This window comes from Methylocystis sp., assembly GCF_046349115.1.
Taxonomy (GTDB): Bacteria; Pseudomonadota; Alphaproteobacteria; order Rhizobiales; family Beijerinckiaceae; genus Methylocystis.
In genome coordinates, this window is the sequence record NZ_JAXMCX010000001.1 from 738491 (window position 1) to 793544 (window position 55054).

54 protein-coding genes and 1 tRNA gene (1 of these 55 only partly in view) are annotated in these 55054 nt (G+C 63.2%); 19 read left to right on the forward strand and 36 right to left on the reverse strand.

Annotation, left to right across the window (positions count from 1 at the left end; genetic code table 11):
• Positions 1-116 precede the first annotated feature (116 nt).
• From tolB to tolQ, 4 genes are all read right to left on the reverse strand, one after another.
• The gene (gene tolB / locus U1E20_RS03445) at positions 117-1436 is read right to left on the reverse strand and encodes a Tol-Pal system beta propeller repeat protein TolB (RefSeq protein ID WP_409979186.1); all 1320 of its coding nucleotides are present in this window, start codon (positions 1434-1436) and stop codon (positions 117-119) included.
• A gap of 79 nt (positions 1437-1515) precedes the next feature.
• A complete protein-coding gene (locus tag U1E20_RS03450) occupies positions 1516-2652 on the reverse strand; it encodes a cell envelope biogenesis protein TolA (protein WP_409979187.1) in 1137 nt (378 codons plus the stop codon).
• A gap of 11 nt (positions 2653-2663) precedes the next feature.
• On the reverse strand, positions 2664-3113 hold the full coding sequence (gene tolR / locus U1E20_RS03455; protein ID WP_409979188.1) for a protein TolR: 450 nt from the start codon (positions 3111-3113) through the stop codon (positions 2664-2666).
• Between the two features lie 9 nt (positions 3114-3122).
• On the reverse strand, positions 3123-3866 hold the full coding sequence (tolQ, locus tag U1E20_RS03460; RefSeq protein ID WP_409979189.1) for a protein TolQ: 744 nt from the start codon (positions 3864-3866) through the stop codon (positions 3123-3125).
• Between the two features lie 252 nt (positions 3867-4118).
• On the opposite strand from tolQ, the gene U1E20_RS03465 reads away from it, so the two are divergent.
• Positions 4119-4988: a fatty acid desaturase family protein gene (locus U1E20_RS03465; RefSeq protein ID WP_409979190.1), complete on the forward strand. Its 870-nt coding sequence runs from the start codon at positions 4119-4121 to the stop codon at positions 4986-4988.
• A gap of 9 nt (positions 4989-4997) precedes the next feature.
• On the opposite strand, the gene haoB is transcribed toward U1E20_RS03465, so the two are convergent.
• Together haoB and U1E20_RS03475 are read right to left on the reverse strand one after the other, a co-directional pair.
• Positions 4998-5966, reverse strand: a complete 969-nt coding sequence (gene haoB, locus U1E20_RS03470; RefSeq protein WP_409979191.1) for a hydroxylamine oxidation protein HaoB — start codon at positions 5964-5966, stop codon at positions 4998-5000.
• A gap of 255 nt (positions 5967-6221) precedes the next feature.
• Positions 6222-7931, reverse strand: a complete 1710-nt coding sequence (locus tag U1E20_RS03475) for a multiheme c-type cytochrome (protein WP_409979192.1) — start codon at positions 7929-7931, stop codon at positions 6222-6224.
• Positions 7932-8076: 145 nt separating this feature from the next.
• Here U1E20_RS03475 and U1E20_RS03480 point away from each other — a divergent pair, with 145 nt between their 5' ends.
• The gene (locus tag U1E20_RS03480) at positions 8077-8823 is read left to right on the forward strand and encodes a metallophosphoesterase (RefSeq protein ID WP_409979193.1); all 747 of its coding nucleotides are present in this window, start codon (positions 8077-8079) and stop codon (positions 8821-8823) included.
• A 14-nt stretch (positions 8824-8837) separates the two neighbouring features.
• On the opposite strand, the gene U1E20_RS03485 is transcribed toward U1E20_RS03480, so the two are convergent.
• Positions 8838-9209 carry a YraN family protein gene (locus tag U1E20_RS03485; protein ID WP_409979194.1) on the reverse strand — a complete coding sequence of 124 codons (372 nt, stop codon included), beginning with the start codon at positions 9207-9209 and terminating at the stop codon, positions 8838-8840.
• A 162-nt stretch (positions 9210-9371) separates the two neighbouring features.
• Positions 9372-10286, reverse strand: a complete 915-nt coding sequence (rsmI, locus tag U1E20_RS03490; protein ID WP_409979195.1) for a 16S rRNA (cytidine(1402)-2'-O)-methyltransferase — start codon at positions 10284-10286, stop codon at positions 9372-9374.
• 255 nt (positions 10287-10541) lie between these two features.
• Between rsmI and U1E20_RS03495 the strand changes: the two genes are divergently transcribed.
• Entirely contained in the window at positions 10542-11714 is a 1173-nt protein-coding gene (locus tag U1E20_RS03495; RefSeq protein WP_409979633.1) for a penicillin-binding protein activator, read from the forward strand.
• Between the two features lie 215 nt (positions 11715-11929).
• Here the strand turns inward: U1E20_RS03495 and glyS are convergent, their stop codons facing one another.
• From glyS to U1E20_RS03515, 4 genes are all read right to left on the reverse strand, one after another.
• Positions 11930-14230, reverse strand: coding sequence for a glycine--tRNA ligase subunit beta (glyS, locus tag U1E20_RS03500; protein WP_409979196.1), 2301 nt, complete (start codon positions 14228-14230; stop codon positions 11930-11932).
• Positions 14231-14239: 9 nt separating this feature from the next.
• Positions 14240-14671, reverse strand: coding sequence for an endonuclease domain-containing protein (locus tag U1E20_RS03505; protein ID WP_409979197.1), 432 nt, complete (start codon positions 14669-14671; stop codon positions 14240-14242).
• A 62-nt stretch (positions 14672-14733) separates the two neighbouring features.
• Positions 14734-15696 carry a thioredoxin-disulfide reductase gene (gene trxB, locus U1E20_RS03510; RefSeq protein WP_409979198.1) on the reverse strand — a complete coding sequence of 321 codons (963 nt, stop codon included), beginning with the start codon at positions 15694-15696 and terminating at the stop codon, positions 14734-14736.
• A gap of 90 nt (positions 15697-15786) precedes the next feature.
• Positions 15787-16161, reverse strand: a complete 375-nt coding sequence (locus U1E20_RS03515) for a hypothetical protein (protein ID WP_409979199.1) — start codon at positions 16159-16161, stop codon at positions 15787-15789.
• Between the two features lie 448 nt (positions 16162-16609).
• Between U1E20_RS03515 and U1E20_RS03520 the strand changes: the two genes are divergently transcribed.
• The gene (locus U1E20_RS03520) at positions 16610-16948 is read left to right on the forward strand and encodes a septal ring lytic transglycosylase RlpA family protein (protein WP_409979200.1); all 339 of its coding nucleotides are present in this window, start codon (positions 16610-16612) and stop codon (positions 16946-16948) included.
• Here the strand turns inward: U1E20_RS03520 and U1E20_RS03525 are convergent.
• Both U1E20_RS03525 and U1E20_RS03530 read right to left on the reverse strand, forming a co-directional pair.
• Complete coding sequence (locus U1E20_RS03525; protein WP_409979201.1) at positions 16945-17715, reverse strand: hypothetical protein; 771 nt, start codon at positions 17713-17715, stop codon at positions 16945-16947. The genes U1E20_RS03520 and U1E20_RS03525 overlap by 4 nt on opposite strands.
• A gap of 272 nt (positions 17716-17987) precedes the next feature.
• Complete coding sequence (locus U1E20_RS03530) at positions 17988-18896, reverse strand: GNAT family N-acetyltransferase (RefSeq protein WP_409979202.1); 909 nt, start codon at positions 18894-18896, stop codon at positions 17988-17990.
• A gap of 241 nt (positions 18897-19137) precedes the next feature.
• On the opposite strand from U1E20_RS03530, the gene U1E20_RS03535 reads away from it, so the two are divergent.
• Positions 19138-19707, forward strand: coding sequence for a hypothetical protein (locus U1E20_RS03535; protein ID WP_409979203.1), 570 nt, complete (start codon positions 19138-19140; stop codon positions 19705-19707).
• Positions 19708-19876: 169 nt separating this feature from the next.
• The gene (locus U1E20_RS03540; protein WP_409979204.1) at positions 19877-20563 is read left to right on the forward strand and encodes a type 1 glutamine amidotransferase domain-containing protein; all 687 of its coding nucleotides are present in this window, start codon (positions 19877-19879) and stop codon (positions 20561-20563) included.
• A 97-nt stretch (positions 20564-20660) separates the two neighbouring features.
• Here the strand turns inward: U1E20_RS03540 and U1E20_RS03545 are convergent, their stop codons facing one another.
• Both U1E20_RS03545 and proB read right to left on the reverse strand, forming a co-directional pair.
• Complete coding sequence (locus U1E20_RS03545) at positions 20661-21098, reverse strand: four-helix bundle copper-binding protein (RefSeq protein ID WP_409979205.1); 438 nt, start codon at positions 21096-21098, stop codon at positions 20661-20663.
• Between the two features lie 233 nt (positions 21099-21331).
• Positions 21332-22462, reverse strand: a complete 1131-nt coding sequence (gene proB, locus U1E20_RS03550) for a glutamate 5-kinase (protein ID WP_409979206.1) — start codon at positions 22460-22462, stop codon at positions 21332-21334.
• Positions 22463-22773: 311 nt separating this feature from the next.
• Here proB and U1E20_RS03555 point away from each other — a divergent pair, with 311 nt between their 5' ends.
• Positions 22774-25044, forward strand: a complete 2271-nt coding sequence (locus U1E20_RS03555) for a TonB-dependent siderophore receptor (protein WP_409979207.1) — start codon at positions 22774-22776, stop codon at positions 25042-25044.
• Positions 25045-25129: 85 nt separating this feature from the next.
• Here the strand turns inward: U1E20_RS03555 and hemP are convergent, their stop codons facing one another.
• Complete coding sequence (gene hemP / locus U1E20_RS03560; protein WP_409979208.1) at positions 25130-25315, reverse strand: hemin uptake protein HemP; 186 nt, start codon at positions 25313-25315, stop codon at positions 25130-25132.
• Between the two features lie 392 nt (positions 25316-25707).
• A complete protein-coding gene (locus U1E20_RS03565) occupies positions 25708-25983 on the reverse strand; it encodes a phasin family protein (protein WP_409979209.1) in 276 nt (91 codons plus the stop codon).
• A gap of 278 nt (positions 25984-26261) precedes the next feature.
• On the opposite strand from U1E20_RS03565, the gene U1E20_RS03570 reads away from it, so the two are divergent.
• Positions 26262-26666 (forward strand): BLUF domain-containing protein, encoded by a 405-nt coding sequence (locus tag U1E20_RS03570; protein ID WP_409979210.1) that lies wholly within the window; start codon positions 26262-26264, stop codon positions 26664-26666.
• A 76-nt stretch (positions 26667-26742) separates the two neighbouring features.
• Complete coding sequence (locus U1E20_RS03575) at positions 26743-26997, forward strand: hypothetical protein (protein ID WP_409979211.1); 255 nt, start codon at positions 26743-26745, stop codon at positions 26995-26997.
• A gap of 43 nt (positions 26998-27040) precedes the next feature.
• Here U1E20_RS03575 and U1E20_RS03580 read toward each other — a convergent pair whose 3' ends face one another.
• The 4 genes from U1E20_RS03580 to U1E20_RS03595 all read right to left on the reverse strand — a co-directional run bounded on the left by U1E20_RS03580 (position 27041) and on the right by U1E20_RS03595 (position 30620).
• Entirely contained in the window at positions 27041-28372 is a 1332-nt protein-coding gene (locus U1E20_RS03580; protein ID WP_409979212.1) for a nicotinate phosphoribosyltransferase, read from the reverse strand.
• Positions 28373-28555: 183 nt separating this feature from the next.
• Complete coding sequence (locus U1E20_RS03585; protein ID WP_409979213.1) at positions 28556-29113, reverse strand: isochorismatase family protein; 558 nt, start codon at positions 29111-29113, stop codon at positions 28556-28558.
• Positions 29114-29141: 28 nt separating this feature from the next.
• The gene (locus U1E20_RS03590; protein WP_409979214.1) at positions 29142-29972 is read right to left on the reverse strand and encodes a DUF2182 domain-containing protein; all 831 of its coding nucleotides are present in this window, start codon (positions 29970-29972) and stop codon (positions 29142-29144) included.
• Between the two features lie 15 nt (positions 29973-29987).
• Positions 29988-30620 carry a DUF1326 domain-containing protein gene (locus U1E20_RS03595; protein ID WP_409979215.1) on the reverse strand — a complete coding sequence of 211 codons (633 nt, stop codon included), beginning with the start codon at positions 30618-30620 and terminating at the stop codon, positions 29988-29990.
• Positions 30621-30714: 94 nt separating this feature from the next.
• Here U1E20_RS03595 and U1E20_RS03600 point away from each other — a divergent pair, with 94 nt between their 5' ends.
• A complete protein-coding gene (locus U1E20_RS03600; protein WP_409979216.1) occupies positions 30715-30942 on the forward strand; it encodes a DNA-binding protein in 228 nt (75 codons plus the stop codon).
• Positions 30943-31256: 314 nt separating this feature from the next.
• Here the strand turns inward: U1E20_RS03600 and U1E20_RS03605 are convergent, their stop codons facing one another.
• From U1E20_RS03605 to pal, 3 genes are all read right to left on the reverse strand, one after another.
• Positions 31257-33074, reverse strand: coding sequence for an alkaline phosphatase family protein (locus U1E20_RS03605; RefSeq protein WP_409979217.1), 1818 nt, complete (start codon positions 33072-33074; stop codon positions 31257-31259).
• A gap of 539 nt (positions 33075-33613) precedes the next feature.
• A tRNA-Trp gene (locus tag U1E20_RS03610) sits at positions 33614-33689 on the reverse strand.
• A 76-nt stretch (positions 33690-33765) separates the two neighbouring features.
• Positions 33766-34284 carry a peptidoglycan-associated lipoprotein Pal gene (gene pal, locus U1E20_RS03615; protein ID WP_409979218.1) on the reverse strand — a complete coding sequence of 173 codons (519 nt, stop codon included), beginning with the start codon at positions 34282-34284 and terminating at the stop codon, positions 33766-33768.
• 296 nt (positions 34285-34580) lie between these two features.
• Here pal and U1E20_RS03620 point away from each other — a divergent pair, with 296 nt between their 5' ends.
• Positions 34581-35030 (forward strand): hypothetical protein, encoded by a 450-nt coding sequence (locus tag U1E20_RS03620; RefSeq protein ID WP_409979219.1) that lies wholly within the window; start codon positions 34581-34583, stop codon positions 35028-35030.
• Between the two features lies 1 nt (position 35031).
• Here the strand turns inward: U1E20_RS03620 and xseA are convergent, their stop codons facing one another.
• Both xseA and U1E20_RS03630 read right to left on the reverse strand, forming a co-directional pair.
• A complete protein-coding gene (xseA, locus tag U1E20_RS03625) occupies positions 35032-36573 on the reverse strand; it encodes an exodeoxyribonuclease VII large subunit (RefSeq protein ID WP_409979220.1) in 1542 nt (513 codons plus the stop codon).
• Between the two features lie 193 nt (positions 36574-36766).
• Positions 36767-37729 carry an AraC family transcriptional regulator gene (locus tag U1E20_RS03630; RefSeq protein ID WP_409979221.1) on the reverse strand — a complete coding sequence of 321 codons (963 nt, stop codon included), beginning with the start codon at positions 37727-37729 and terminating at the stop codon, positions 36767-36769.
• A gap of 152 nt (positions 37730-37881) precedes the next feature.
• Here U1E20_RS03630 and U1E20_RS03635 point away from each other — a divergent pair, with 152 nt between their 5' ends.
• Positions 37882-38283 (forward strand): DUF6632 domain-containing protein, encoded by a 402-nt coding sequence (locus tag U1E20_RS03635; protein ID WP_409979222.1) that lies wholly within the window; start codon positions 37882-37884, stop codon positions 38281-38283.
• A 132-nt stretch (positions 38284-38415) separates the two neighbouring features.
• On the opposite strand, the gene U1E20_RS03640 is transcribed toward U1E20_RS03635, so the two are convergent.
• A complete protein-coding gene (locus tag U1E20_RS03640) occupies positions 38416-38661 on the reverse strand; it encodes a hypothetical protein (RefSeq protein ID WP_409979223.1) in 246 nt (81 codons plus the stop codon).
• Positions 38662-38821: 160 nt separating this feature from the next.
• Entirely contained in the window at positions 38822-40168 is a 1347-nt protein-coding gene (gene glmM, locus U1E20_RS03645; RefSeq protein ID WP_409979224.1) for a phosphoglucosamine mutase, read from the reverse strand.
• A gap of 168 nt (positions 40169-40336) precedes the next feature.
• Between glmM and arsC the strand changes: the two genes are divergently transcribed.
• Entirely contained in the window at positions 40337-40699 is a 363-nt protein-coding gene (gene arsC / locus U1E20_RS03650) for an arsenate reductase (glutaredoxin) (RefSeq protein ID WP_409979225.1), read from the forward strand.
• A gap of 381 nt (positions 40700-41080) precedes the next feature.
• Here arsC and ftsH read toward each other — a convergent pair whose 3' ends face one another.
• The 3 genes from ftsH to ybgF form a co-directional block, all read right to left on the reverse strand.
• On the reverse strand, positions 41081-42994 hold the full coding sequence (gene ftsH / locus U1E20_RS03655; RefSeq protein ID WP_409979226.1) for an ATP-dependent zinc metalloprotease FtsH: 1914 nt from the start codon (positions 42992-42994) through the stop codon (positions 41081-41083).
• A 184-nt stretch (positions 42995-43178) separates the two neighbouring features.
• Positions 43179-44198: a tRNA lysidine(34) synthetase TilS gene (gene tilS, locus U1E20_RS03660; RefSeq protein ID WP_409979227.1), complete on the reverse strand. Its 1020-nt coding sequence runs from the start codon at positions 44196-44198 to the stop codon at positions 43179-43181.
• Between the two features lie 37 nt (positions 44199-44235).
• On the reverse strand, positions 44236-45231 hold the full coding sequence (ybgF, locus tag U1E20_RS03665) for a tol-pal system protein YbgF (protein WP_409979228.1): 996 nt from the start codon (positions 45229-45231) through the stop codon (positions 44236-44238).
• A 97-nt stretch (positions 45232-45328) separates the two neighbouring features.
• On the opposite strand from ybgF, the gene U1E20_RS03670 reads away from it, so the two are divergent.
• The 3 genes from U1E20_RS03670 (at position 45329) to U1E20_RS03680 (ending at position 48634) form a co-directional block, all read left to right on the forward strand.
• Positions 45329-46183, forward strand: a complete 855-nt coding sequence (locus U1E20_RS03670) for a thermonuclease family protein (RefSeq protein WP_409979229.1) — start codon at positions 45329-45331, stop codon at positions 46181-46183.
• A 16-nt stretch (positions 46184-46199) separates the two neighbouring features.
• A complete protein-coding gene (locus tag U1E20_RS03675) occupies positions 46200-47633 on the forward strand; it encodes a M48 family metalloprotease (protein ID WP_409979230.1) in 1434 nt (477 codons plus the stop codon).
• Positions 47634-47755: 122 nt separating this feature from the next.
• Positions 47756-48634 (forward strand): RNA polymerase factor sigma-32, encoded by an 879-nt coding sequence (locus tag U1E20_RS03680; protein ID WP_409979231.1) that lies wholly within the window; start codon positions 47756-47758, stop codon positions 48632-48634.
• A gap of 65 nt (positions 48635-48699) precedes the next feature.
• Here the strand turns inward: U1E20_RS03680 and U1E20_RS03685 are convergent, their stop codons facing one another.
• Positions 48700-49800, reverse strand: a complete 1101-nt coding sequence (locus tag U1E20_RS03685) for a CarD family transcriptional regulator (protein ID WP_409979232.1) — start codon at positions 49798-49800, stop codon at positions 48700-48702.
• Positions 49801-50470: 670 nt separating this feature from the next.
• Entirely contained in the window at positions 50471-50806 is a 336-nt protein-coding gene (gene fdxA, locus U1E20_RS03690; RefSeq protein ID WP_409979233.1) for a ferredoxin FdxA, read from the reverse strand.
• Positions 50807-50927: 121 nt separating this feature from the next.
• Between fdxA and U1E20_RS03695 the strand changes: the two genes are divergently transcribed.
• Positions 50928-51752, forward strand: coding sequence for an RMD1 family protein (locus U1E20_RS03695; protein WP_409979234.1), 825 nt, complete (start codon positions 50928-50930; stop codon positions 51750-51752).
• Here U1E20_RS03695 and miaA read toward each other — a convergent pair.
• Positions 51715-52656, reverse strand: coding sequence for a tRNA (adenosine(37)-N6)-dimethylallyltransferase MiaA (miaA, locus tag U1E20_RS03700; RefSeq protein ID WP_409979235.1), 942 nt, complete (start codon positions 52654-52656; stop codon positions 51715-51717). The two genes, U1E20_RS03695 and miaA, sit on opposite strands and share 38 nt — an antisense overlap.
• Positions 52657-52683: 27 nt before the next feature.
• Between miaA and serB the strand changes: the two genes are divergently transcribed.
• Complete coding sequence (serB, locus tag U1E20_RS03705) at positions 52684-53586, forward strand: phosphoserine phosphatase SerB (RefSeq protein ID WP_409979236.1); 903 nt, start codon at positions 52684-52686, stop codon at positions 53584-53586.
• A 42-nt stretch (positions 53587-53628) separates the two neighbouring features.
• Here the strand turns inward: serB and U1E20_RS03710 are convergent, their stop codons facing one another.
• Positions 53629-53919: a hypothetical protein gene (locus U1E20_RS03710; protein ID WP_409979237.1), complete on the reverse strand. Its 291-nt coding sequence runs from the start codon at positions 53917-53919 to the stop codon at positions 53629-53631.
• A gap of 249 nt (positions 53920-54168) precedes the next feature.
• On the opposite strand from U1E20_RS03710, the gene U1E20_RS03715 reads away from it, so the two are divergent.
• Positions 54169-55054: the 5' portion of an IS5 family transposase gene (locus U1E20_RS03715; protein ID WP_409979238.1), read on the forward strand. Its footprint extends 80 nt past the window's final position; the window shows 886 of its 966 coding nt (coding positions 1-886); its start codon is at positions 54169-54171; the stop codon falls past the right edge of the window.

A 55054-nucleotide genomic window follows, 5' to 3' on the forward strand; every position in this document is an offset into this window, starting at 1 on the left:
TGTCTTTATCTCGTCCGCGTGGAGCGCTTCGCACAAGAAGGGGAGGCGGGCGTCGTCTCAGCGCGCATCCTCATCTTCATGGTTGCGCGCGTTTCGCCTCCGCGAGCCGCAAACTTTTAGTCCTGCAGCGGGCCCCAGGCCGGATCGCTTGCAAAGCTCGGCGTCGGCACTTGCGTCTCTGAGCGGCCGAAGACGTCGACCATGTAGATTTTCGGTCCGCCGCCGCCGCCGGAATCGCGAAAGAACATCAGGAAGAGTCCGTTCGGCGCCCAGGTCGGGCCTTCATTGTGAAAGCCTTCGGTGAGAATCCGCTCGCTGGAGCCGTCGGTCTTCATCACGCCGATCGCGAAATTGCCGCCATTCTGCTTGGTGAAGGCGATGTAGTCGCCCTTTGGCGACCATACCGGCGTCGAATAGCGGCCGCCGCCAAACGAGATGCGCCTCGCGTCGCCGCCCTGCGCGCCCATGATGTAAATCTGCTGCGAGCCGCCGCGATCGCTCTCGAAGACGATGCGCGCGCCGTCTGGAGAATAGCACGGCGCCGTGTCGATGGCGGCGGTGTCGGTCAGACGCATGGTGCTGCGCGAGCGCAGATCCATCGTATAAAGATTGGTCGTCGAGCCCTGCGACAGCGACATGATGATTTTCTGCCCGTCGGGCGAGAATCGCGGCGAGAAGGTCATGCCGGGAAAATTGCCGACGACTTCGCGCTGGCTGTTTTCGATATTCATCAGCAGGACTTTCGGATCGCCGTCGGTGCCGAAGGACATGTAAGTGACGTCGAGCGAATTAGGAGAAAATCGCGGCGTGACGACGAGCTCGTCGCTGCGCGTCAGATAGCGCACATTGGCGCCGTCCTGATCCATCATCGCGAGGCGCTTGCGGCGCCTGTCCTTCGAGCCGGTTTCGTCGACGAAGACGACGCGGGTGTCGAAGAATCCTTTTTCGCCGGTGATGCGGGTAAAGACGGCGTCGGAAAGAAGATGCGCGACGCGCCGCATGTTGGCGGCTTCGGTCACATATTGCTGGCCGGCGACCTGTTCGCCGGTCGTCACGTCGAACAGTCGGAATTCGGTTTTTAGCCTTCCGTCGCCGGCGCGCTGCGAACGCCCGGTCAGCACGAATTGCGCATTGACCGATTTGAAGGCGGCAAGATAGGGCGCTGCGTCAGGCGGCGCGGCGTTCGCCGGCAGATCCGAGGGTTCGATCGGATTGAGAAACACCGAGCGCTTGAAATTATTGAGCGTCACCGACGTCACGGTGCGCGCGGCTTCGTCGCCGACGAAAGGCGCGACGGCGACATTAATCGGCTGAAAGCCGCCGCCCTTGAGATCGATGATGCGTCCGGCGCGCGCCAATGTGGCGGGAAGGAAGGGGGCGAAGGCCGCGCCGGCGATCAGGCCGGCGGCGCCGCGACGGGTGAAGTTGCGTGTCATGGGCGAAATCTTTCCGGCATCGCGATGAAGAAACCGTAACGCCTCGCGGCGATGGACGTTGTCGAACGAGCGCCGGTCACTAATTCGCATCCTGGAAGCGGATCGTGACCTCGCGCAGCGCCTCTTCGTAATAGGGCATGAACTCGGGCGGTATCCGCATCGGGCTGCAGCGGCGCACCGCCTGCATCGCCTGTTCGCCGCGGGCATGTTCGGTCGGACTCGCCGAGGCGTTCAGCAGTTTGGGATGGCCCTCGAGGGCGCCCTCGCGCGACAGATGAAACTCGACGATCGGCGTATAGGTCTGCCCGCCGAGCGTCAGCGCCGACGCCCAGCAGGGGTAATAATGATCATGGATATAGGCGGCGATGCGCGCCTCCATCGAGGCCGACATTTTGGCCGCCGTCCCGGTCGGCGCGCCGAGCGCCGCCGCCTCGGTCGCTCTGCCGGTCGCGGCCTTGCGCTGCGGCGATTCGCGGCTGAGCAGTTTCGAAATGCTGGCGGCGTCGAATTTGGTTTTTGGCGGGGCCTCGTCGCCCGATTTCGGCTTTGTCTCCTTCACCGCCTTTTCCGCCAATTCGCCTAAGGCGTCGGGCTTGGACTTTTCGGGCGGCTTCTTGCTTTCGAGGAGCTTCGCCACTTCGTCGAGTTTGAGCCGCTCCTTCGGTTTCTCCGGACTCGCCGAATCCTTGGCCGAATGTTCCGGCTTGGCCGGCGGCTTCGGCTTCACCACTTCGGCCTCGTCCGGCTCCTTTTCGGCTTCCTTCTTGGTCGGCTCCTGAGCGGCGGCTTTAGGCTTCGCCGGTTTCGGCTCGGGCTGTTTTTCCTCGGGCTTGGGCAGCGGCTCCGGCTTCGGCGGCAAAGCGGCGACGCGTTTTGGCGGGATCGGCTCCGCGTCGTCGGCTGAGGGCTGCGGCAGCGGACGCGCCGGCGGGAGCGGCGTGGCGATGTCCTTCTTGGCTTCCGCGAGCGGCGGCTCCGGCTTCGACTCGGCTTCGGGCGCGAGTTTGTCGACGCGCGGCGTCGACTTGATTTGTCGTGCGGTCTTCTCGCCTTTCATGATCTGGTTGAGTTCGCTGTCGGTGACGAGATCGACAGGAACCATCTCCACTGCATCGTCAAATTTCTTGTCGGAAAACAGGACGAGCGCCGCCAGGAGCAATCCGGCGTGGATTGCCGAGGAGAGCGGAAGACCTGGTTCGGAGCGCGAAATTTTCATTTCCGCTCAGCTCACTTCTTCTCCTGCTCCGTCACCAGCGCGACTTTCTTGTAGCCTGCGCTCGTGACGAGCGACATCACCTCCGCCACGCGGCCATAGTTTACCGCTTTCGAGCCGCGGACATAGATGCGTTCGTCAAATCCCTGCTTGGCGGCTTCCTTCAGCCTGTCGAGCAATTGATTCGTTTCGACCGGCTGATCCATCAAAAAGACCTGTCCCTTTTCGTCGATGGCGATCGAGACCGGCTTCTGATCGATGTTGAGCGCGCCGGCCTTGGTCTGCGGCAGATCGACGGCGACGCCGGTGGCGAGCAGCGGCGCCGCCACCATGAAGATGATGAGCAGCACCAGCATCACGTCGATGAACGGCGTCATGTTGATTTCGGCCATGGCGCCATAGCGCGGCACGCCGCGCCGCCGCCTGCCGCCCTTGCGTCCCGGAGCCGAGAGCGATGCGCCCATGCCTGCTCCTTACGCCGCGCGGTCGCGGTTGGATGAAGCCGCGTGCTGGTCGATCTGGCGCGACAGGATCGCCGAGAACTCGTCGGCGAAGCTTTCCATCCGCGCCTGCGCCTTGGCGACGTCGCCCTGCATCTTGTTGTAGGCGATGAGCGCGGGAATGGCGGCGAAGAGGCCGATGGCGGTGGCGAGCAGCGCCTCGGCGATGCCCGGCGCGACGACGGCGAGCGAGGTGTTCTTCGAGGCGGCGATCGAGCGAAACGACGTCATGATGCCCCAGACCGTGCCGAACAGGCCCACGAAAGGTCCGGCCGACGCCACGGTCGCAAGCACCAGAAGATTGGATTCGAGCTTCTCCACTTCGCGGGCGATCGACACGTCGAGCACTTTCTCGATACGCGCCTGCAGGCCCATGAAGGAGGCGCTGGCGCCCGCTTGGAAGGAGCGTTTCCATTCCCGCATCGCCGCCACGAAAAGCGTCGCCATGCCGGTCTGCGGCCGCTCGGCGAGTTTGCTGTAAAGCTCCTCGAGCGAATTGCCGGACCAAAAGCTTTCCTCGAACCGATCCATCGACCGGCGCATCCGGGAAAAGAGCAGCGTCTTGTCGATGATGATCGCCCAGCACCAGACCGAGGCGGCGAGCAGCCCGAGCATGACCGCCTTGACGACGATATGCGCCCCCCAGAACATGGTCCAGATGGTGATGTCGGCGGCGGGTGCGGCGAGCGGAGCCGCGGCGATCTCGGCTGGATTCATGATTTGTCCTTGAGTCGGCAGGCGCTCTGCGGCGGCTTTGGCTGCGACGCCCGGTCTATCGCCCGCAATTTCGCCATTTGTGGGGCTGCGGTGCGGCGCACAACAAACCATAGCGGAGGGGCGTTAACAAGCGGTAAGGGTTAAGCAAATATTTCGACCCCTTGAAGACAGGCTTTGACCGCGCCATCTGGATCGAGGATTTATTGCGACGCTGCGGCTGGACGCCGCGCAAATTTTTTAAGGATTGCAGCGATGCGCGTTTTTGTTTCTGGCCGCCGGCCATTCTGCCGGCGAGAGGACATTTGCAACATTCTTCAGGCGCTTTTCACGCCTGTCGCATTTTTTCTTCCTTACTTCCTGTCGCTCTCCGTGGCGGAGCTGAGCGCCTATATTCTGGCGCTCATCGCCTTTAACGGCTCGGCGAATTACCTTTTGCATCTTCACGTCCATCATCCGTTCACCACGTCGCGCGCGTGCAATCTTCTGCTGGACCTCGTCCTTGGCGCGACGACCGGCATCACCGCGTCGAACTGGCGCATTCAGCATGTCTACGGCCATCATTGTCGGCGCGATGAAAATTATCGCGCGCCAAATGTTGATGTCGGCGCGGGTTTCTCGGGCGGCCGCGCTTTGGCGTTCTGCTGGCGCTCAATGTGGCCGACGATCGTCGGGCCGTTTCGCGAATCCTATGAAAAGGGCGTTCTCAGCCACGTCAAGGAGCCGATCGACTATCGCTGGTCTTTCGTCGAACACTGCCTCTATCTCGCCTTCATCGCTGCTCTACTCGCGTGGCGGCCGTGGCTTACGCTCGGCTTCGTTCTGCCGTGGCACTTCAGCGTCTTCTTCTTCACCCGCTATGTCGATTTTCTCAATCATTGCGGTTGCCAGGAAATGTCGAACAATCCATTCGCCATCGCCAACAATACGACTCACCCGGTGTTCAACCGCCGAAGCGGAAACCTTGGGTTCCACACCGCTCACCATCTCAATCCGACTGTGCATTGGAGCAAACTGCCCGACATGCATCGCGCGATTGAACAGAAAATTCCGCCACAGCTGATCACCGGTGTCAGCTGGTCGTTCCTGCATTTTCCACTGCATGTGCTGCGCGGCGTGCGATGATTTGACGGTTCAATCATTCACCCGCCAAATCCACCAGCCCTTGTGCTGATAGACGAGGGAAAGCCGCGTCAACGGCGAGGGCAGGGAGGTCGAGAAAGGCAGCAGCCGCGCGATCAGCCGGTCGCCGTCGCTCTTGCGTGCAAAATAATGCAGCCGCGTCGCGCCGCTGATCGGTTCGACGGCGAAGCCGCCTTCGATCTTTTGGTCGCGCAGCCATTGCTGCGCTGATTTGATCAGCCCGTGCGAGACTCCGGTCGCGGCGAAATCCTTACAGGCGATCGAGAGTTTCTGCGGCTTTGCCGCGGCGAGCCTCCAGACCTCGGAGATTCGCAGGGCGACATAGGCGGGCTTGCCGTCGGCGAGTTTCTTCAAAGTTTCGCTCGCGCGCGCTTCGTCAGTGTCGAGCAATGCGTCGATGAAACGAGTGAAACTCTCCGCTGAGCCGACAGGCGCGCCCGCGCCCCAGCGCGCGCGCTCCGGCGCCGCGGCGGTTGACCAGGCGGCCGGCAGGAGAAGCCCGCGCGCTTGAGAATCGTCGAGCGGCGCGGCGCGCCCCGCGATCAGTCGTATCGCGCGCGAAAAATCCCACCAGGCGAGCACGACAGCGTCTTGCGGCACATGTTCGCGGATCGCGGCGAGAACCTTTGAGGCGTTGTCCGCTGAAACGTCGGAGAAAAAGATCGGCTCGGTAACTTCATTGCGCCATGTCAGAGGCGTCAGCCGGCCGGCGTCATCGCGCGCGATGATGCCGTCAGCGAGAGGACGGCGCTCGTCCTTTGGCGATATCTCGATTTGTTGGAGCCGATCGGCCCTAAGCCCGAAGCCGTCGGCTTCCTTCGCCGCTTCCGCCGAGACCGGCGCGAAGCGCGTTTCAAACGGAACGGTTGGATTGAGGCCCGCGTAGATCGCCCAGCCAAGCAGAGCGAAGCCGAAGACGATGAGCGCGACGCCGGCGATCAGCCGTATAAGGGGAGTCATGCGCGCCTAAACATCCGAGTTGGGATTGTCGTTCCGGGATTGTCATTCCCGCGACAGCGGGAATCCAGAGCCGTTGCGACAATCAGTGTTGTTTTCTGGATTCCCGATCGCGCTTCGCGCATCGGGAATGACGTTGCGGGTTCTCCACCATAGCAGCGCCGTCATTGCGAGGAGCGCAGCGACGAAGCAATCCAGAACCGTGGGCGCTACGCTGGATTGCTTCGCTTCGCTCGCAATGACGGTGTCGAGGTTGGATCACCCGCTCTTGCGACCGCGCCGCATCAATAGGCCGGCGCCGGCAATCACGGCGAGCAGCCCGAGACCGCCGGCGAAGGCACGGCGCGTCGGCGAATCGAGCTCGAGATCGCCGCGCTTCTGGCCGGCGATGCGCTTCAACTCGGCGCGAATCTCCGCCGCTTCGCGCAGCTTCGTATCCTCGTCGTTGATTTTCGCCGCCGCGCCGATGAGCTGCGACCAGCCCTCGGTATAGGTGTAGCCGCCGGGGTTCATATGCGCGAGCCCCTTATAGTGTTTGATCTGATGATGCTCCCACATGTCGGCGAAGACATATTCGATCGCGCTCGGATTATTGCCCTTCTGCCAGAAGAGCTGGAAGAAGCCGCCCGCATCGTCCTTCTCTGGCGGCGGCGGCGCCGGGCGGTTCGTCGTCTGACCTGGCAGCAGCTTGTCGTTGTAAAGCTTCACGAGAACGCTGCGCGCCTTTTCGGTAATGTCGAGGCCGGAGACGATCCCCTTATCCATGCCGTCGAGATAGGCGCGCGCGAAACTGTCGGAGTGACAGTTGGAGCAGGTCGACACCCACGACTCCTTACGCTGCGTGAACCAGGGATGATTCAAATTCTCGGCAATCTTCGGCATCGGCACGAAGGCCCAGCGCGCTTTACGCACCATATTGTGCGTGAACTTGCCCTGATACTCCATGTGGCAGAAAGCGCAGGTCGGGGCGTTCATCTTGCCCTTTTCCATCGCGTCGGCGAGACGGACGTTCCAGTCCCATGCATCGCCGCGCGTCTGATAGATCGTGCCGTGCTTCGAGAGCATGTAGCCTTCGAATTCATTGTGATCGACGCCGTTGTGGCAAATCGCGCAGGCCTGCGGCTTGCGCGCTTCGACCGCCGAGAATTCATGGCGCGTATGGCAGGAGTTACATGTCGTCTGCGGCGTGTGGCAGAAGGTGCAGCCTTCCGCGACTTCGCGCTGCTCCATCGCCGCCCACACAGCGTTCTCGACATTGGCCTTGTAGGAGAGCGCATGCGAAGGATGGCCCGGCTGCCATTGATCCTGCGGCCAGGTGAAGGTGTCGCGCTCCGACTCGCGTTCGGCGAATTGCTGCACATGGCACTGGCCGCAGGCGGCGGCGTCGGGCATTTTCAATTCGGTCTGGTGCTGGCCATGATCCTTGCCGACGCCCATGTGGCAGTCGATGCAGCCGACTTCTTTCAAGTTCTCGCCGGGTTTGAGCGTCCCCATCGAGCGGAGGTTGTTCTCGACCTCAGCGATCATCGCCTTTTTGTAGGCGCGCGCATCCGAGTCGGGCAGGTTGCGGATTGAATCGAGATTGCCGTGGACGCTGCCCTTCCAGCTATGAGTCCAGCCGGGCGTGACCTGGCTGTGGCATTCGACGCAGTCGGTGCGCTTGGCGTCGATCTCGATCGACTGCGGCGGCTTATAGAAATCATGCGGATTGAGATATTTCGAGATCGGGATCGGCTCCCAATATTTCGAGAAGGAGCCTTTGCCGGCGCCTTGCGATTCATCGTAGTAGCGCCTGGTCAGCGCCTCATAGAGCTCCTTGGGCGTGGCGGTTTTCGCAAGGCCCAGCGCCTTGAAGGTTTCGTCCGGCGTGTCGGCAAGGGCCGGGGCGCCGGCGGCGAAACTCAGGGCGAATGCGACGACCGGCGCGAGGCGGGCCGCATAATCGAAAATCCTCTTGAAAATCGGCATGCTTCCTCGCCCCTGCTGCTTCTGGCTGTATTCTCGGCTCCGGCGCGACGAGTGGGAAGGACCACAGGCGCCGCCGCCGATGAGGCCACGTCCGCCGCGCCATCCGCTCGTCAAGCCGCGACGTGACGATAAATGAAGGGAAGCCATGACAATCCGCTCCTTCCCCTCCGCCTTGCGAACCGCCGAAGCGCCGCCCGGCATGCGGCTTTACGCGATCGGCGATATTCATGGCCGCGCCGATCTCCTGCATGCGCTCGCCGAGGCGATCGGCGAGGATATCGCCGCGCACCCGTGCCGACAGGCGGTCACGATTTTGGTCGGCGATTATATCGACCGCGGGCTTGGCTCCAACGGCGTTTTGAAGCGGCTATCGTCGGGAGATTTCCCGACGCCCATCGTCGCGCTGCGCGGCAATCATGAAGAAGCGCTGCTGCGTTTTCTCGACGACGCCGCGGCGCTCGACGACTGGGTCGACAATGGCGCGCTGACGACGCTGCATTCCTATGGCGTCGACGCCGGCGAGGAAGTCGCGATTGGCGGCGCCTCGCGGGTCCGGGTGAAATTTCTCGCGCATTTCCCGCAGGAACATCGCCGCTTCATCGAAGAAACCAAGCTTTGGGCGGAATATGGCGGCTATTTCTTCTGCCATGCCGGCGTGCGGCGCAGCCATCCGCTACATCTGCAGGACCCGGATGATCTGATGGGGATTCGCGAGGGGTTTCTCGATTGCGACCAGCCCTTCGGCAAGGTGATCGTGCATGGGCATACGCCGCATCGCGACGTCGAGGATTTGCCCAACCGGATAAATCTCGACACCCAAGCGGTGAGCAGCGGCTTGCTCACGGCGGTCGCGCTGGAAGGCTTCGAGCGGCGTTTTATCCAAACCTGTTGAACGCCGTTTATGCCTCAGCCGACGCGCAATTCGAAGGCGTTTTCGAGATGGCGCGGCAACCGGCCCGGCGCAAGAAAAATCGCGTCGGCGCGCAGCGCATAGCTCATCGCCCAGGGGTTCGCGGCGAGCCAGCGGTTGACGGCCTGCGAGAAGCGCCGCTGCTTTTGCGGCGTGATGGCGATGAATGCGTCCTCAAGAGCGCCGCGCGCCTTCACTTCGACGAAAACGATGGCGCGGCCGCGCCGCGCGATAATGTCGATCTCGCCGCCATGCGCGCGAAAATTGCGCGCGAGGATTTGATAAAGCCGCGCCCGCAGCCACAGCGTCGCCAACGTCTCGGCGCGCAGGCCGTAGACATAGGCGGCGCGTCGGGCGTGCTCGCTCATACCAAAACGCGCGAGATCATTGCGCCCCCTCCCTGTCCCTCCCCCGCTGCGCGGGAGAGGGGACCCTAACGACGCAGATTGCGCAGTTTCATTGCAGGAACTCGAGTCGGACTCCCTCTCCCGCGCAGCGGGGGAGGGTTGGGGAGGGGGCGCAAGCTCATCTTACTTCCCCCGCCCCGCCGCCAACTCCAACGCTCGCGCGTAAACTTGCCGGCGCGGCTGGCCGGTCGCGGCGGAAACCACGCTTGCCGCGTCCTTCACCGAATGCGCTGCGAGCGCCTCTTCGATTCTGGCGTCGAGATCGGCGGCGGAGGCCTGCGCCGCATCCGCGCCGGGCGGCGCGACGAGCAGCACGATTTCGCCCTTTGGCGGTTCCTGCTCGGCAAGCGCGACTGCAAGTTCATCGAGCGTCCCGCGCCGGACCGACTCGAACATCTTGGTCAGTTCGCGGGCGATCGCGGCATTGCGCTTGCCCAGCACAGCCGCGCAATCGGCGAGCGTCTCGACCAATCGGCGCGGGCTTTCGAAAAACACCAGCGTGCCGGGGATGTGCGCCAGTTCGGCGAGCCGCGCCCGGCGCGGGCCGCTCTTGTGCGGCAGAAAGCCCTCGAAGAAGAACCGGTCGGTCGGCAGTCCGGCGACGACCAGCGCCGCCAGCACGGCGGAAGGCCCGGGCACCGAGGTTACATGTATGCCTTTCTCCAGCGCCTCCTGCACCAGCCTGAAGCCCGGATCGGAGACGAGCGGCGTGCCGGCGTCCGAAACCAGCGCGAGCTTCGCGCCGGCTTCGAGCCGCGCCAGAAGATGCGGGCGAATGACCCTGGCGTTATGCTCATGATAGGCGACGAGCGGCGTCGAAATCCCGTAATGGGCGAGCAGATTCTTGGTGACCCTTGTGTCTTCGGCGATCACCGCATCCGCGGCCGCGAGCGTCGACAGCGCCCGAAACGAAATATCCTTCAGATTGCCGATCGGCGTCGCGACAAGGTGAAGACCCGGCGCGATCCGTTCCGCCTCGGCCCGAAGGCCGAAGGCGGCATAGCTTGAGGCGGGCGGGGGAGAGGCCTCGATGGTCATGCGCGTCGCTCTACTTTGTTCTTTATAAGATACGCAGTGTTCGATTAACAGGACAAGCGTAAACTGCGCACAGGATGCGCTTCAAGACGCCCTTGGCCGCAATTCTTCCAAATGGCCCGTCTATTGACTTTCCGCCAGGGACTCGGACCTTAGCGCGGATGAGCCGCGCCATGGCGAGAGCTTTCGGCGCAAGGGGATATGATGCCGACATTGTCTTCTCGCCGGTGCGCCGGCGCGCCCTGGCGCCAGGCCGTGATGAAACATGCCGCGCTTCTCGGCGTTACGGCGCTGCTTGCCGCCTGCAATCCCGTGAGCGGCCCCTGGGGGCCGGGCGCGCGCGACCTTAAGTTGAGCGCCTCGACCCAGACTGGGCCGACGGAAGGCGAAGCGATCGGAACCGGCGCGGTGAAGATCGGGCTGATCGTGCCTTTGACAGGGCCGTCGGGCCCTTCGACGGTGGGCGGGTCGCTGTTGAACGCCGCCAAGCTTGCATATGCCGACAGCGGCGCCAATGACGTGACGATCCTCGTTAAGGATGACCGCTCGACGCCGTCGGGCGCGGCGTCGGCGACACAGGCGGCGATCAATGAGGGCGCGGAAATCATTCTGGGTCCGGTGTTCGGCGCCGGCGTCAAGGAGGCGAGCCGCGTCGCGCGCGCCGCCAACAAGCCGATGATCGCCTTCTCCACCGATTCATCGGCCGCCGGCCGGGGCAGCTATCTTTTGTCCTTCGCGGTCGAGGGCTATGTCGATCGCGGCGTCGCCTATGCCTCGCAGCACGGCAAGAAATCGATCGCCGCGCTCGTTCCCGAGAACGACTATGGCACGCTGGCGATGGCGCAGTTCCAGCAAAGCGCCGCGACCTATGGCGTCCGCGTGCCGGTGATCGAGCGCTACAAGCCCGGCGCGCCGGGCGAGTCGGTGAAGCGTCTCGCCGCCGCGCGCGATCAGTTCGACGCGCTGTTCATTCCCGAACAGGCCGAGGCGATGAGCGCCGTGTCGAAGGAGCTTGTGGCGAACGGCATCGATTCAAAGAAGGTGCAGATTTTCGGCACGGGTCTCTGGAACGACGCGCGCACGCTGAATCTGCCGGCGCTGCAGGGCGCCTGGTTCACCGCGCCGGAGAACGCCGGCTTCAACGCGTTCGCCCAGCGTTACAAGGCGAAATATGGCGCGGACCCGGCGCGCGTGGCGACGCTCGCCTATGACGCGGTGTCGCTCGCCATCGCGCTGTCGCGCTCGCAGGGCTCGCAGCGCTATTCGGAAAGCGTATTGACCAATCCATCCGGCTTCAACGGCGCCGACGGCGTCTTCCGCTTCAAGGCGGACGGCGTCAATGAGCGCGGCCTGTCGGTGCTGGAAATCGGCGGCGGCACCGCGAAAATCATCTCGCCGGCGCCGCGCAATTTCACGGGGAATGGCGCGTAGGGCGAGGGGAATGGGTGCGCTTTATCGCTCCCTTTCGATAAAAAGGCGCGCTCCTTCTCCCATAGGGAGAAGGTGGCCCGGCCACAGGGCGTCCGCTAGGATGCCCGTCGCAAGCGACGGGCTTTGGCCGGGTCGGAAGAGGGGCTGCATAAGAGGGGGATGGCGTAACCCCTCACGCGGCTGCTTCGCAGCCACCCTCTCCCTATGGGAGAGGGTTACGCTCCCGTCTCTCCGGCGATCTTGCCGAAATCGGCGACGCCCATCATCACTCGGCGCAGTTCGGCGAGGAGGCGCAGGCGATTGAGGCGCAGATCGGCGTTCTCCGCATTGACCGTCACATCGTCGAAGAAGGCGTCGACCGGCGCGCGAAGCTTTGAGAGCGCGCGCATGGCGCCGGCGAAATCTTCCGTCTTGAGATGTTCGGCGGTCTCTTCGCGGGCGCGGGCGATCGCGGCGGCGAGCTTATGCTCCTGCGGCTCGATGCGAAGGTTCGGCGCATGGCGATGCGCATAGGCGTCCGGCCCGTCCTTCTTCTCCTCGATCTTGAGAATATTGACCGCGCGGCGAAAGCCGGCGAGCAGATTCTTGCCGTCGTCGGTTGCCAGGAATTTGTCGAGCGCCTCGACTTTGCGGGTGATCATCAGCAGATCGTCCTGTAGCGGCGCGCCTGCGGCTTCTTCCTTCTCGGCGTCTGCGAAGGCGACGGCGCCAAGCGCCGCATCTATCAAATCGTATCGCGCCCCCTTGTCGCGCAAGTAGACCTTCAGGCGATCGACAAAAAATTCGAGAAGGTCAGCAGCCGCGTCATGCCCGGACTTGTTCCGGGCATCCACGCCGTCACGCTGTGCGTGGATGGCCGGGACAAGCCCGGCCATGACGCCGTGGAGCGGCAACCGCAATTCATTCTCCAGCACGATCCTGATCACTCCCAACGCCGCGCGGCGCAGCGCGTACGGGTCCTTGCTTCCCGTTGGCTTTTCGTCGATCGCCCAAAAGCCCACGAGCGTGTCGAGCTTGTCGGCGAGCGCCACCGCGATCGACACGGGATCGGTCGGGATACGGTCGTTCGGTCCCTGCGGCTTGTAATGTTCCTCGATCGCCGCAGCGACGCTCGCGTCTTCGCCTTGAGCGCGCGCGTAATAGCGGCCCATCAGCCCCTGCAGTTCGGGAAATTCGCCAACCATTTCGGAAACGAGATCGGCTTTGCACAGCGTCGCCGCGCGGCCGGCGAGAAAGGCGTCGGCGCCAACGATCGGCGCAAGCTCTTTCGCCAGCGCCGCGATGCGCTTCACGCGCTCGCCCTGCGTGCCGAGCTTTTCGTGAAAGACGATAGCGTCGAGCTTCGGCAGCCGCTCTTCGAGCTTTATCTTGAGATCAGTCTCGTAGAAGAATTTGGCGTCAGATAGTCGCGCCGCGATGACGCGCTCATTGCCGGCGACGACCGTCGCGCCGCCATCGCTGGCTTCGATGTTGGAGACAAGGATGAAGCGCGGCGCGAGCTCGCTCCCTCTCCCCGCTTGCGGGGAGAGGGCAGGGGTGAGGGGCGAGGGGTTTTGCGCGGATGTTGCGACATCGGCGAGCGCTTCACTCCACCCCGCGCCTTCGGCGCGACCCTCCCCCTCAAGGGGAGGGTGGTTGCGCAGCACGAAACATTTCTGATTCACGCGGATCGTCGCGCGGATCACTTCCGGCGGAATGACAAGAAAACTCTCGTCGAATTTCCCCATCAGCGTCACCGGCCATTCGACGAGTCCGGCGACTTCTTCGAGAAGTCCCACGTCCTCGACCAGCTCGAGACCTTGCGCGAAGGCGAGGTCCTTCGCGTCATGGAGAATGATGTCGCGCCGGCGCGCCGGATCGATGACGACATTCGCGTGTTCGAGCGCCAGCGCGTAATCATCGAAGCGCTTCACCTGAATAGCGTAGGGCGCCATGAAGCGATGGCCGTAGGTCACATTGTCCGACGTAACGCCGTCGACCTCGAAAACCACGACGTCGGGCGACTCGGTCTCGGGTCCGAAACTCGCGACGATCGAATGGAGCGGACGCACCCAGCGCAGCGAGTCCGTGCGCTCGGACGCCGCGCCCCAGCGCATCGATTTCGGCCAGGGAAAGTTTTTCACGATGGCGGGCAGAATCTCGGCAAGCACGTCGATGGTTTCGGCGCCGGCGCGTTCGATGACCGCGAGATAGAATTCGGCGCCCTTCTTGTCTTTCTCGATCCTCGCCTGATCGAGCGAAGCGAGTCCGGCGCTTTTTAAGAAGCCGGCGATCGCCGCCTCCGGCGCGCCGACCCGCGGCCCTTTGCGCTCTTCGCGCAGATCGGGCTGGCGCGACGGCAGCCCGACCACCTGCAGCGCGAGTCGGCGCGGCGTCGCATAGGAGGCGGCGCCTTCGTAGGTGAGGCCGCGATCGACGAGGGCGTTGGTGACGAGCCGTTTGAGGTCGTCAGCCGCCTGCCGCTGCATGCGGGCCGGAATTTCTTCGGAGAATAATTCGAGAAGGAGATCGGACATTCGCGCAGTCTATTCCCCTCCCCCCGCTTGCGGCGGGGAGGGGTTAGGGGTGGGGGGCTCGGGCGTTTGGTAGAGCGCGGCGCAGATTGTGTCCACAACGCTTTCCAGATTGCGTAAAACTTCGTGATTCCAAAATCGCAGCACGCGATAACCGCTCGTCTCGAGAAATCGGGTGCGCTTTTCGTCGCGCAGCCGTTCAGCGTCGAACCCATGCTGCTCGCCGTCTAGCTCGATGACGACGCGCGTGCGATGGCATGCGAAATCCACGAAATAGGGGCCGATCGGCGCTTGTCGGCGGAAATGAACATCTTTGATTTCAAGTTGTCGGAGCTGAGTCCAAAGTCGACGTTCGGCCGGCGTCGCTTCGCCGCGCAATTTTCGCGCGTGGGGCGTTCGAGGGGCTGAACGATCAGCTTTATCGTTCATGGCGCGGCCCCCCATCCCTAGCCCCTCCCCGCCGCAAGCGGGGGGAGGGGAATGCAAGCGCCCGGTGCGACAATATCTCAGGCGATTTCCTTTTCCGCCGCGCTTGGCGCGTCGAGCAGGAATTTCTCGACTTCTAGCGCCGCCATGCAGCCGAGCCCCGCCGCGGTCACCGCCTGGCGGTAGGTCTCATCAGCGACGTCGCCGGCGGCGAAGACGCCCGGCATGCTGGTGCGCGTCGTGCCCGGCTCGACGGCGATATAGCCGGAGGGCTTGATCGTCAGCTGGCCGCGGAAGAGTTCCGACGCCGGCGAATGGCCGATGGCGATGAAGACGCCGTCGACGCCGAGTTCATGCGTCGCGCCGGTCGCGACGTTTTTGAGCCGCGCCCCGGTGACGCTCGGCGGATTGTCGCCGCCGACGATTTCGTCGACGACGTGATTGAACAGGATCGAGACGTTTTTCTGCGCGAGCAGGCGCTTCACCAGCACGCGCTCGCTGCGGAATTCATCGCGCCGGTGAACGATCGTCACATGCGACGCGAGATTGGAAAGATACAGCGCCTCCTCGACCGCTGTGTTGCCGCCGCCGACGACCAGCACCTTCTTGCCGCGAAAGAAGAAGCCGTCGCAGGTCGCGCAGGCGGAGACGCCGAAGCCCTTGAATTTCTCCTCGCTCGGCAGTCCCAACCATTTCGCCTTGGCGCCGGTGGCGATGATCAGCGAGTCGCAGGTATAGGTCTTGCCGCTGTCGCCAACGAGCCTGAACGGCCGTTCGTCGAGACGCGCCTCGACGATATGGTCGGAGACGAGCTTGGTCCCGACGTGTTCGGCCTGCAGGCGCATCTGCTCCATCAGCCAGGGCCCTTGGATCGGCTCGGCGAAGCCGGGGTAATTTTCCACCTCGGTGGTGATCATCAGCTGGCCGCCCTGATCGAAGCCGGCGATGAGCATCGGCTCGAGCAGAGCGCGGGCGGCGTAGATCGCCGCCGTATAGCCGGCCGGACCGGAGCCGATGATGATGACGCGCGCGTGCTGCGGCATGAATGTGGCCTCGCGAATGACGAAGCCCGCAATCTAGTCATTCTCAGCGTCGCCGCAACCGCCAGAGCGCGGTTGCAAAAAGTCGGTCGGCTACCAGCCCCAGCCGGTGTCGCAGATATTCACCAATTGGCGTCGCCAGCCCCATTGGGTCCACGCCCGGCGGAGCTGATAGCAGCCGCCATGGCCGGCGTTGCCGTCATCGGGCCAACCGCCGCCCCAACTAGAGGCGGGCAGGTCGGTGCGGTAATAGCTCCAGCCCCAGGGCTCGCCCCATCCCGCGGGCCGGCCCGGGCCGGCGCGACCGCCCCAACGCCCGGCCCAATGGACGCCGGGCAATATCGCGCCACGAACGCCGACGCCGCTCCGGCCGACGCCGTCCCAGCCGAAGCCATGCCAACCGTCCCAGGGCTGCGCCCGCGCCACGCCGGAATGGGCGGTCAAGCCGATGAGCAGGGCGCCGGCCACGGCCGCCGCTTTGGTCGATTTGGACAGGTACGGCCTCCTCTCCGTTCGAAATTATGCAGGAGAACGGAAATGCGCGGCGCGCCGCGCTCGATTGTCCGCCGCGACCCCGTACATTGCGCCCGACGCCTGGAGTTCAAGCCACAGCGGCTCTCGGAACAAAAACGATCCTCGATCGAAAATAATCTGATTGTGTTGCTGTTTTGTCACAGGATTTGCAGGTTCGATGAGCAATAGAATTTCGATGGTTAAGAGTTATTGATCAGCAGTAATGGAACAACATTGGATTGATAATCGTTGTTGAGTTCTAAAAATGCGGCGCTGTCTTGCCGGCGGTCGACGTGACGTGCGGCCTTTGTTTGGACACGTGCAATTTTTATTGCGCGGGTGGCTGCAGGACGCCGCATCGATGCGTGCGACCTCAAAAGGGAGAAGCGTGGTGAATAATTCAATGCCCCGAATTATCGTCCTTGGCGTCGCGATCATGCTTGTTGCGACGGCCGGGCAGGCGGGGGAATGGGTGGGCAAGGCCTCCTATTATGCGCTCAAAGGCCGGACCGCGAGCGGCGTGCGGGTCGGCGCGCTCACGGCGGCGCATCGCACGCTGCCCTTCGGCTCGAAGGTGCGCGTGACCAATCTGCGCAACAATCTCTCGGTCGTCGTCACGGTGAATGATCGCGGTCCCTTTACGCGCGGCCGGGTGATCGATGTTTCCGTCGCGGCGGCCGAAAGTCTCGGCTTCAGATCGGCAGGCGTCGCCCAAGTCAAAGTCGAGCCGGTTTCCGACTAATACCGCCACCATAGAGCGCTGATCAGGCCGCGTTCCGCCGGCGAATTCACCCCGCCGAGCGCGGCGATCGCGCCGAGCTGCAAGGAGAGCGACGCGGTCATGTCATAGACCGCGCTCAGTTGAAATTTCTGCGCGGCGACGACGCCGGCGGGACCGCCTTTCGGCGCAAAGCCGGAAAAGCTCTGGGCGAGAAGCAGGAGCGTGGGCAGGGGACGCAGGCCGAGAGTGAAATCGGCGCGGATTTCGTCGCCATTCTGTCCGCGCGAGCGATAACCGAGCTGCGCATCCATGAATCCGGCAAGGCCGAACAGTTCGAACGGCTTGCCGACGAGCAGCCGCACATCGCCCTGGACGGCGTCGCGCATGTCGAGGAACCGCCGCGCGGTCGGCGAGGCCGTGCGCACGCCCGCCTGCGCCGAGACGATGTAATCGTTCCAGGAAAAGAGCAGCGTCCGGGCGCCAAGCGCGCCCAGCCCCAGGCCCTCATAGCGCGCGCCCGGCAGCGCCTGCGGCGACAGCGGCAGGCCGGCCTTGGCTTCGTCGATGAGCAAATTGAGACGGTCGGAGGGCGCGGCGGCGCCGTTGAATTTCATATAGCCGCCTTCCGCGACGAGCGTCAGCCAGTCGAGGACGCCATGCTCGAGATAGACGCTGGTTTCGAACTTTCGATAGGAAGGCGTCTCGATCAGTCGCCCCCTCGCGTCATAGGCCTTGCGCGCATCGGCGAAGGTGGTGGTGACAATCGCCTGTCCCTTGCCCGGCGGCATGAGCCAAGCGCCGGCGCAGGCCGGTTGCGCCGCAGCGGCCGTCACGCAAGACACGACAAAAACCGCTGACGCACGCATGGCGTAATGCTGGGCTGAAAGCCGCCCGCCGCCCGCGGTCGGCCCAAGCTTATGCTATGCTTGAATTTTTAGCTTGGCAATCTAAGGCCGCGTTTACGCTGCCACGGGCGCAGGGGCGTCGCGTCTGCCCTGACGCCGCATAATGTCGATCGCATTCGTTATTCGATGGGCGCGCGCAAAGCGGCGGTTCGCGCCTAAGCGGCGCGGCGGTGGGAGGCGCCGCCGAAAAATTCGAGATAGCGCGCGTCGATTTCGGCGACGGGCATCACCACGAAAACGTCGGTCGTGTTGAACTTTCGATCGACGACGGCGCCTTCGCCGAAACGGGCGCCGACGCGCAGATAACCTTTGATGAGCGGCGACAGCGCGTCGCGCGCCTTGCGCGGATCGAAGGCGTCATGCGCCAGCATCCGCATCGGCGTGTGCAGCTCTTCTCTTGCGCTAACGCGCCATTCGTCTTCCGCCGGCGCGTAATGCGCGAGATAGCTCAAGGCCTGCGCATGGGCGAGCGGATTGGCGCCGTGCAGGCTGGCGCAGCCGAACATCACGTCGATGTCATGGGCCCGCACATAGGCGAGAAGCCCGCGCCACAAGAGTTCGATCGTGCGCTTGCCGCGATAGGGCGCGAGCACGCAGGAGCGCCCGAGCTCCAGCGCGCGCTTGCCGGCGTGACGGGCAAGAAGCGGCGCGACGTCATATTCGCCTTCGGAATAGAAGCCGCCGGCTTTCGCCGCCATATCGTCGCGCATCAGCCGGTAGGCGCCGATGATTTTCGGCCTGATCTTGCCGAGTCGGGTCTGCGCCGCGTGATCGATGACGATGAGGTGATCGCAGAATTTGTCGAAGCGGTCGGCGTCGCGCCGGGTGAAGGCCGTGCGCGCGTCGGGAATGGCGCCGCCTTCCTTGTAGAAGACCTGGTAGCGCAGGCGTTGCGCCTTGCGCACTTCTTTTCTGCCGCGCGCGAGCCGCACTTCGAGCGTGCCCAAGCGGCCGAGCGTTTCGGCGAGCGCTTTCTTCATCTGTCTTGGCTGTTTCGAAGCAGTTTGCGGAAAATTGACGAGGGCGAAGATCGTCTGACCGATATCCGCGTTAACCGTCCACATGTGCGACTCGCTCCGCATCGATCCATCCGATTGAAGATCACGGAGAGGCGAAGCTTTTGTGACGCGACGAATGCTACGGCGACGCTCGAGCGCGCCGCGAAAAAGTGGGAACCGGCGTTTCGCGTAAAGCGCGCTCTAAATCGCTAGAATCGATTGCGTTATCTGCGTTGAGGCGAACCCGCCTGAACGCCGCGCGATCTAGAGTTGCGGATCTGGCGCGCGCATGACAAGGCGGGGGACGATGAGGGCGACCAAGACCAGGAGACTGTGGCGCGCCGGCGCGGCGTTATTGCTGATGGCGACCCAGGCAAGCGCCGAAACGCCGCTCGCCGGCTGCTACGAACGCATCTATGACGAGGCGCATCTTGGCGCGCATCGCCGCCAGATCGTGCGCCATGTGCGACTGAAGATCGCGCCGACGTCAGTGTCGCCGTCGGAGGGCGGCGACAAGCCGCCCGTCGCCGACGCGCTTTTGCAGGTCTGGGCGGGACAGCGCCAGACGAGCTTCGACTCGCTTGGCGTCTGTTGGCCAGAGGCCGACGGCCTTGTCTGCAACGGCTCGGATTCCGCCGCCGAGATGCGCCGGTGCAGGACGAACGCCCCGGGCGTTCGCGATTGCCGGATCGAGAACGCGCATTCTGGCCGCTTCCGCATCTCGCCGCGATCCGACGGGGCGCATGTCGTGGTGGCGGAGACGCTCGAACTGCCGCAGACGGGGTCGGACGTCGGACCGTTTCTTTATCTCAGCCCGGGCGATCCGGAGAACCGCGATTTTTTGCTGAAGGCCGCGCCACAGAAGACTTGCCAATAGTCTTCGCCGCTTCCCTCGCGCGTCATGTCGCCATTGCGCGCATTCCGTTATCATGGCGCCGCTTTCCCGGAGGATTCTGATCCGCGCCGAGGGATCAAGCGCCTACATCCTTTTTTGCCTCTGACGGCTGGCTTAAGGTCGTCTCCTGTTCGAGATCGAGAGTGTCATCATGAAAATCCTGATGGTTCTCACTTCACACGACCAGCTCGGCGACACGGGACGCAAGACTGGCTTTTGGCTGGAGGAGCTGGCGGCTCCTTACTATGTTTTCAAGGACGCCGGCGCTCAGATTATCCTCGCATCGCCCAAGGGCGGCCGCCCGCCGCTCGATCCAAAAAGCAACGAGCCGAGCTTTCAGACCGATATCACCCGCCGGTTCGAGAAGGACGCCGCCGCCAACGCTCAACTCGACGCGACGATGCGCCTCGATAGCGTCAAGCAGGAAGACTATGACAGCGTCTTCTACCCCGGCGGCCACGGCCCATTGTGGGACCTCGCCGAGGATGAGCATTCGATCAGGCTGATTGAATCATTCTTCGCCGCCGGCAAGCCGTTCGCGCTGGTGTGCCACGCGCCCGGCGCGCTGCGACACGTCAAAAATCCGGACGGCGCGCCGCTCGTGAGGGGTAAAGCCGTGACAGGCTTCACCAATGGCGAGGAAGAAGCAGTCGGATTGACCAAGGTCGTGCCCTTCCTCGTCGAGGACGAATTGATGAATTGCGGCGCCATATTCTCGAAGGTTATGAATTGGGGCGTTCATACCGTCATCGACGGCCAGCTGATCACCGGCCAGAACCCCGGCTCGTCAGGCCCGACCGCCGAGCTTCTTCTCGAAACGCTGCGCAAGGCGAGATAGAGCGGGTCTGGACCATCCCGCCTCGCCCGATGCGCGCGATCGCTCCCAATGAAGACGGCGGCGCGTCGGAATCGCGCCGCCGTCGTGACCCAAACGGTCAGGCCGTGATCTTATGGCATTCTTCCGCGCAGCTTTTACAAGACGCGCCCATCGCGACGCATTCCGAATATTGCGGGAACTTGTCGCATTCCTTCTTGCAAGCGAGGCAGATCGCCTCGACGACCTTCGCCATGGCTGGGGTCGAGGGCGAATTGACCGCCGCCAGACTTTCCAAAGCCGAGCAGGCGGCGATTGTGTCATGGGTAAGCTTGATGCACTCCGCCATGCTCGTGTCATTCATCGACACCATGCCATAGCAGTGCCGCAGATTGTTGTTGCCGTCCAAGACGCATTTGGATGCAGACTCGGCGAGCGCCTTATATTTCGGCGGATGCGAGTGATTTGCGTGTGTGGCGGCTTCTTCCGCGAAGGCGGACGAAGCCGCAAGAACAGTGGCGGCGGCGCCGAGCGTTGAAATAAATTCGCGACGTTCCATAGAAATACCTCCCCTGATGTTGGCCCCGGTGGTACGCGAGGCGCAGCCAGCATAGGCTTCAGAGCGGATTCAGGAAACATCTCGCGAGCCGATTGAATTGCGCCTCATGCGCTGCGGTAATCAGCAAAGACGGGCAGTATGGGTTAAAAAGAAGCTTTTGATTTTGCGCTGTTTCCGCCGGGCAAAACCGGGTGCGAACGCTATTGGTCGGTTGCATTGCGCCGGCGCTAGCCTCACTCTCCGTTCAGCGCCATATCGTCGCGGTGGATGATTTCGTCGGGGCCTTTGAACCCGAGGAGCGACTCGATGTCCTTGGTCGAACGGCCGATGATCTTCGCCGCGTCCGAGGCGTCATAGGTGACGAGTCCTCGGCCGATCTCGCCGCCCTTGGCGTTGCGGATCAATATGCAGTCGCCGCGCGCGAAGCCGCCTTCGATCCGCGTCACCCCAGCTGGCAGCAGGCTGCGGCCCGAGCGCAGCGCCTTCGCCGCGCCGTCGTCGATATGGACGGCGCCCTTCGGCTCCAAGGAGCCGGCGATCCATTTCTTGCGCGCTGTCACCGGATTGGACGGGGTCAGAAACCAGCTGCAGCGCCCGCCCGCGGCGATGCGCGAAATCGGCGCGTCTTCGCGCCCGTCGGCGATCACCATATGGGCGCCGCCGGTCGTGGCGATTTTCGCCGCCTCGATCTTGGTGCGCATGCCGCCGCGCGAATATTGCGAGGCGGCGCCGCCGGCCATGGCTTCGATCTCGGCGCTGACGCGCGGCACGACCGCGATGTGCTGGGCGTCGGGATTTGAATCGGGCGGGGCGCTGTAGAGCCCGTCGACGTCGGACAGCAGGATTAGAAGGTCGGCGCTCGCCATTGTCGCGACGCGGGCGGCGAGGCGGTCATTGTCACCATAGCGGATTTCCGCCGTCGCCACCGTGTCGTTCTCGTTGATCACCGGCACGGCGCGCAGCGACAAGAGCCGCGTGAGGCATTCGCGCGCGTAAAGATAGCGGCGGCGCTCCTCGGTGTCGCCGAGCGTGACCAGCACCTGTCCGGCGACGAGGCCGCGGTCGTGCAGTATCTCCGCCCAGAGCCTGGCGAGCGCGATCTGGCCGACGGCGGCGGCCGCCTGGCTGTCTTCGAGCTTCAGCGCGCCGCGCGAAAAGCCCAATACGCTGCGCCCGAGCGCGACGGCGCCGGACGACACGACGAGAACGTCGGCGCCGGCGCGATGCAGGTCAGCGAGATCGTCGGCGAGACGCTTCAGCCAGGCGCGTTTCGCCGACGCCCTGTTGGGATCGACGATCAGCGAGGAGCCGACCTTGACGACGATGCGCTTGAAGTCGGAAAGGGCGGGAGCGCGCTTGGTCATGTGGGCGAAGCGGAAACGTCCAGGTAAGGGGCGTGGCGAGCGCGATTTGAATAGAGCGCTTGAGTTAAACCAGCGCGCGACCGACCGCAAATTTCGCGCGCCGCCGCGACGGCCAGTATTCGAAGGGCCAAATGAATTTGAGCTTATTGGAATTCTTGCAACGAATGTCTTGGCTGAGATTGTTGAAATGTCGTTTCGATGTGGCTTAAGCTGAATAATAGCCAGCCAGCCAGTCGGCGACGCCGATTCGCGTTTTCGCGCCCCAGCCAGCCAGCAAAAGATTTGGAAAAATCCGGCTTGGGGTTGCCAAAATGGCTCGGGAACGTGCGCGCGCGATCTACTGTACTGCGGCTGTGGTCTTGGCGTTCAATCTGATGATGGCTTCGCGCTCCGAGGCGCAGCAAGTTTTGCCAACAATCGACGTTGGAGGTCAGCGCGCGAAATCCACCGCGCGGACTGCCTCGCGTCCCGCAGACGCGACCTCATCGCGCGTATCGGATGACGTCGATGCGACGCGGGCGGCGGAGAGGCGCCTGCTGGTTGGCGGATCGCCGACGGTTGTCGACGGATATGTTCCGCTGACGACGACTGCGGGAACGAAGACAGCAACGCCGATCATCGAAATTCCGCAGTCGATCTCGGTGGTGACGCGGAAACAGCTTGATGATCGCAACGTTCAGAGCCTCGGCCAGGCGCTCGAATATACGTCCGGCGTCGTTGCCGACGACTTCGGCTATCAGCCACGTTTTGACGTATTCAAATTGCGCGGCTTCGACATGACCTATACGGGCATTTACCGCGACGGTCTGCGTCAGCCAGCGGCGCCTTTTGGCATTTTCAGGCAAGAACCCTACGGTCTGGAGTCGATTGTCGTCGTCAAGGGTCCGAGTTCAGCGCTCTATGGCCTCGGTTCGCCCGGCGGCCTCATTGATCTCCAAAGCAAACGCCCGCCGATGAAGCCCCTGCGCGAGGTTCAGCTCCAGATCGGGGAGTGGAACCGCTATCAGGGAAATATCGACGTCGGCGGTCCGATCGACGAACAGGGCGTCTATTCCTTTCGGCTGACGGGCCTGTTCCGCGACGGCAGGGACTGGCTGCCGAGCGGCCTGGATCAACGCCATTTCATCGCGCCGGCGTTCGCCTGGCGGCCGGACGAGGTCACCTCGCTGACCTTCTTCGGCGAGTTTATGTTCAACCGCACTGACGCATCGCCGTTCTTTTACCAGAACTATACCGACGGCCTGCTCTCGCGGCTTTATACGGGCGATCCGAATTTCGCCAATTACGATCAAAACCAGCGTCGCATCGGTTACGAGTTTGCACACAGGTTCAATGAGCACATCACGTTCAAGCAGAACGTGCGATACGTCAATGTTGTCGCCGACGGGCGCTGGACGGACTTCAACTACATCGATCTCGCGGCCGGCGTCGGCAACCGCCAGGTGGGACGCGACGTCGACCATCTGAACACTGTCGGCCTCGACAACCAGGTCCATGCGAGGTTCTCGACCGGCGCCGTCGATCATACGGTGGTCGCCGGTCTGGAATGGACCTATGCGCAAAACGACAGCAAATGGGGTTATCGCTTCGACCTGGTCCCGGACCTGCTGCTCTATCCCAGGCCGTCCTACGGCGCGGTGGGAATCGTGTCGCCCGGCTTTTCTTACAATTCGGCGCAGAAGCAGGACCAGCTTGCGATTTATGTGCAGGATCAGGCGAAGTTCGGCCCGATTGTCCTGACGGCGAGCGGGCGCCAAGACTGGGTCTATACAAAGACGAACACTGCGGACTCCAATTACTTTTCGTCTCCCGTCTCCTACGTCGAAACGATACAGCGCGATAAGGCGTCGACATGGCGTGTGGGCGGAGTCGTTCTCGGCCCGTTTGGCGTCGCGCCCTTCGCCAATTACGCGACCGGTTTCGTTCCCTTGCTCGGCACCGGACCGGACGGGACGCCGTTTAAGTCCCAAACCAGCGAGCAGAAGGAATTCGGAGTCAAATTTCAGCCGGAAGGCTGGAACGCTCTGCTCACGGCCTCATGGTTCGACATTCGCCAGTCAGGGATTCTTCAGCCCGCCGCCTTCAATCCCAATTTTCAGGAGCAGACGGGCGCGGTACGCTCGCGCGGGTTCGAGATCGAGGGTGTCGCAAGCGTCGGGCCGGGGTGGGATCTATCCCTGGCCTACACGAATCTCGATTTGCGATTTGCCGGCGCCGCCGACTCTCCTATCCACGGCAACAGAGTTTCAGGCGTCCCGCGCGAGACGTTCAAGACCTGGATCGGCTATACGATTCAGCCAGGTTACGCGCTCGCCGGCCTCGGCGCAGGCTTTGGCCTGCGCTACGCCGGCGCAACGTTCGGAGACGACGACAACACGTTGCCGTTCAAGGCCGGACCGACGACCTATCTCGACGCCAATCTCCAATATGACCTCTCTCACATCGACCCCGCCCTGAACGGCGCGCGGCTCCAGGTGAATGGGCGCAACCTTGCCGATGTGCAGTATAGAGGATGCCAGACGAGCTTCTGTTTTTGGGGACCGCGGCGCACAATCATCGGCTCGCTGATCTATCGATTCTAGATCGCTCCAAATCCGCGGGCGATGTGGCGCCGCTCGCGAAAATGCGGTCGCCGTAAGCGCGGCGCATCGGGAGTCGACGACCGACTTATTTCGTCAGGATCAGCTTGTTGTTTGAAGTGATGCGCAGCCGGTATCGTTCCCCTGCGTGAATGATCGTCGCCTCGCGCCGCTCGCCCAGCAGTTCGCGCGTATCGACTTCCAGGATCGGCTCGCTTTGACGCGCATCGCGCGCAGCAGACGCAGCGATTGATTTTTCAAGTTCCTCGTCCATTGCGGAAAGGTTCTGCGTCGCACGCCAAACGTCAATCCATATGTCGACTCTTTGGAATACTTTCAGACCATACGTTATGAAGATTTCAAGATGTCAGTCTCGACGTTTTCCGGACCTAGCGGCTCGAAAAAATTGGACGCCGGCTTTTTGCGCAAAGCGCGCTTTGAGCTTTTGGGATCAATCGCATCAATTGCCTTTAGGCGATATCGACTGGCAAGACGCCGAATTCGCAGGCCGACGCGTTGGACGATCCGGCTAGATCACGCTGCGTTTAGGCGGAATCGCCTAAACGCAGATTACGTGATCGATTCCGAAAGTTTAGAGCGCGCTCTATGCGAAAAACCGGTTCCCACTTTTTCGCAGGGCGCTCTAGCCGTGCGTCCGCCGGGCGGTTAGTCGCCGAGGCCGATCGCCTCGCCGTCCTCCGTCTGTTCGCCGCCGCTCGTGGCCGCCAGTTCGTCGACCTCCTCGGACCAGCACTCGAATTGACGGCGGCCGTAGTTGACCATGGCTTGGGCGAAGTCGTCCGGCGATTTCGCCGTCCAGACGTCTTGGACGAATTGCAGCGCCGAACGCGTGTTGATCTGGCCGAATTCCATCAAGCGGATCGCATAGTCCTGATAGGTCTTCAGCGTCGTCGAAACGAAGGTGGCGTCGAGCGCGATCATTTTACTCTCCTTAAAGTTGCCTGCCCATAAATCGAGAGGGGATGCGGCCGTGCCGACGCCCCCTCTGCGAGCAAAAAGTGATGCAATATTCAATTATTATACATTTGTTCCAACATGAATCTATGACAGTGGAGCAGAGCCTTGATATATATCATGCCAGTTCAGTTATTGCATAAGCTTGAGTATTGGCTTATCAATGACTCGGGCTGCCGAGGTTAAGCTAGGCGATGCCAGACCGAACGCCACGCTTGGTCTGAAGCAGATTTACGGAGTCAGCGGTGCATCGACTGGTTTATTTCAGTAACGTCAGTATTGAATTGAACTTTTTCGCCATCGAAGCGATGGTGGAGGAGGCCGCCGAGCGAAACCGGCGGATGCAAATCAGCGGCGCGCTTCACTACAACGGCCTCAATTTTCTGCAGGTTCTCGAGGGACCTGCGGACGCGCTGACGCTGCTCTATTTGCGGATCCGCAAGGACGCTCGCCATTCCGGCGTCGTCAAGCTCGCCAATGAGCGCATTTTTGCCCGCAGCTATCCAGATTTGGGCATGAAGCTGTGTTGCGGCGCGCCTAAGCCCCTGGGGAAGCCTCGGGAAGCGACGCCGCGCGTGCAGGACCTTCCCGCCATGATCGACGCCTTTTTCGGATTTGGCCACGCGCCGGCGTTCGCCGAACCGCGGTGAGCGCAATTCTTGCTTAGGGAAAGCGCCGGCATAAGGCGCGTCGCGCCGCTTCTGGCCGCTAACATTAGGGATCGCCATGAAGATGGGCCCGGCCACGGGAGACGGAAAATCGGAAGTCCGCACAAGGCATGGGCGGCTGCTGTCCGGTTATCTGGCCAATCTGCATCGTGGACAGGCGCCGGTCAGAGAACTCATGCTTGCTGACATCGACAGATTTCAATCGCTCGGGGCGATCAGCTATGCCGACGATCTCAAAATCGCGCTCAAGCGTTTCACGTCGGAATTCGTTGACGGAAAAAACCAAAGCCAGCCTATCGATCACAAGAAATGAGTCGCCGCGCGATTAGAACGATTCCGGTCAAGGGCGGCGCGATTTAATCGATCAATCGTTGATAGGTCTCCCGTTCATAGCGCGCGAGCGCGTCGCTGATCGCCACTTCATAGCGCGGCTCTTGTGCGTGAAGCTTTCGCAGATGCGGCGGTAGCGCCGCGAGCTCCGCTTTCGCATAGTCGCGGATGTCGCGCAGGTCGCTGGATTGCGTCGCGAGCCGGCGCCCTGAACGCATGAACGGCTCCAGCAAAGGAACGCCGGGCAGGATTTCGCCATGCCGCGCGATGACGTCCCTGACCGCGACGCCGTCGCGAAATTCGCGAAAGACCTGCTTGCGGCCGGGGAGCGAGCGCTTGCCGGCCGAGAGTTTCATTCGTCCCTCGCCGGCGTATTCGGTCAGCTTATAGGCGATGTCGAGCGCGGGCGCGTCGCTCGATACGGCCAAATCCGTGCCGACGCCGAATATATCGATCGGCGCGCCGCGAGACGTGAGCGCGTCGATGCGTGTTTCATCGAGGCCGCCGCTGGCGACGATCCGCACGTCGTTCAAGCCGGCGGCGTCGAGTATCCGACGCGTTTCGCGCGACAGAGCGTCGAGATCGCCGGAATCGATTCGCACCGCGCGGATGTTGAAATCCGCGCCGCGCTCCTTCGCCAGAGCGACGACCTTCTTGACGCCTTCGATCGCGTCATAGGTGTCGACGAGCAGCGTCGTGTCGGGAAAGACTTCGCTGAACGACCGAAAGGCGTCCATTTCCGACGCGCAGGCCTCTACGAAACTATGCGCCATAGTGCCGGCGACGGACAGTCCATAGCGCGCGCCGGCGGCGACATTCGACGTCGACCCCACGCCGGCGATAGAGAAGGCTCGCGCGCCTTTCATCGCGGCGTCCAGACCCTGCGACCGTCTTGCGCCGAAATCGACGACGCTGCGGCCGCGCGCGGCGCCGACGACGCGCGCCGCTTTCGACGCCAGCATGGTTTGCAGCCCGATCTGATTGAGGACCAGCGTTTCGATGAGCTGCGCTTCGGCGATCGGCGCGACCACTTCCATGATCGGCTCATTCTCGAAGAAGGGCGCGCCTTCGCGCATTGCATAGATATCGCCGGAGAAGCGAAAGCCGGCGAGCCAGTCGAGAAACGGCTTCGTCGAAAATTCGAGCGATGCGAGATAGTCGATCTGCTGCGGCTCGAAACGCAGATTTTCGATCGCGTCGAGAACTTCGTGCAAGCCGGCGGCGATCAGAAAATTGCGCTGCGGCGGCAGCTTGCGCACGAAGAGACTGAACGTCGCTTGCGCGTCCATTCCCAGTTCGAAATAGGCGCGCAGCATCGCGAATTCATAGAGGTCCGCGAAAAGCGCGCTATTGGACACGAACCGCTTCCTGTTGCTGCGATGGGCGCATGGCGGCGACGCCTGCGCATGGGCGCGAACATAGCCATGGCCTTGCAGCCCGGCAAATTTGCGGGACTCAATGGCGAGCCAGGAGGCTCGCGGTCCAAAGGCCGCCGATCCTAGACCGCGAGCCTCCTGGCTCGCGTTCGATGAGTTGAGGCTTCAGTCCTTTTCGATGACGACCTTCGCCTTGCGCATTTTTTTGACGGCGTCTCTCGCGCCCTCCGCCGTGAGGGCTCGGGCGCCGGCAAGCCAGACGTGCGTTTCAAATCCTTCCAACGCCGCATCCAGCGCCGTTTCAAGCACGCAAACATCGAGCGCCAGTCCGACGATCACGACTCGACGCACGCCGAGACCGCGTAGACGATCGGCCAAACCAGTGGCGTCGAAGGCGGAAAGCTGGTCGCGCTCGGGCGCCTCTCCCTTGCTGACGATGATGACGCGCTCGGGCAGGCGCAGATCGGGATGAAACTCGGCGCCCGCGCCGCTCTGAACGCAATGCGCTGGCCATGGTCCGCCAGATTCACGAAAGCTCGCATGGCCCGGCGGGTGCCAATCGCGTGAAGCGAAGATCGGAACGCCGGCGGCGTCGGCTTCCGCGATCAGTCCGTTGATCACGGGGACGGTCGCGTCGGCGTCGGGAATTTCGAGAGCGCCGCCTTCGCAGAAGTCGCGCTGCAAATCCACAATAATAAGCGCGTCGCCGGCCTGCAGTTTCATCTTTTCTCTAGCCATGCTCCAGGCGTGTTCAGGCAATTCCAACCGCGCGGCCCGCGATCGAAAGGGCCGCTGCGATGCAGGCGAGTCCCGCCGCGCGCGCGATCCACTCGCCGCACGGCACGACCTTTTCCAAAAGCACCAGGACCGACAGGCCGGCGATCCAAAGCAGATTCATGATGCCGCCGACGAACAGCAGCGCCATCAGCGCCCAGCAGCAGCCTACGCAATAGGCGCCGTGCTCGACGCCCATCCGGATCGCGCCGAGCTGGCCGGGACGCCAATGCGCGGAGAGAAAATGCGCCGGCGAGCGGCAATGCCTGAGGCAGGTCTCTTTATATGGCGTGAGCTGATAGAGCCCCGCCGCCAAAAGCGCGCCTGCCGACAGCCAGGAGTTCAGCGACCACATCAGCATCGAGTGCACGAGGCCGGCCTGTTCGAGCGCAAACTGCAGGACGGCGGCGAGAACCGAGAAGGCCAGCCAGGCGAGCAAATAGCCGGCGGCGAATCCGGCCGTCGGCACGACGCCCGCCGCGAGCCTGCCGCTCCTTTGCTCATGACGCGTGACGCGCGCGTAAAGCAGAATCATCGGCGCGGCGCTCGGGGCCATCATGGCGATCATCATCACCCACCACATCGCCAGCATGATCGCCCAATAGGCGCCGGTCCATTGCTGCGGCATCGCCGCGTCGTCCGAGAAAGCGCCCGGCGAAACGGCGATGCGGGTCATCGCGATGACGCTCATGCCCGTGCCGGCGCCGGTCAGGACATAGAGCCAGGCGAGCGCCGAGATGATGATCAGACCGCCGATGACGATCATCCGGTCACGCCGGAGAAGAGCTTCAAAGGCCGTCGTTTCCACCGCAGCTTCCGCCAATCAGTCGCGGACGGGACCGTGATTGTTGAGATGAAGACGCGCGAACTGGCCGTAGCTGTTCTTCAATGTGAGCGGTATCGGACCGCGCACATTCGACGACGCGCTGCCGATCTCGGCGACTGAATATTCGAAGCCTTCCGGCAGGTCGATGCGCACCCGGTGCGGTTCGCCAGTGACCGGATTGCGGATTGGTTCGCCGACGGTTTCGAAATAGCCCTCGACATTGATCCGCCCTTTCCGCCCGTCGATGTCGACGTCGAAGTCGATCTTGGTGAAGACCGGATCGTAAACCGTCTCCAGCGTCGAGGCGAAAACATTGAACATGGTGGCGAAGGGATCGGTCTCGCCGCCGGACATAACGGTCAGCAGGGCGTTGCGTTGATCTTCGCTCGCGCCTTCATCGACGATCGGCAGACATTTGCCCTTGCCTTCATGCAGCGCGCCCGGCCAGCTAAAGACGAAGGCGATCTTCGTGCCGCCCAGCGAGACATCGCCGAAATATCCCTTGTCGATCGCGATGGCGCCGGCGGCTTGGCAATGGCCATGAGTGGGCAATTCATTGAACTGACAGGGGCAGGCGTAGCCGCAACTGCAATTGACGAATTCGCGCGCCTGAATTTCCCAGGGGATCATCGATGTCTCCTCTCGATCCGGTCTACGCAATTAAGACCTGAAGCCGCTCGATCTCGCAAGCGATGGGTGAGACGCTTGAAATAGGAGAAGACGAATGACTGATTTCTCGACCTTTGACGTTGCCGATTATCTCGAAAATGAGGAAGTCATTGCCGAATATCTCACGGCTGCGTGCGAGGACGAAAACTCAGATGTTTTTCATGCCGCTCTTGCCGACGTCGCCAAAGCTCGTGGCATCACGCGTGAGGGAAGCGGCCAGGCGGTCCATGATGAATTGAAGGCGCTAAAGGCGATGCCGCTCACGGCGCGGGGGCTATCTTAATATTCCTATTGGCTTGGCGGGAGTGGAGGTTGGCAGGGCAACAGTGTAGAGGCTCGAACCCCGAACTCCCGATTTTGGAGACGGAATTTTCCTCTTGCCATCTCCTGAGGGGATGCTCCCGTGATTGATGGCGCTGCGCTTCGCCTCGCGGTTTGCGCGATGACACCTGCTTCGGCGTTAACCGCAGCGATCTTCCCATGACGTCAACGCCCCGACCGTCGATGTGACGGCGGGGCGTTTTTTGATCGGGCGGGCGCCAAGCAAAGCCGTAACGCTTGGCGCTCGTGCCGCTTTCTTCTTTTCCGGCCTTCGCTTTAATTGTCGTCGTTGGCTGACTGGGCAAAAGTGAAGAGGTTCATCAGGTCGCCGATCGCCGGAAGGTTCTTCGGACGGTACCTGTGTTCGCCGTCGCCCATGAGCGGGTTCGGGAGGTTATCTCGGCTGCGGTTCGAAATTTTCGGCAGGCGCCAGTTGCGCTCGATGAATTTCAGCAGCGAGACGTGGTCGTAATAAGTATGGTCCACATAGCCCTTCCTGGCGTAGGGCGACACGACGATGAACGGTATGCGCGTGCCGTCGCCGAAGAAGTCGACAGGCTGGATGTAGCCCGAGTCGTAATAGCCGCCGCCTTCGTCGGTTGTGATGAAGATTGCTGTGGAATTCCACAGCGCCGGATCGGCCTGCACCTGCTTGATCAGATCTGCAAGGAACTGCTCATAGAGGTCCGTGGTGGAATCCGCAGGATGGCCGGCGAGCGACTCGAACGGACGCACGAAGGACACCGCCGGAAGCGTATTGTCCTTCACGTCCTTGAGAAATGCGCCGTAATTCTGCAGCTTGGCCTCTTCCGACGGATTTTTCATGATCTTTAGATAGCCGGTGAGGGGGTCGCAAATGCCGCAATAGGAATGGAACAGCAGCGGCACGCCGTCGACCGCATTGGCGAAAACGGTCGGGTCGTCGCCGCGGTCAGCGCTGTAATATTTCCAGGACAGGCCCTTGGCCGTCATCACGTCAGCGATAGTGGGCAGGCTCTGCGGCGGGAGGGTAAAGGAGTTGGGGCCCAGAGCGCGCGTTACGCTGCTCGTCTGGTTCCAGTACATGTTATAGTTGTTGACCAGATAATAATGGCCGGCCGAGCAATTGCCGTTTCTCACATGGTGCTTGCGCAGTTCGCCCAGCACCGAACCGGCGCCAGGCTGGCTGGAATCGGCGCAATTCACATACGAGCCGCCGCTATAGCCATCCTGAATGTAGTAGTTGTTGGTGCCCGGCGCTGGGTTCGGATTCTCGATTTGATTGGGGTAAGGGGTCGCCGCCGAACCGTCGAGCTTCGTCGGATCGGTGAAGAACGCCACGTCTCCGGAGACGATCGCCTGGAAATTGGCGCCGGTGCCGCCCATGATCGCCTGATGGTAGTTGTCGCTGATGGCGTAGGCGTCGGCGAGCTGCTTGAAGATGTGCGCGTCGCCCGGCTGTTGCGCGCCCTTGGCGTCCTTATAGGGGTTCATGTTGTAGAATCCCATCGAGATCGCGCCTTCGTGCGGGTTGAAGCCGCCCGCTGGGTAAGGCTGGCCGTTCGAGCCGGTGCCGATCGTTTCTTCGACCCAGACGAACTTGTCCAGTTCGCCGCCGTCCCAATCCTGCCACATCTGGAAGAAGCGGTGCACGGGATCGCCAGTATAGGCGGCGTAGGGGACGTATTTACTGATCTGGAACGGTCCGTTCGGCATATTCGCCGGGAAGCGCGTATCAGGAACGCCCTGCGGGAGACCGATGCCATAGGTCGTGTAGGGCTGGGGAAGCGTCGCATAGGCGCCGACCGACGGCGTCTCGACGAGGTAGTCGTGGGTGCGCGGGCCATCCGCGCCGATCTTCTGCTTGGCTCGATGGAAATGCGGGCCGGGCGTGCCGTCCGCGTTGACGATGCCCTTGCTCAGAAGATTATCGATATTCTGTCCGTTCTTCGGCTGATAGGTTCCGAAGAGATTGTCGAACGTGTGGTTCTCGCCCACGACGATGATCACGTGGCGGATCGGCGTCGTCGGGCTCTCGGGCTGCGCCAGTGCAGGCGACACGCCAAGCGCGCTCGTGCCCAGGCAAAGCATCTTAAAGATGGATTTCGACCGCATGAAGTCCCCTCCCGCATAGCGCCGGCGTTGTTCCGTTAGAACTGCAACGGGATAGAAAGCGAGACCGCCAGCGCGCGGCGAAACTGTGTGGCGAGTGTCTCAACCGGATGTCAGAAAAATTGCAGTCCTGCGGTGGGCCAGAACAAGGCTCGCGAACTGTTTGGAGTTAAGCCAAAAATCGACGACTGTTATCCACTTCTAAATTGTTTCCGTCCGCTCAGTATGCGCGTCGGCCCGATGACGTTCGGGAAGCGACCGACTTCCCTCCCAAGCGTAAGTCGGCGTGAACCGTCCGCGCATGGCGTTGGCATAGCGTTAACTGTCGCAGCTGGTCGCGCTTGTCTGGATCGTCCGGCGCGCTTACGAATCGACCTGTCGCCTGCGAGCAGACGACGATCCTTTCAACCGCAAAACTCCTGCCCGGCCGGCGACGACCGGGCTTTTTCGTGCGGAGAGAGGTCGAAGCGCTCTGGTTGCCTGCCAACTGCGCCTGCAAAAATCTGGATCGGAGATTTTGAGCTAACTAACTGTTCGTAAAATGGCAGGAGTGGAGGGGCTCGAACCCCCAACCCCCGGTTTTGGAGACCGGTGCTCTACCAGTTGAGCTACACTCCTGCGGGCGCTTGAACGGCGCGCGCCTTCAATGCCGCAATGGCTCCCCGGACGCAAGTGGCGCCGCGCTCTCCAATTCTCAGGAATTGCCGCCCGAAAGCACCGTCACGACGCGCCGGTTCTGCGACCAGCAGGAAATGTCGTCGCAGACGGCGACCGGGCGCTCCTTGCCATAGCTGACCGTGCGGATGCGTCCTGCAGCGACACCGCGCGAGATCAGATAATTCTTGGCGACTTCGGCGCGGCGGGCGCCGAGCGCGAAATTATATTCGCGGGTGCCGCGCTCGTCGGCGTGCCCCTCCATGGTGAAGCTGTAGCGCCCATAGCGGTTGAGCCATTCCGCCTGCTTGTCGAGCGTCGCCTGAGCGGTGGGGGTGAGATCGGTCGAGTCGGTCTCGAAGAAAATGCGGTCGCCGACATTGACCACGAAATCCTGCTGGCTGCCCGGACTCGCCACGCCGCGTCCGCGGGCGTAGCCGCCGCCCGCGAGATCGCCAGCGGCCTCGTCCGCCGTGGTCTTGGCGCAGGCCGAAAGGGCCAGCGCCGCCGTCAGCGCGACGACTAATTTGGCTCCGCAGGCGCGTTGCGAAAGCAGCATGAGGAACTCCTGTTACGACCATCGACCGTCGATAGTCCTAGTCTGGCAGGGTTAAGCGAAGGTTCCGTCAACCTTGATCAGAGCTATCCCGGACCTGTTGCATTTGAGCAATTTGGTCGCTTCGTTAATAGAGGGTTAATTGGTTAATAGAAGCTTAATCCGCTGTTTTGGCATGAATTTGACGATCCGGCGCCGGCGCGCCAAGCAGGATTTTCGTCCGGTTGCGTCGGCGGCGTTCTCGCTCTTACTATCAGTCAATTAGATGCGCGCGGCGGCGGCGCGGTGAGGAGCGTGACATGAACGAAGGCATCGCGCCTTTCCTTTCGCCGTTGACGCTGCTGCTTGGCGGCGGCCTGCTGGCGATCGGATTGCTGTCGCTACTCGATCTCCACTTCTTCAAGACCAAGGCGCAGGGCAAGATCGCGCTGGCGGTCGGCCTGCTGTTCATTTTCGCCACCGAGGCGATGTTCGTCACCAGCGGCGCCAGCGGTCGCTATTTCGAAGGCCAGAAGCTCGACGTGACCGACTGCGAATATCAGGCGGAACGGGATTTCCCGACCGAGCGCCGCTCCAATCCGAAGATCGTTCACGACAAGATCGTCGCCTGCATGGATATGCTGGGCTACGACTGGAGCCTGGAGCATTATCACTGCGCCGAGGCGCCGATCTCCACCAATGTCTTCTGCTATCTGCCGCGGGCGCCCATGCAGCGCAGCATCGTCGCCTGGCAGATGAAGTTCGAATAGATCAGAACAGCGAGCCCTGATCGTCTTCGCCGGGCCTTTTCATGCGCCGGCGCGGGCGCGGAGGAGCCGGCGGGTCGGGAGTCGCGACGCCGGCCCGCGCCGCGATCCTGCCGTCGGCGATTTCGATGTCGAGTCCGGTGCCGGGCGGGGCCTGGGCGACGCTGCGCACCAGCGCGCCGTTCTCATCGCGCACCAGCGCGAAGCCGCGCGCCAGCGCCGAACGATGGCTGAGCGAGTCCTGCAGCCGCGCGAGCCTGTCGAGCCGATCCTGGCTTTGGCCGATGAGGCCGGCGACGGCGCGGGTCAGCCGCTGCGCGGCGCCGGCAAGCCGCTGCCTCGCGGCGACGTTCTCCTGGCGTGCGAGAACCGCCCGGGCGCGATAGCCCTGCCGCAGGCGCGCGCCAAGACCGCGCGCTTTCTCCCGCGCGCGCGCCAGCTCGGTCTGCGGCGAGTGGCGGGCGAGCAGCGTGGCGGCGCGCGCGACCCGCAACCGCCGCTGGTCTCCGGCGCCGCGAACGCCGGCTCCCAATCGCTCGGCCGCGCGGTCGAGTCGCTGGCGCGGGCTGGCGAGAAGGGCGTCGCCGGCAGGGAGTAGCCGCGCGAGGGTCGACAGATTGGCGCGGCGCTGCTCCATGGCGCGGCGGCGCGCCCCGTCGAGGCGGCTCGCACGCATGGCGAGATGTTCCAACAGCTCGACGCGGACGGGAACCGCCTTCTCGGCGGCGCCGGTCGGCGTCGGCGCGCGCAGATCGGCGACGAAATCGAGGAGCGTCGTGTCGGTCTCATGGCCGATCGCCGAAATCAGCGGGATCGCGCTTTCCGCCGCGGCGCGAACGACGATTTCCTCATTGAAGCCCCATAAATCCTCCAGCGAGCCGCCGCCGCGCGCGACGATCAGCACGTCGGGGCGCGGCGCCGCATCGCCGGCAGAAAGCGCGTTGAAGCCGCGAATGCCGGCGGCGACCTCCTCGGCGCAGCTCTCGCCCTGCACCCGCACCGGCCACAGCAGGACGCGGCGCGGAAAACGGTCGTTGAGGCGGTGAAGAATGTCGCGAATGACGGCGCCGGTCGGCGACGTCACCACGCCGATGACGCTCGGCAGAAAGGGCAGGGGGCGTTTGCGCGCATCGTCGAACAGGCCCTCGGCGGCGAGCGCCTTGCGGCGGGCGTCGAGCAGCGCCATCAGCGCGCCGAGTCCGGCCGGCTCCAGCGACTCGATGACGATCTGATAAGAGGATTTGCCGGGGAAGGTGGTGATCCGGCCAGTCGCGACGACTTCCAGTCCTTCCTGCGGCCTGGTGCGCAGGCGCGCGAAAGTCGATTTCCAGATCACCGCGTCGAGGCGGGCGTTCGGATCCTTGAGCGAGAAATAGGCGTGTCCGGAGGCGTGCGGGCCGCGATAGTTGGAGATTTCGCCGCGCACCCGCACCCGCCCGAAGCGATCCTCGATCGTCCGCTTCAGCGCATTGGCGAGTTCGGAGACGCTGATCTCCGGCGCATTGGTCTGAGGAGCTTCTCCCCCGGTCTCGGTCAGGTCGGACATGGATGAGAGATATGGCTCAATCCGGGTCCGGGAGCGAGGGGCAATGGGCGGCGGGAGCGGCGCAAGGAAGATGAAAGGACTGAAGCGCTTTTCGGAAGGAGCGCTATTCCTCGCAAGGAATTGTGGGTCCAGTTTAGCTGGCGCAAACACGCGATGACTGTATGGCCGCCTTGTCATTCGCTCCGCCGGCAAATCAATCCACCGCCTGTTGTTCTCTCCACCTCGCGGGAGACAGGCCGAATTCCCGTTTGAATGCACGGCTGAATGCTTCCTCAGACTCGTAGCCTACCGAGCTTGCCAACTGGCCGATCGCCATGTTCGTCTCGAAGAGGTTCAGCTTTGCGGTTTGAAGCCGCCACATGGTGAGATATCGGATGGGAGGCATGCCGACCAGCGTCGAGAAGCGGTCGATGAACGCGCTGCGGGAGAGCCCGACTTCCCTTGCAAGAGACTCCACTGACCAGGGATTGCCGACGCGGCTATGGATGAGCGCCAAGGCTCGCCCGACGTGTGGGTCGGCAAATCCCTTCAGCCATCCGCCTTCCTGGTCTCCAAGCGTTTGAGAATAATTGCGCACCGCTTCAATGAACAGCAGTTCGGAAAGTCGCAGCACGACGCTCGATGAAGCGCGCCCTGCTGTGATCAGCTCGCTGGCGGCAAATCGCACCGACGCCTCTATCCAGTCGCGCGACGTCCCTTTGCGAATATCGATCTTGAGAATCCTTGGCAGGGCGGCAATCAAGGGGTTGTAGAGTTGGTCATGTGCGAGAAAGCCGCACACCAAGTGAACGACTTCGCCGCCTCCGCCGTGGCGAACCTGCGCCAAGCCGCCATCGACGGCTGGCCGAATAAGCTCGCGGGCGTTCTTGGGCTTAAGGCCAGGACCGCTTGCCAAGGTGTGAGCATCGTTGCGGGGCAATAGAACGATCTCGCCGCCATGCGCCTCTACGGCGGCGTCATCATCGACGCTGATCAGCAGCGTTCCGGCGACGACAAAGTGATATGCGATGATTTGCTTGGGCGCTGCGAGGAACGGCTTACAATCCTCGCCGCAGACCTTGGTGTACACACACCAGGGCGCCGTGAATTGGCTGTCAAGGAAAATGCCGCCAGTAAGGCGAATCGAACGAAGCGCTTCACCAAGCGGGTCCACCATCGCCGCCACTCCGCAGATTTGGACGAACAGTCATGATACACGGACGGACGATCATTCATCGCTGCGCCGACCCTAGTTAAACACCAACCCACTCAATTGGGCGACGGGCGGGCTACTCAGCCAATGGCTCGTCCGCGGACAGGAGGTTAGGGATGGACGACGTTAAGCGAGAAAAGCTCCTTAAGATCGCGCTTATGACAATTGGCGCGGTCTTCTTCGCGATCTACCCGCTCAGCCTTATTTGGCCTTCGGGATGGCAATGGCACAGCGGCCACGGTCAATACTATTTGCAGATGATTTGCGGGATTTACGCGGTTCTCGGCGCCTTCCTCATCGCTGCCGCGCGCAACCCGTCGGAACATCGCAGCCTTATCGCGTTCACGATCTGGTCGAGCATCGTGCACGCCGGCATTATGTCCATCCAGGCCATCTATGACCGACAGGAGATAGGCCATTTGGTGGGCGACGTGCCGGCGCTACTGCTGGTCGCCGCAGTGCTCTGGTATCTCTCTTCAGCGCAGCAGCTGCGGCCAGTCGCAGTCGCTCAACGCTAGCCGTATCGCTCTGTCGCAGGCGGAGCTATGCTTCATCGCCGCTGGCTTGATCCAGCGGCGCTTTCCGCTTTTTGCGCCAAGCCGACTTCAATATCGTCTCCGCTTGGAGAATGAACCGTTAGCTTCTGAACTTTACCTCGTCTCGGTCATCGAATAGAGCGTCGAACTAGTGGCGCCATTCGGCAGAACAGCGAGACTGTTCGGTTGCAGATAGGTCCGTCCTTCGGGCGATTGCTGCGCGTCGTCGTCGATATTGCCGCGAAGAAACCAGCCGCTGACATCGAGAGGCGGTAGCGGCGGCAGTCCCTCTTCGGCGCGGGCGGTAAAAGCGCCGGTGACGATGAGCGCCGACAGCGCCAGCGTGATGGTGCGGCCCATGACCGGTCCCCATGTTTCGGGCGCCCTGTCGCATTTCGATGACGCAGGGCCGACGATGGCAACATGGGCGGCAAGGATTAACGATGCGTTAACCCTATCCCTTAACCGTCGATCCTAATCAATTGCATGGCTTGGAGCGCGGCGGCGAAACAATTTGGCGTCAAGCCGCCTGGGCCGATTCCTTCAGCGCGCCGCAAACCTGGGCGACGAGAGATTCGACCAGTTCGCGATCGTCGCCTTCGCCCATGACTCGGATGACCGGCTCTGTGCCGGAAGGCCGAACGATCAATCTCCCCGAGCCGCCGAGCCGCGCCCGCGCGTCGTCGATCGCGGAAGCCACGGAGGCGCGCTCCAATTCGGCGCGCTGGGCGCGCACATTCTGCAACACTTGCGGCAGCGGCTCGAAGCGGTGGCAGACCTCGCTCACCGGACGATTCTGGCGCTTCACCACGGCAAGCGCCTGCATCGCCGTCACCAGACCGTCGCCGGTCGTGGAAAAGTCGGACAAGATAACATGGCCGGATTGCTCGCCGCCGACATTGTAGCCGGCTTCACGCATACGCTCGATCACATAGCGGTCGCCGACCGCGGTTCGCTCCAAGGTCAGTCCGAGCGAAGCTAAGTGACGCTCAAAGCCGAGATTGGACATGATCGTCGCGACGAGGCCGGGCTTCGACAGCAGTCCCTGGTCGCGCCAGCTTTCGGCGACCACCGCCATCAGCTGGTCGCCGTCGATCAGACGCCCCAGTTCGTCGACCATGATGACTCGGTCGGCGTCCCCGTCGAGCGCGATGCCGACATCGGCGCGCAATTCGCGCACCTTGTCGCGCAGCGCCTGCGGCGAGGTGGAGCCGACGCGGCGATTGATGTTGAAGCCGTCGGGTTCGACGCCGATCGAAATGACTTCGGCGCCAAGCTCCCACAGCGCCTCGGGCGCCACTTTATAGGCCGCGCCATTGGCGCAGTCGACGACGACGCGCAAGCCTTCGAAGCTCATGTTGCGCGGCAGCGTGCGCTTGGCGAATTCGATATAGCGCGCACGCACGTCGTCGATGCGTCGCGCGCGGCCGAGTTCTCTCGGCGCCGCGAGCTTACGCGTAATGTCGCCGTCGATGAGGCGCTCGATCTCGTGCTCGATCTCGTCGGAAAGCTTGTAGCCATCCGGTCCAAACAGCTTGATGCCATTGTCCTCGAACGAATTGTGAGACGCCGAAATCATCACGCCGACGTCGGCGCGCATCGATCGAGTCAGCATCGCGACCGCCGGCGTCGGCATCGGTCCGAGCAACAGCGTATCCATGCCGACCGAGGCGAAGCCGGCGACGAGCGCATATTCGATCATATAGCCGGAGAGCCGGGTATCCTTGCCGATGACGACGCGGTGCCGCCCTTCGCCGCGATGAAAGATGAGGCCAGCCGCCTGACCGACCTTGAGCGCGAGCTCGGGCGTGATCTTTTCATTGGCCAGTCCCCGAATGCCGTCGGTGCCGAAATAGGTGCGGGTCATTGACTATCCTCAGCGAGCTGCGCCATGGCTCAGCTGGCGCAACGCCAAGCCGGCTAAATGCCAAGCCGGCGCAGTTACGAACATGATGTCATATTGTCCGAGGCTGCGTTCTCGCCAGCCCTTTTAAGAGTTAATGAAGAATCGCACATCGCCTGAACGGATGTCCACATGGAAATCAAAATCTATCATAATCCGGCCTGCGGCACCTCACGCAAGGTTCTCGCCGCGCTGCGCGAGGCTGGCTATGAGCCGCAAGTCGTCGAATATCTCAAAAATCCGCCCAATCGCGCCAGTTTGAAGGATATTTTGCGCCGGATGGGGAAGAGCGCGCGCGACATTTTGCGCAAACGCGGCACGCCCTATGAGGAACTCGGCCTCGATAACCCGGCCCTGTCAGACGACGAGATTTTCGCCGCGATCGAGAAGCATCCGATTTTGATCGAGCGGCCGATCGTCACCATCGGCGACAAGGCGGCGCTCTGCCGTCCGGCCGAAGTCGTGCAAGAGCTGATCGCGCGGGCGAAGAAATAGAAGGGCTATTTCGCCAACGATCGACGCCGATGATCCCGCCTGCGACAAATCCGACAAAACGACAGCGATGATGATGACGACGATCGGCAGCCCGGAGAGTGCGAAGCCTTGAATGTCATACGAATTCCGGCTGATCGGTCCGCTTTGATCGTGTCATTCCCGGCAGGCCGGAGGCCTGACCGGGAATTCAGCGCCAATCCAAGAATGCTGGTTTTGCTCTGGTTTCCTGATCGCACGCGCTGCGCGCGTCGGGAATGACAGCCGAGCGGATCAAACGGATTTCGTATCAGTCATCCTTGATGCCTCCGAGCAGATGCGGCGCAGGCAGAAGTGATAAAGCCCGGCGATCGGGCATCGCCGGGCTCTTTTCGATTTTGCCGATCAGATCGGATGCGGCTCCATGCCGCCGACGTCAGGTTCGGGCTTTGGCCCCGTCGTCGGCACCGCCGAACCGCGTGGCGGCGGCGTCGGAGTCGACTCCTCGCGCACCGGACGCTTGCCGGCGAACAGCCCCTTGATTTCGTCGCCGGTCAGCGTCTCGAATTCGAGCAGCGCATTGGCGAGCGTATCGAGGTCGGCGCGCTTGTCGTTGAGGATCTGCCTGGCCTTGTCATAGGCTTGCTGCACCAGACGGCGCACCTCGGCGTCGATCGTCTCCTGCGTCTGTTCGGAGAAGGTCTGCGTGCGCCCGAGCGAATAGCCGAGGAACTGCTCCTGTTGCGGATCCGCATAGGCGACCGTGCCGAGTTTGTCCGAGAAGCCGAGCTGCGTGACCATCGCGCGGGCGATGCGCGTCGCCTGCTGAATGTCGGAGGCCGCGCCGGAAGTCGTCTTCGCCGAGCCGAAGATCAACTCCTCGGCGACACGGCCGCCCATCGCCATCGCCAGCATCGCGATCAGCTGTTCGTAGCTTTGCGAAATCTGGTCGCGTTCCGGAAGACCCTGCACCATGCCGAGCGCTCTGCCGCGCGGAATGATCGTCGCCTTGTGAATCGGAATCGAGCCGGGCATGTTCAAGGAGACCAGCGCATGGCCGCCTTCGTGATAGGCGGTGAGCTTCTTCTCCTCGTCGGTCATCACCAGGGTGCGGCGCTCCGCGCCCATCATGATCTTGTCGCGCGCGTCCTCGAACTCCTGGTTCGTGACGATGCGCTTCGACCGACGCGCCGCCAGCAGCGCCGCCTCGTTCACAAGATTCATCAGATCGGCGCCAGAGAACCCAGGCGTGCCGCGCGCCACCACCTTCAAATCCACATCCGGCGCCAGAGGCACCTTGCGGGCGTGAACCTTGAGGATTTTCTCGCGGCCGATGAAGTCCGGGTTCGGCACCTGAATCTGACGGTCAAAACGGCCCGGACGCATCAGCGCCGGGTCGAGCACGTCCGGACGGTTCGTGGCGGCGATCAGGATGATCCCCTCATTCGCCTCGAAGCCGTCCATCTCGACAAGCAGCTGATTGAGCGTCTGCTCGCGCTCGTCATTGCCGCCGCCAAGTCCGGCGCCGCGATGGCGCCCGACCGCGTCGATTTCGTCGACGAAGATGATGCAGGGCGCGTTCTTCTTCGCCTGTTCGAACATGTCGCGCACGCGCGACGCGCCGACGCCGACGAACATTTCGACGAAGTCGGAGCCCGAGATCGAGAAGAAGGGCACGCCCGCTTCGCCGGCGATGGCGCGGGCGAGCAAGGTTTTACCCGTGCCGGGCGGTCCGACGAGCAGCACGCCGCGCGGAATCCGCCCGCCGAGGCGCTGGAACTTCTGCGGATCGCGCAGGAATTCGACGATTTCCTGCAAATCCTCCTTGGCCTCGTCGACGCCGGCCACGTCCTCGAACGTCACGCGGCCTTGCGTCTCGGTCAAAAGCTTCGCCTTCGACTTGCCAAAGCCCATCGCCCGGCCGGCGCCGCCCTGCATCTGGCGGGACAGGAAAATCCACACGGCAAGAAAAGCAACGAGCGGCAGCGCGTTGAGCAGAAGCGTCATCATGAAGCCGCCGCCCTCATTATTGGGCTTGGCGCTGATCGAGACGTTCTTGGCTTGCAGGCGCGGCACGAGATTGGCGTCGTCCGGCGCATAGGTCGTGAACGGCCGATTGTCGTTGAAATGGCCGACGATCTCATTGCCGGCGATCGTCACGTCATGGACACGGCCCTGGTCTATCTGCGTCAGCAGCTCGCTATAGGAAATATCGCGGATCGGCGTGCGCTGGCCGGGTTGTTGAAACAGCATGACAAGCGCAACCACGAGCAATCCGATGATTGCCCATAGCGCGAGGTTCCTGAAGTGTGGGTTCATTTGGGAAACCTGTCGGGAGCCGCTCGGTCGGGCTTATCCCTCCAGCGCTCCGGTCATCCGCTTAATTTAGGCTCGCCGGAAGGCGTTGCCAAGGCTCGGAAACGACCGTGAATCCGGGCGTTGCTGTGTAGCGGCTAAGCGGCTTCATACAGGAACGTCCCGAGCCTCGCAAATCGGCTAATGTCTAGCTTGAGCGCCGAGGCGGCGCGCGGCGCAGCCGAACGCGTCCGTCGCTCGCTTCAATCGAGATGTCGGCGAGCGTGGTTTTAACCGATTTGCGCGCGGTCAGCGCGTCGCCGATGCGCGCGCTGGCGCGCTCCAGACGTTCGAGACGAAGCGTCGCGGCCGGCGCGAGCCGCAGGATGGCGCTCGCCAGCGCCCGTTGAAGAATTTCCGGGGGCGCCGCGCAAAGCGTCGCGGCGTCAAGCTCGACGCATGCGGCGTCATCCTTGCGCCAGGCGCGCTGCAGCGTTTCGGCGGCGCATTGGGTCAGCGCCGCATCGGCGCGCGACGCGCGCGCGCCAAGCCGCAAAAGTGCTTCCTGACTGAAGCCCTGCGCGGCCAGAACCGGCGCGAGCTTGCGCAGTCGCGCACGGGCGAAGTTGTCGTCTTCATTCGACGGATCACGAAAAAATGCTTGTCCGGCGCGCGCGCAGATCGCTTCCAACTCCGCCTTGCGAAAGTCGAGCAGCGGCCGCAGCAGCGCAAATTCCTCGCAGCGCGCGATTCGCGCCATGCCGGCAAGCCCAGCAATTCCGGAGCCGCGGGTTAAGCGAAACAGAATCGTTTCCGCCTGATCGTCGGCGTGATGCGCCACGACGACAGCCGACGCGCCGATCCGACGCGCGCATGCCGCAAGCAGCGCGTAGCGCGCCTGACGCGCGCGCTCCTGCAGGCGCGTCGCGGGTTTTTCTTCCTCCCACGTCAACAGATGATGCGCGTAGCCGAGATCGCGCGCCCAGCGGCCAACCGTCTCGGCCTCGGCGCGCGCCGCCTTGCGCAAGCGGTGATCGATGGTGGCGACCGCGATGTCGCGGTACGATCGCAACGACCAATGCGCGCACAGCAGCATCAAGGCGACCGAATCAGGTCCGCCGGAAACCGCCAGCAGCAGGGAAGGGTAGGGCGCCAGGAGTTCGAGCGCCTGTTCGCGCAGCCGTTCGATCGACTCGTCGATTGCCGTTTCCGCTTCGGCGTCGGACATGCCTACGCCGGACCCGCGCCGATCGCAGCGCGGAGGGCTAGCATTGGATTTTCTTGCTCTCGCGCTGGGCCGCTTCGCGGATTCGCGTCGCCGCTCTTGGGAATTTGACGTTGATCTCGGAATAGGAGGCGCAGGCCTGCTCCTTCGCGCCCATGGCGCTCAGCGACTGGCCGAGTCGCAGCAGCGCCTCCGGCGCCTGCGGCGAATCGCCGTATCTCGTCGAGATTTCCAGATATTTCTCGGCCGCCTCGCGGTGGCGGCCGCGCAAAAAGTAACTCTCGCCCAAATTGAATGTCGCGGCGGGAGCAAGCTTTCCCTTGCCGTTCTTCGACAGAAAGGTCGTCAGCGATTTCTCGGCTTCTTCATATTTGCCGGCGCGCAGCGCGCTCACCGCCTGATCATATTCCTCCTTCGGGCCGGGGATCGCAGGCGCGGCGGCGATCTCGGCCGGCGCGGGCTGATCGCCGACCAGACGGCCATGGGCGATATCGAGCGGCAGGCCCACTTCCCGAACCGGCGAAGCGGTAGCTGCCCGCGCGGCGTTGTCGAGCGGCGCCGAGGGCGTCGTCGTCCCAAGCGGCTTCGGCGCGCCCGGCGCCGAAGGCTGCGCCGCAGGGTCGAAAGCGTCGCCGCGCTTGCCGGCGTTGCTGGCGCTCGCCACGGTGGGAGCCGCCGCTTGCGCCACCGCTGGCGCGGAATTGATCGGACCGTTCGGGACGGCTTCAGAATGCGGCGGCTCAGTCTTGGCCGATCGCAGCTGTTCCTCCAAGAGCTGCACCCGGTGCTGCAGCTCCTCATTTTGTCCGGTTAACCGGCGCAACTCGCGTTCCAGCCGATCGATCCGCATCGCGGTCGCCGCCTCGGACCCCGGCCGCTGCTCGTCGCTGTCATAAATATCGGACGGCCCAGCATTGTAGGTTTGGGCGAAGCGGGGATTCTGCGCCGGCGGCGGATCGTCAGAGAGGTCGAACGCCTCGGCGGAGCCCGCCGCCAAGAAGGAAAGAGCGAAAATGAGAGCGCAGCGTGCGAACATGTAGCGAAGGCCGTGACTTACGCTTAAGCGCGTCGCGAGAGTCGACGCGCGCTTGATCATGCCGGAGTATAGGTCGCGATCCGGCTAAAGTTGGGCGATGCGCTCATTCAAACTTCTCCTTGTCGATCGCCATTGGCTGCGAAGCGCGGCGATCGTCCTGCTCGCGGCGTCGGCTTGGCCGCCTTCCGGCCTGGCGCTTCCGCCGGCGGCGGAGAGCGGGGAATGCTCGCTTGAAGGGGCCGTTCCGGCGACTGTCGCCGCCGTCGACGAGGATTTCGAACTCCTGCTCGACGACGGTCGTCGCGTCGCGCTTGCCGGCCTCGACTTTCCGCCGCCGGAGGCCGGCGCGCTGCGCGCCGCCGTCCGCGAGCGTCTTGCATCCTGGCTTTCCGGCCGAGACGTTTTTGTGGGCGCGCTCGCCGCGTCGCCCGACCGCTGGGGCAGGACGCCGGCCCGGCTCTATGCGAGCGACTTCTCGGGCGGCGCCTCGGCCCCGCTGGCGTCCGTGGCGGCGTCGCTGCTTTCGGCCGGCGACGCGCGCTTTCGCCCCGATCCGATCGCTGCCGCCTGCGCCAAACTCTATCTGGCCGCCGAAGCTTTGGCGCGCGATTCGGGTGTCGGACTCTGGTCGCTGGCCGAATTTCGCACGATCGACCTCGCAGCGCCTGACGCCGCCAGTGAACTGCGGCGGCGCAGGGGAATGATCGTCGCTATCGGCGACATTAGATCGGTCGGCGAGTCGCGCCGCGCCTTCTACCTTAATTTTGGCGACAAATGGCGCGATAGCTTCTCCGTCGTGATTTCGCGGCGCAATTTGGCTATGTTCGGGCGAATCGAGCCCCGCTCCCTTGTCGGGCGGCGAGCCCGCGTACGAGGACTTATTGAGACCGGGTCTCGCATCGAAATCGCTACGCCAGCCGAGATCGAATTTATTGACAGCGGCGCTCGCTAGCCGGGCGACGCTGTCTTTGACGGCGGCCTTCCTCGCGCTGGCGTTGGGCGGCTGCGCGGAGCTGGAGCGGCAAGGCCATCTGTTCACGGCGCCGACGCATTCGAGCCGGCCGGCCGGGCCGCGCCCCGACAACCGCAGCACGGTCCAGCATAAGGAGCTCGTCGCCCAGTTCGGCGGCGAATATGAAGCGCCCGCCGCGGAGCGCTATCTCGACGCCATTCTCGCCAAACTCGCGACTGTCAGCGATACGCCCGGCCAGCCGACCTATAAGGTGACGATTCTCAATACGCCCGTCGTCAACGCCTTCGCGCTGCCTTCCGGCAATCTATACGTCACCCGCGGCCTGCTGGCGCTCGCTGGCGACGCCTCCGAGGCGGCGGCGGTGATGGCCCATGAAATCGCCCATGTTTCGCTGCGCCACAGCGCATTGCGCGCCGAACGCGAGCGAGAGGCGGCGGTGATCTCGCAAGCCGCGGCCGTCATTCAGAACCGCCAGAAAGGCGAGGAGGTGCGGTCCAGCCAGCGGCTCTCGGTCGCGAGCTTTTCGCGTCAGCAGGAACTCGACGCCGACGCCGCCGGAGTCCGCGTCATCGCGCGGGCGGGATTCGACCCTTATGGCGCGTCGCGCTTCCTGACGGCGCTGGGACGCTCCACGGAGCTGCGCGCGGCGCTCTATGGAAAGAAGAAGTCGCTCGACTTCGACATTATGTCGACGCATCCCTCGACCCCCGACCGCATCGCTAAGGCGGTTGCTGCGGCGCGAGAAATCGGCGCGCCGGGAATCGGCGTCGCCGACCGCGGCGGCTATCTCGAAGCCGTCAAGGGCGTCGCCTTCGGCGATGATCCAAACGAAGGTTATGTGCGCGACAGGAAGTTCACCCATCCACGACTGCGCTTCACTTTCACCGCGCCCGAGGGATTTCTACTCGAAAATTCCAACGAAGCCGTATTTGGCGTGCGCGAACCTGAGAATGAAGCCCTGCGGCTCGACAGCGTGCGCGCGCCTTCGGATGAGAATCTCGAATCCTATGTCGGTTCCGGCTGGGTCGATGGGCTGCTTCCCTCCTCCGTGCGCGCCATGGACATCAACGGACTTTCCGCGGTGGTCGCCGTGGCTCGGGCGGGCGAGTGGAACTTCCGGCTTGCCGTGATCCGGTCGGGCGAATTGCTCTACCGGCTGATTTTCGCGGCGCGCGCGTTGAGCGACGACGCCGACGCGCGCTTCATGGAATCGATCAAATCCTTCCGTCGCCTCGCGCCTGACGAAATCAGCGACGCTCGTCCGTTAAGGATTGCGGTCGCCGTCGCCGCCCCCGGCGAGACGATCGAAACAATGGCCGCGCGCATGGTGGTTCCCAACCGGCCCGCCGAATATTTCATGCTTCTCAATGGGCTGTCGGCCGGCGACCCCATCGTCCCCGGCGAACATTACAAAATCGTAACTGATTGACGCTCCGGTTTTTGCTCGCTTTGGGAACAAGTGTCGCGCCCCGTCAGTTATTCCCGAGAACAAAAATATGGACGCGCGGCATGTCTCGCCATTAGTCGGGCCGGCCGCGCATGGAGGGCGTCATGGCGTATATGCCGGGGCTCGGGCGTGAGTTGATTAAAGCTGCAGCGGAAGCTCCATTTTTAGAACGGGACGAGGAGAAGCGACTCGCCGTGGCGTGGCGAGAGCGCGACGATCGCGCGGCGCTCCATAAGTTGACCGCGGCGCACATGCGCCTGGTGATCGCCCTGTCGGCGAAATTCAGACATTATGGATTGCCGCTCTCCGACCTCGTCCAGGAAGGCCACGTCGGACTTCTCGAAGCCGCCGCGCGCTTCGCGCCAGAACGAGACGTGCGCTTCTCGACCTACGCGACATGGTGGATCAGAGCGTCGATCCAGGATTACGTTCTTCGTAACTGGTCGATCGTGCGCGGGGGGACGAGTTCGTCCCAAAAGGCGCTGTTCTTCAATTTGCGTCGCTTGCGCGCGAGGTTGGCGCGAGAGAATCACGGCGCGAATCCAATCGACGCCTATCAGACGATCGCCAATGCGATCGGCGTGTCGCGCGCCGACGTGGAAATGATGGATTCGCGTCTTTCTGGCTCCGACGTGTCGCTGAACGCGCAGCTCGTCGACGACGAATCGGCAGGCTCCGCGCAGCGAATGGATTTTCTCGTCGACGAGAAACCGCTGCCTGATCAGATCGTCGAGGAAACGCTGGATTCGGATCGGCGCGCGCGCTGGCTCAAGGATGCGCTCGCCATTCTCTCCGAGCGCGAATTGCGCATCGTGCGCGAGCGGCGGCTCGCTGAAAATCTCGTCACTCTCGAAACGCTTGGCGATCGCCTCGGCATTTCCAAGGAACGGGTCCGGCAAATCGAGAGCCGCGCGCTAGTAAAACTCAGGCGCGCTCTGTCACGGATGCAGGAGACAGCGGCGGCCGAGGAGGCAAGAGCGTGAGCCGATAAGGCGGAAGGCTGAAAAAGAAAACCCCGGAAATCGCTTCCGGGGTTTTTGTTGGCCGATCACGCCGCGCGGTCGACGTCGGTTTCGTCGCCGCCGTCATCGCCGACATCCCCCTCGGCCTTCGGTCCGCGTCGCGGTCCTTTGAGCAGGAACGATTCGATCAGCTTCAGCGATTCCGAATCGATCAGTCTGCGCACGGCGGCGATTTCTCGCGCCATGCGATCCAAGGCGGCTTCATAAAGCTGGCGTTCCGAATAGGACTGCTCCGGCTGCGTGTCGGAACGGTAGAGGTCGCGAACCACTTCGGCGATGGTGATGAGATCGCCCGAGTTGATCTTGGCCTCATATTCCTGGGCGCGGCGCGACCACATGGTGCGCTTGATCCTCGCGCGGCCGCTCAGAGTCAGCAGCGCCTTGTCGACGATCGACGATTCGGCAAGCTTGCGCATGCCGACGCTGGCGACTTTGCTCGTCGGCACTTTCAGGATCATCTTGTCCTTGATGAAGCTCACGACGAAAAGCTCGAGGCTGAAGCCGGCGACTTCCTGAGTCTCGACGCCAACGATCTGCCCGACGCCATGCGCCGGGTAGACGATGAACTCATTGAGCTTGAAGCCGGGCTTGGGAGCGATCGCGGTCTTGGCCTTGGCGGGAGCGGCCGGCCGCGCGGCGTTAACCGGCGCGGCGGCGGGAGCCGGCGCCGCTGACGGCGCGGGGGCTGGCGCTTTTTCGGCGGGCTTGAGGGCCGGGGGCGCGGCCGCCGCGACGACCGGCTTCGACTGCTCGACCGGCTTCGCCGGCGCCTTCGCCGCCGGCGCGATCGGCGCAGCGGCCGTCGTCGGCTTGACCGCCGCAGGCTTGCTCGCCGCGGCAGGCTTGACCGTGTTGATTTCCGGCGTTTTCGGCTTGGCGCTCACCTTTTCCGCCGCGGTCTTGGCGGCTTTGGCGGCGGCGGCGCGCTTCGTCGCGCTCTTGACGGCCGATTTGGCCGCGACCGAGGGTTTGGCGTGCGACTTCGCCGCCGCTTTCGGGGCGACTGTCCGGGCGACGGCTCGACCGGCCGCGGCCGAGCGGCGCGTCGCCGCGGCCCGCGCCGCAGTCTTGGCGGTCTTGTCCTTGGCGGATGTTTTGGCTTTGGTCGTCGGTGCTTTCGATGTCATCTTTTTTGTGGTCTTGGCCGATGTTCTTGCGCTTGCTTTCCGGCTCGAGGCAGCGGCGGTTCGCGTCGACTTGGCCGTTGAAACGGAGCGGGCGGAGGACTTTTTCGCCGTCGAATTTCTCGCGGCGGCGGTTTTCGTGGCGCCGTTCTTGGCGGCCCGTTTGGCCTGCGTCTTGGAGCGCGCGGCCGAGCCCTTGGCGCGCGCGGCTGCGGTGGAGGCAGTTGCGGTCGGCTTTTTCTCGGCCTTCTTGTTGGAGGGCATACGCGGGCTACTCCTGTGCTGTCCCGCTGTGGAGACGGGACGATCGCCGCCGCTGACGAATCGCTCATGCCGCCGGCAGCCGGGCCGCGACACCGCGAAGGCGGCATGTGGAAACCTTGCTAGCGCCGCATGCCCGGCAGCCGGGCCTCTGGGCCGAGCCTTGGGAAAGAGAGGCTTTCGAATTCGAGACGGTGCTGCAGCGCCGCATCGCCCTTCGACAAGGCGTGCATTTAGTGTGTGATTTATAACACGTTCAAGCGTGAAAATCAAAGGCGGAAGCGCTCAGGCTCCGCCGGCGAAAAGCCCGCAGGACAGCCTAGCCCTATGAAATAACGAAGTTTTAAAAAAATTAACGATGTGGAAACGCTCTAGCCCCGGTTGAGGCGTCGGCCGCGGCGCCGAACGCCGTTTAGTCGCCCTGGCCGGCCTCCGCCGAAAACTGCTCGATCTTGCCGGGTTTGCCGTCCCATTCCTTGGCGTCGGCCGGCGGGTCCCGCTTGATCGTGATATTGGGCCAGTTCTGCGCCATTTCAGCGTTAAGCTGCAGCCACTGCTCAAGGCCTTCCTCGGTATCCGGCTTGATCGCATTCGCCGGGCACTCGGGTTCGCAGACGCCGCAGTCGATGCATTCGTCCGGATGGATCACCAGCATGTTCTCGCCTTCGTAGAAGCAGTCCACCGGACAGACTTCCACGCAGTCCATATACTTGCATTTGATACAGTTTTCCGTGACGACATAAGTCATGGGGGGTGATCTCTCCGCGACCTCGCCGCTTGCTAGCTTTTTTGCCCGCGTCACGCAAGGCGAGCAGAACAGAAGCGCGCGTCAGAGATATGATCGCGTCGCGAAGCCACAAGGTCAGAACATGGTCGACACAATGCATTCTCCGGCGGCGGCGGCCTTGATTCCGCAGACGCTCATGGCCCGAGCGCTGCTGCTCGGCGAGCGAATCGACACGGAGGGTCTCGAGCGGGCCGATCTGGTTTCGACGGCGCCGCTCGCCTTCCGCGTCGGGCAGGGCGGATTCGCCGTGCTGTATCGCTTCGGGGTCGCCGTTCTCTTCGGACTGTCGCCGCTTGAGGAGGATGAAATCGTCAAGAAGACCGGCCTTCGCGTCTCGGGCGCGTCGCGCGGCGACGACGAGACGCTGATCGTCGAAGCGACGCCTGACGGCGAGGAGAAGGCGCTGCCAGACGGGCGTCTGGCGGTCAAGGATCTTTCCGAGGCGCGTTTGCTGGTGATCGCCGACGTCCTGGCGAAAAGCGTCGCGCTGGCGCGCGACGAGCGCCGGGTCAACGCCGTCTTCGACACGATTGAACCTTTCGCCGCCGAACTCGCGGCGAAGGGCAGTCCGCCATGGAAGCGCAAATCCATGTTGGAGCTGATGGGCCAGACTTTGCTCGTGCGCCACCGCGTCTCGGGCCGCGTCGCGGTCGACGACAAGCCGGACGTGCTGTGGGATCGGCCGGACCTCGAACGGCTTTATGCGCGTCTTGAGGATGAGTACGAACTCACGCCGCGGGCGCGCACGCTGAGCGCCAAGATCGACGTGATCGGCGAGACGGCTCGCGCGCTCACCGATCTCATCGACGCGGCGCGCTCGGTTCGGCTGGAGTGGACGATCATCGTTCTGATCGCGATGGAAATCGCCCTCACTCTATTTCAGATGTTGGTGGCGCGCATGAGCTGAGCGCGGCGTCGACGTCGTTCAGCGGCGTTTCGCCAGCGATCCATTTGAAATGCGGAAGCTGATGCCGCGCGAAGGTGTGTTGCCGCTTGGCGTAGCGGCGCGTGTCGAGCTGGCTGCGCGAAATCGCTTCCTCCAGCGTGAGTCGTCCGTCGAGATAGGCGATGAGATGCGGCACGCCATGGGCGCGCATCGCCGGCAGCGCAGGGTCTAATTCGCGCGCCTTGAGCGCCGCGACTTCCTCGATCGCGCCTTGCCCCGCCATCCGTTCGAACCGCGCGTCGATGCGCGCGTAAAGCTGCTTGCGCTCCGGCGCGAGGAAAAAGGCGGCGCATTCGGCCGCGTTCAGCAGCGGCGGGCTGCGCGGGCCGTGAAAGGAGACGAGTGGCTTGCCTGTCGCCTCAAATATTTCGAGGGCGCGCAGCAGCCGCTGCGGATCGGTGTCGCGCAGAGTCGCCGCCGTATCCGGATCACGGGCGGCGAGTTCGGCGTGAAGCTCACGCGAGGTCTTGTCCTTGGCCCAGGCGCGTAGGGCTTCGCGCACTTCCGCGGGCGCCGCCGGAATGTCCGAAAGCCCATGGAGCGCGGCTTTGAAATACATGCCGGTGCCGCCGACGATGATCGGCGTCAGCTCGCGCGCCTCGAGCTTGCGCAGCGCGGCGGCGAAATCGTCAAGCCAGCGTCCGACGGAATAATTCGCCGCCGCGTCGACATGGCCGAAGAGAAGATGCGGCGCGGCGGCTTCCTCTTCGAGCGTCGGGCGCGCGGTGATGATCCGCAGGTCGCGATAGACCTGCATCGAATCGGCGTTGACCAGCGCGCTCGGCCGGCGGCGCGCTAGCGCCAGCGCCAGCGCGGACTTGCCCGAAGCGGTTGGACCTGCAATGAGAATGGCGCGCGCGCGCATGCCGCTATTGCCGCTGAAACGATCGAGATGTCAAAGCCCATCGACTATGTCGCGACCTTTGTCGCCGGCCGGGGGGCTGGGCTCAATGAACGCGCGGTGTCGGGCGCTCTCTATGACGCCGGGCTGATCGACGCCGGACGCGATTGGCTCGCGGAAGGTCTCGCCGTCGACGCGTTTCTGTCCGTCGCGGGACATGACCTCGCCGATCTGCGGTCGCGTCTCCTGGCGGCGGTCGCCGATGATCCGATTGACGTCATCGTTCAGCCGACGATCGGACGTCGCAAGAAGCTTCTCGTGGCCGACATGGATTCGACGATGATCGGACAGGAATGCGTCGACGAACTCGCCGGCCTCGTCGGCCTGCGCGAACATGTCGCGGCGATCACCGAACGCGCCATGCGCGGCGAGGTCGATTTCGAAAACGCCTTGAAGGAACGGGTGGCGCTGCTTGCGGGGGTGACGCTCGCTCAAGTCGAGACTCTGCTGACGCGCATCACGCTGACCCAGGGCGGGCGCCAGCTCGTGCGCACGATGCGCGCGCATGGCGCCCATACGGCGCTGGTCTCCGGCGGTTTCACGCAATTCACCGAACCGGTCGCCGCCCGCATCGGCTTTCATGAGACGCGCGCCAATCTTCTCGAAATTTCTGATGGCGCGCTGACCGGCGCGGTGGTCGCGCCGGTGCTCGGACGCGAAGCCAAGCGAGCGGCGCTGATCGAATTGCGCGACGCGCGCGCGCTGCCGCACGACGCGACGCTCGCCATCGGCGACGGCGCCAATGATCTCGACATGCTGCGCGAGGCGGGGCTGGGCGTCGCCTTCCACGCCAAGCCGAAAGTGGCGGCGGCGGCGGACGCGCGCATCGATCACGCCGATCTGACGGCGGCGCTCTATGCGCAGGGATTTCGGCGGGAGGAATTTGTGGATTGACTTTGCGGAACGCCCCGGCGCGCTGGCGCCGGGCCGATCTTTTCAAAAGCCGCGGTAAAAGACGTAGCGCGGGCCATAGTAATAATAGGCCGGCCGCGGATAGTAGACCGGGTAGGGACGATAATAGGCCGGATAAAACCTCTGGCCGCCGCCCTGGCGTCCGGCTTTCGGCTTCTGGCTCTCGCCGCTCGAACCTTTCGAGTCCTGAGACGCGCTCTTGCCTTCGCCGTCGCCGAGATGGAGCTTGAGTTCGATCGTCTGAGCGGTCGCCGCTCCGGAAAATAAGAATGCGAGGGCCGCAGACGCGAGGGTAGTACGAAACATGGTTTTCATGAAGCTCTCCTGAATATGTGCTTTTTAAAATCAGCGGCGCCGTTTGCCTTCGGCTCCGGGATCAAATTCGATCCGACGCCATCGTCAACTGGGCACGCCCCTTTGTAAGTGCGCTCGCGCACATGCCGCGCGCCAGCTCGAGTCGGCCCCTCGTCCTTCGAGACAGCCGCTGCGCGGTCTCCTCATCCTGGCGACCTTTGCACGAATCGGGTGGCGTGATTCACTTGTGCTGAAGAGTGGGAGATGCAGATGCCGAAACGTCGGGTCGGGCAGCTTGAATTTCTTGACGTGCTCGTTGCGCAGCGTGGGCGGTCTCGGCCATTGGCGCTGATGGACATCGCCAGTCTCGTCGACTGGGCGCCGTTCGAGAAGCTTTCGAGCGCTCTTCACGTCGCGGCGAGAGGCGAGCCGTCCGATCCGGCGCTCGTCATGTTCAAGACGCTGCTCTTGCAGCGCTGGCATGGCCTGTCCGATCCCGAGATGGAGACGGCGTTGGCCGATCGTCTGAGTTTCACGGCCTTTGTTGGCCTGTCGCTCGGCGATCCGACGCCGGATCACTCGACCATCTGGCGATTTCGCAAGCAGCTTGGCGTCCACGATCTGCTCGACAAGCTGCTTGCCGAGGCCAATCGTCAGATCGCATTGGCCGGCCTGATGCTCAGGCAAGGACCCCCGATTGACGCGACGCTGGTGACGAGCGCCGCACGGCGTCCGCGCATGGACGAAGGCAAGATGAGCGCGACAGACAAGGCGGCGCGGTTTGGCACAACCAGTGAACGCGGCCGTTTCGCCTTCGGCTACAAGATGCATGTCGCCGTCGACGCCGGCTCGGGTCTTGTGCGCGACATGAAGTTGACGCCCGCCAATGTGCAGGATGTCGCGGTGGCGCCGCAGCGTCTCGACCATGCGGCTGGGGTCGTCTATGCGGACCTCGGCGAGGACAGCGACGGATTGCGCGCGGAGCTGGCGCGCCGCGAACTGGGCGACGGCCTCATGCGCAGAAGGCGCGGCTGGCCGCTGACGGCGGCGGAGGTCCTGCGTAATCACCAACTGTCGCTGACCCGACGCGCCATCGAAAGCCTGTCCGGCACGATGAAGCGAAGTTACCGGCTCGGCCGCATGCGCGCCTTTACCC

Excerpts from the sequence above, each read along its gene's own strand:
- U1E20_RS03680 (WP_409979231.1), top strand. The coding sequence starts at position 47,756 with ATGGCGTATATGCCGGGGCTCGGGCGTGAGTTGATTAAAGCTGCAGCG.
- U1E20_RS03505 (WP_409979197.1), bottom strand. The coding sequence starts at position 14,671 with ATGGGGGGCCGCGCCATGAACGATAAAGCTGATCGTTCAGCCCCTCGA.
- U1E20_RS03535 (WP_409979203.1), top strand. The coding sequence starts at position 19,138 with ATGAGGGCGACCAAGACCAGGAGACTGTGGCGCGCCGGCGCGGCGTTA.
- ybgF (WP_409979228.1), bottom strand. The coding sequence starts at position 45,231 with ATGTTCGCACGCTGCGCTCTCATTTTCGCTCTTTCCTTCTTGGCGGCG.
- U1E20_RS03585 (WP_409979213.1), bottom strand. The coding sequence starts at position 29,113 with ATGAAACTGCAGGCCGGCGACGCGCTTATTATTGTGGATTTGCAGCGC.
- glmM (WP_409979224.1), bottom strand. The coding sequence starts at position 40,168 with ATGACCCGCACCTATTTCGGCACCGACGGCATTCGGGGACTGGCCAAT.
- U1E20_RS03695 (WP_409979234.1), top strand. The coding sequence starts at position 50,928 with ATGGTCGACACAATGCATTCTCCGGCGGCGGCGGCCTTGATTCCGCAG.
- arsC (WP_409979225.1), top strand. The coding sequence starts at position 40,337 with ATGGAAATCAAAATCTATCATAATCCGGCCTGCGGCACCTCACGCAAG.
- U1E20_RS03710 (WP_409979237.1), bottom strand. The coding sequence starts at position 53,919 with ATGAAAACCATGTTTCGTACTACCCTCGCGTCTGCGGCCCTCGCATTC.
- miaA (WP_409979235.1), bottom strand. The coding sequence starts at position 52,656 with ATGCGCGCGCGCGCCATTCTCATTGCAGGTCCAACCGCTTCGGGCAAG.
- U1E20_RS03545 (WP_409979205.1), bottom strand. The coding sequence starts at position 21,098 with ATGGAACGTCGCGAATTTATTTCAACGCTCGGCGCCGCCGCCACTGTT.
- U1E20_RS03480 (WP_409979193.1), top strand. The coding sequence starts at position 8,077 with ATGACAATCCGCTCCTTCCCCTCCGCCTTGCGAACCGCCGAAGCGCCG.
- tolB (WP_409979186.1), bottom strand. The coding sequence starts at position 1,436 with ATGACACGCAACTTCACCCGTCGCGGCGCCGCCGGCCTGATCGCCGGC.
- U1E20_RS03635 (WP_409979222.1), top strand. The coding sequence starts at position 37,882 with ATGGACGACGTTAAGCGAGAAAAGCTCCTTAAGATCGCGCTTATGACA.
- xseA (WP_409979220.1), bottom strand. The coding sequence starts at position 36,573 with ATGTCCGACCTGACCGAGACCGGGGGAGAAGCTCCTCAGACCAATGCG.
- haoB (WP_409979191.1), bottom strand. The coding sequence starts at position 5,966 with ATGACTCCCCTTATACGGCTGATCGCCGGCGTCGCGCTCATCGTCTTC.
- tilS (WP_409979227.1), bottom strand. The coding sequence starts at position 44,198 with ATGTCCGACGCCGAAGCGGAAACGGCAATCGACGAGTCGATCGAACGG.
- U1E20_RS03465 (WP_409979190.1), top strand. The coding sequence starts at position 4,119 with ATGCGCGTTTTTGTTTCTGGCCGCCGGCCATTCTGCCGGCGAGAGGAC.
- U1E20_RS03600 (WP_409979216.1), top strand. The coding sequence starts at position 30,715 with ATGACTGATTTCTCGACCTTTGACGTTGCCGATTATCTCGAAAATGAG.
- U1E20_RS03555 (WP_409979207.1), top strand. The coding sequence starts at position 22,774 with ATGGCTCGGGAACGTGCGCGCGCGATCTACTGTACTGCGGCTGTGGTC.
- proB (WP_409979206.1), bottom strand. The coding sequence starts at position 22,462 with ATGACCAAGCGCGCTCCCGCCCTTTCCGACTTCAAGCGCATCGTCGTC.
- U1E20_RS03540 (WP_409979204.1), top strand. The coding sequence starts at position 19,877 with ATGAAAATCCTGATGGTTCTCACTTCACACGACCAGCTCGGCGACACG.
- U1E20_RS03575 (WP_409979211.1), top strand. The coding sequence starts at position 26,743 with ATGAAGATGGGCCCGGCCACGGGAGACGGAAAATCGGAAGTCCGCACA.
- U1E20_RS03450 (WP_409979187.1), bottom strand. The coding sequence starts at position 2,652 with ATGAAAATTTCGCGCTCCGAACCAGGTCTTCCGCTCTCCTCGGCAATC.
- U1E20_RS03475 (WP_409979192.1), bottom strand. The coding sequence starts at position 7,931 with ATGCCGATTTTCAAGAGGATTTTCGATTATGCGGCCCGCCTCGCGCCG.
- U1E20_RS03565 (WP_409979209.1), bottom strand. The coding sequence starts at position 25,983 with ATGATCGCGCTCGACGCCACCTTCGTTTCGACGACGCTGAAGACCTAT.
- U1E20_RS03595 (WP_409979215.1), bottom strand. The coding sequence starts at position 30,620 with ATGATCCCCTGGGAAATTCAGGCGCGCGAATTCGTCAATTGCAGTTGC.
- U1E20_RS03620 (WP_409979219.1), top strand. The coding sequence starts at position 34,581 with ATGAACGAAGGCATCGCGCCTTTCCTTTCGCCGTTGACGCTGCTGCTT.
- U1E20_RS03670 (WP_409979229.1), top strand. The coding sequence starts at position 45,329 with ATGCGCTCATTCAAACTTCTCCTTGTCGATCGCCATTGGCTGCGAAGC.
- U1E20_RS03640 (WP_409979223.1), bottom strand. The coding sequence starts at position 38,661 with ATGGGCCGCACCATCACGCTGGCGCTGTCGGCGCTCATCGTCACCGGC.
- trxB (WP_409979198.1), bottom strand. The coding sequence starts at position 15,696 with ATGCCGCAGCACGCGCGCGTCATCATCATCGGCTCCGGTCCGGCCGGC.
- U1E20_RS03525 (WP_409979201.1), bottom strand. The coding sequence starts at position 17,715 with ATGCCGCCGGGCAAGGGACAGGCGATTGTCACCACCACCTTCGCCGAT.
- U1E20_RS03605 (WP_409979217.1), bottom strand. The coding sequence starts at position 33,074 with ATGCGGTCGAAATCCATCTTTAAGATGCTTTGCCTGGGCACGAGCGCG.
- fdxA (WP_409979233.1), bottom strand. The coding sequence starts at position 50,806 with ATGACTTATGTCGTCACGGAAAACTGTATCAAATGCAAGTATATGGAC.
- serB (WP_409979236.1), top strand. The coding sequence starts at position 52,684 with ATGTCAAAGCCCATCGACTATGTCGCGACCTTTGTCGCCGGCCGGGGG.
- U1E20_RS03520 (WP_409979200.1), top strand. The coding sequence starts at position 16,610 with ATGCCCCGAATTATCGTCCTTGGCGTCGCGATCATGCTTGTTGCGACG.
- U1E20_RS03495 (WP_409979633.1), top strand. The coding sequence starts at position 10,542 with ATGAAACATGCCGCGCTTCTCGGCGTTACGGCGCTGCTTGCCGCCTGC.
- rsmI (WP_409979195.1), bottom strand. The coding sequence starts at position 10,286 with ATGACCATCGAGGCCTCTCCCCCGCCCGCCTCAAGCTATGCCGCCTTC.
- U1E20_RS03485 (WP_409979194.1), bottom strand. The coding sequence starts at position 9,209 with ATGAGCGAGCACGCCCGACGCGCCGCCTATGTCTACGGCCTGCGCGCC.
- ftsH (WP_409979226.1), bottom strand. The coding sequence starts at position 42,994 with ATGAACCCACACTTCAGGAACCTCGCGCTATGGGCAATCATCGGATTG.
- U1E20_RS03630 (WP_409979221.1), bottom strand. The coding sequence starts at position 37,729 with ATGGTGGACCCGCTTGGTGAAGCGCTTCGTTCGATTCGCCTTACTGGC.
- tolQ (WP_409979189.1), bottom strand. The coding sequence starts at position 3,866 with ATGAATCCAGCCGAGATCGCCGCGGCTCCGCTCGCCGCACCCGCCGCC.
- U1E20_RS03685 (WP_409979232.1), bottom strand. The coding sequence starts at position 49,800 with ATGACATCGAAAGCACCGACGACCAAAGCCAAAACATCCGCCAAGGAC.
- tolR (WP_409979188.1), bottom strand. The coding sequence starts at position 3,113 with ATGGGCGCATCGCTCTCGGCTCCGGGACGCAAGGGCGGCAGGCGGCGG.
- glyS (WP_409979196.1), bottom strand. The coding sequence starts at position 14,230 with ATGTCCGATCTCCTTCTCGAATTATTCTCCGAAGAAATTCCGGCCCGC.
- U1E20_RS03530 (WP_409979202.1), bottom strand. The coding sequence starts at position 18,896 with ATGTGGACGGTTAACGCGGATATCGGTCAGACGATCTTCGCCCTCGTC.
- pal (WP_409979218.1), bottom strand. The coding sequence starts at position 34,284 with ATGCTGCTTTCGCAACGCGCCTGCGGAGCCAAATTAGTCGTCGCGCTG.
- hemP (WP_409979208.1), bottom strand. The coding sequence starts at position 25,315 with ATGGACGAGGAACTTGAAAAATCAATCGCTGCGTCTGCTGCGCGCGAT.